Raw genomic sequence first — 57,671 nt, 5'->3', positions numbered from 1 at the left:
GCGTCATTAATTCAAACAGCTGATGCATTAGCGCCTGAAAAACAAAGTATTCTTGATACCTTATTACCTCGTATTCAAGGCGTGATGAAAGCAAAAGAAAGCAAATACATTATGCTGCACGCACCAAAAGATAAAATAGCGCAGGTAAGCGCCTTAATGCCTGGTAAAGAAACGCCAACCATTTTGCCTTTGGCTGGCCGTGATGACCTCGTTGCTGTACATGTTGTTGCCACCGAAACTTTTTTCTGGGAAACCATGGAACAACTTAATGCCTTAGGTTGTAACTCTATTCTAGTGATGCCAATAGAAAAAATGATGGGCTAGATAATAGCGTTATGGCCAATAAGTGCTAAGCACTAATTGGCTTAAAACACATTATCTTTCTAGGGTAAATTATTAAAAGTTGAATGTTATGAAAAACGAAATAATCAATTGGCTAAACTTGTCAGATACCGAGCGTAAATTAGCCTTATCCCGCCCTGCCATCGCAGAAAGCGGTTTGTTATCACAACAAGTAGAAAACATTTTAAGCAATGTCAGAGAAAACGGCGATAAAGCTTTATTTGATTTAACTGAGAAGTTTGATGGCGTAAAACTGACGACCTTGCGAGTGAGCTCTGCACAAGTCAAGGCAGCAAAAAGCAGATTAACCGCTGCTAGACTAAACGCCATCGAAACTGCTTATGGCAATATCAAACGTTTTCACCAAGCCCAAATAACTGCAGATATTCGGGTAGAAACAACCCCTGGTGTGGTGTGCACATTAAAAACGGAAGCTATCGCTAGCGTTGGCTTATACATTCCGGCCGGCAGTGCCCCGCTACCTTCAACCGTATTGATGTTAGGCGTGCCGGCACAACTAGCAGAATGCCCTCGCAAAGTCTTAGTTTGCCCGCCAGATAAAAATGGCCAACTAGCAGACGAAATATTGGTTGCGGCATCGTTATGCCAAATAGATGAAATATACAGTGTTGGTGGCGCTCAAGCGTGCGCAGCATTGGCATTCGGTACAGAAACTATTGCTGCGGTTAACAAAATTTTTGGTCCAGGTAATAAATATGTTACCGAGGCTAAAAAACAGCTTTCACAACAAGTAAATGGTTTTGCTATTGATATGCCAGCAGGCCCTTCAGAAGTACTGGTTATTGCCGACGCCAAAGCCAATGCCGATTTTATTGCCGCTGATTTATTATCACAGGCTGAGCACGGCCCCGATAGCCAAGTAATACTGCTATCTGACAGTAAAATCTTAATTGAAAAAGTACAATCCGCATTAGTTAGCCAATTAGCTGAACTATCCAGAGCCAATATAGCTGAACAAGCATTACAACAAAGTCGTTTGATATTAACCCAAGACTTAGCGCAAGCTGTTGAAGTATCAAATGAATATGGCCCTGAACACTTAATTATTCAAACCGAAAACGCTCAACAGTTATTAGCGGAATTGCGCAATGCGGGTTCAATTTTTGTTGGCGCTTACACACCAGAATCAGCAGGAGACTATGCTAGTGGTACTAATCATGTACTACCTACCTATGGTTATTCAAAGGTCATTAGTAGTTTATCGTTAGCTGATTTTTCCAGACGTTTTACCGTACAAGAAATTAGCCGCGAAGGCCTGAGTAATTTAGCACAATGTATTTGTGAACTCACCGATGCCGAAGGTTTAGACGGTCACAAGCGCGCCGTTACTATTCGTTTAGAAGCTGACTCGACTGGTCAAAATAGTACACTAGAACAAAGCTTGGAGGCATAAATGAGCATTGCAAATAAACTCGCTCGTAAAGAGCTAATCGCGATGGTGCCTTATCAATCAGCACGCCGGCTGTTTGCTAGCAGTGGTGATATGCAAGGCAAAATTTGGTTAAACGCCAATGAAGCATCGGGCCCCGGTCATTACCAAGTTAATAGTGATAGCATTAATCGTTATCCTGACTTTCAACCTGAAAACTTGATCAATGCGTACCGTCAATATTGTCGCCTATCAGCAGAAAACATCTTGGCTACTCGTGGCGCCGATGAAGGTATAGAGCTGATCATCAGAACGTTTTGTCAAGCCTATCAAGATAGCGTGTTAATTTGCCCGCCGACCTATGGCATGTATGCCATCAGCGCCGAAAATCACGGCGCAGATATTATCAAAGTACCATTAACCAAAGAGCTAGCACTGGACTTAGCAGGTTTAAAAGCACAAGTAGGTCAGGCAAAGGTGGTATTTTTATGCTCACCTGGTAATCCAACCGGCAATTTATTATCGCAAGACGAAATTCAAACCGCACTTGAGTTATTTGCTGAGTCAGCCATTGTTGTGGTGGACGAAGCCTATATCGAATTTAGCCCTGAACAATCTGTTGCAAGTTGGTTAAAAAAATATCCGCATTTAGTGATTCTAAGAACACTTTCAAAAGCCTTTGCTTTAGCGGGCTTACGCTGTGGCTTTACGCTTGCCAATACCGATATTATCGCTATGCTCAGTAAAGTGATTGCACCTTATCCAATTTCAGCGCCGGTCGCTGATATTGCTAGCACAGCATTAGCGCCATCAGGTCTAGAACAAATGAATGTTCGTGTGCAAGAAACCAATATGCTGCGTGTACAACTTGCTGATTGGTTAGCGCAACAAAGTTGGTGCAGCCAAGTATTTAACAGCGATGCTAATTTCGTTTTATTTCGCTGTCAAAATGAGACAATTAAAAACTTTATTTTCGAGAGTTTAGCGCGACAAGGCATTTTAATTCGCGATCAATCAAAACAGCAAAATTTAACTGATTGTTTACGCATAAGTATTGGTAGCGAACACGAGCTTAGCTTATTAAAACAAACTATTATCAATAGCTTTAACGACAAATTGACTACCGACAACGTTATCACCACAACAGCCCAAACGGCGGCAAAAGAGAATTAATATGAGCCAAGAAAATATTTTATTTATCGACCGTGACGGTACGTTAATTGAAGAGCCTGTCAGCGACAAACAAGTCGACAGTTTAGCAAAGTTAGTTTTCGAACCTAACGTTATTCCTGTCTTGATTGCTTTACAAAAAAAAGGTTATCGCTTAGTCATGGTATCAAACCAAGACGGTTTAGGTACCAGTAGTTATCCAAAAAGCGATTTTGACTTACCACATGATAAAATGATGGCAATGTTTGCCTCACAAGGTATTAGTTTTGATGACGTACTACTTTGCCCACACTTTGAAGCCGATAATTGTAGCTGCCGTAAACCTAAATTAGGTTTAGTCAGTGACTATTTGCAACACGGTAAAGTTAATTTTGCCAACTCTTATGTCATTGGTGATCGTGAAACCGATATTCAACTTGCCGCCAATATGGGCATAAAAAGCCTAAAATATAACAGAGAATCGCTTAATTGGAACGATATTGCCGAGCAATTATTGACGCAATCACGCACATCACAAGTAACGCGAACCACTAAAGAAACCGATATTAATGTCGCGATTAACTTAGATAAAGTCGGTGACATTAGCATCAAAACCGGCTTAGGATTTTTTGATCACATGCTAGAACAAATAGCGGCTCATGGCGGTTTTAGTATGCAAGTTAAGGTTGATGGCGATTATCATATTGATGAACACCACAGTGTTGAAGATACCGCCTTAGCGTTAGGTCAAGCACTTAAACAAGCCTTAGGTGACAAGCGTGGTATCGGTCGTTTTGGTTTTGTTTTACCGATGGACGAATGTCGAGCCGAATGTTCAATTGATCTTTCTGGCCGTCCTTGGTTAGAGTTTGATGCCAAGTTTACCGATAATAGAGTTGGGCAAATGTCGACACAAATGGTTTCGCACTTTTTCCGCTCATTAGCCGATTCAATGGCCATCACTCTACACCTTTCGACCACTGAAGGTAATTGTCACCACCAAGTTGAAAGCCTCTTTAAAGTCTTTGGCCGTGCTTTGCGTCAAGCAATAACCGTATCAGGCGATGATTTACCGAGTACTAAGGGATGTTTGTAAGATGAGCGAAAACAAGCCAGCTAACTTTGTTATTGTTGATACGGGCTGTGCAAACTTAGCGTCGGTAAAGTTTGCCGTCGAGCGTTTAGGTTTTGCCATTACTATTTCTGATGATATCAACACCATCAAAAGCGCTGATAAAGTCATTCTTCCCGGTGTCGGCAGTGCTCGCCATGCCATGGAGAATATAAAAGCTAAAGGCCTAGTAACGGCCCTACAGCAGCTTACTCAACCTGTACTGGGTTTTTGTTTAGGTATGCAGTTAATGGCACGCTCTTCTGTTGAAGGTGCAAAAACGGATGATGTTGTACCATGTTTAGCGCTGATCCCCACCGACATACGCCCGCTTGATGCGAAAGGTTTACGTATGCCACATATGGGCTGGAATACCTTAACGCAGGTCAGCAAACATCCAATATTTGCCGGCATTAACCCTGAAGACTATTTTTATTTCGTGCATAGCTTTGCCGCGCCGATTTCTGAATATACTGTCGCGCGTTGTCAATATGGCAGTGAGTTTTCTGCCGCCATTGCTAAAGACAACTTTATTGGTTGTCAATTTCACCCTGAGCGTTCGAGTAGCCTTGGCAGTAAAATTATTAAAAATTTTTTGGAGATGTAAATCATGATGATCCCAGCAATTGACTTAATTGACGGCGAAGTCGTACGATTATTTCAAGGTGATTACCAGCAAAAGACCCATTATCAATATACGGCAAAAGAGCGACAAGACGCATATGCTAAAGCGGGTGCTACGGTAATGCACTTTGTCGACTTAGATGGTGCAAAAGACAGCACGAAGCGCCAATTAGACTTACTTAAAACATTAGTTAAACACGATAGCATGATCATTCAAGTAGGCGGCGGCGTACGTTGTAAAGCCGACGTAGAGCAGCTACTTGCTTTAGGCGCTGATCGTATTGTTATTGGCTCGCTTGCCATCAAAGAACCGACACTCGTGCAACAATGGCTAACAGAATTTGGCGGTGAACGTATTGTCTTGGCACTGGATGTGAAAATTGATGCCTCTGGTAATAAAACACTCCCCACCCACGGTTGGATAAAAGACAGTGGCGTTAATTTGGAAAGCTTATTAGATGATTACATTGCCGCAGGCTTGATCCACGTGTTATGTACCGACATCAGCAAAGATGGTACGTTAAGTGGCAGCAATGTCGAAATGTACCGAGAGCTTTGCCAACAATACCCCTGTATTAAATGGCAAGCGTCAGGTGGCATTGGCTCACTAGCTGATATTAAAGCATTAATTCCTACCGGTGTAGACGGCGTCATTCTTGGCCGCTCACTATTAGAAGGTAAATTTACCTTAGAGGAGGCAATAGCATGTTGGCCAAACGCATAGTTAAAGGTATAGCACCTTGCCTTAATGTTCGCGATGGTAAGGTAGTCGATATAGGTATTGCTGTTCAATTTCGTTGCTTTGAGAAAAAGGAATTATTCCAATGTTAGCCAAACGCATAGTTAAAGGTATAGCACCTTGCCTTGATGTTCGCGATGGTAAGGTAGTCGATATAGGTATTGCTATTCAATTTCGTTGCTTTGAGAAAAAGGAATTATTCCAATGTTAGCCAAACGTATTATCCCTTGCCTTGATGTTCGCGATGGTAAGGTAGTTAAAGGCGTACAATTTCGTAACCATGAAATTATTGGTGATATCGTACCACTCGCGCAAAAATACGCCGAGGCAGGTGCTGACGAACTAGTATTTTATGATATTACCGCCAGCTCAGATGATCGCGTGGTCGATAAAAGTTGGGTAAGTCGCATAGCGCAAGTCATCGATATTCCTTTTTGTGTTGCCGGTGGTATAAAAACCGAGGCTGATGCGAAACAAATTTTAATGATGGGCGCCGATAAAATATCGATCAACTCACCAGCATTAAGAGATCCAAGTTTAATATCACGTTTAGCTGACGTTTTTGGTCAGCAATGTATCGTCGTTGGCGTTGATAGCTTTTTCAATAAAGACGCGAATAATGGTTTAGGTGAATATCAAGTGTATCAATTCACCGGTGATGAAACCCGCACACAAAAAACCAAATGGCGCACACTCGATTGGATCCAAGAAGTGCAAAAACTTGGCGCTGGTGAAATTGTGCTTAACTGTATGAATCAAGATGGTGTTCGGCAAGGCTATGATATTGAACAACTAAGCCAAGTGCGAAAATTATGTAACCTACCATTAATCGCCTCTGGCGGTGCCGGTGAAATATCACACTTTGTTGATGTTTTTCAACAGGCAGATGTTGATGGTGCACTTGCTGCCAGCGTATTTCATAAAGGCATTATTGCCATGGATGAATTAAAACAACACTTAAAAAATGAAAAAGTTGAGATCAGATTATGCTAATAACACAAGATAATATCAGCCAATTGGCATGGGATAAAATGGCCGGCATGATGCCTGCCATTATTCAACATCAAGATACTGGCGCGGTATTAATGCAAGGTTATATGAACGTTCAGGCTTTAGAGCAAACCTTAAATTCAGGCTTAGCAACATTTTACAGCCGAGCAAAGCAAGCACTTTGGTGCAAAGGTGAAACCAGCGGTAACTATTTAAAAGTTAGCCAAATAGTGACTGACTGTGATCAAGACAGCCTACTTATCGCTTGTCGTCCACAAGGGCCAACTTGCCATTTAGGCACTGAATCTTGTTTTCCTGAGCAAGCCATTAGCCAACAAAACTTTCTCAGCCAACTTGAACAAGTTATCGCTAGTCGCAAAAATGATGCGCCAGAAGATAGTTATACTGCACATTTATTTTCACGCGGCACCACTAAAATTGCCCAAAAAGTCGGTGAAGAAGGTGTTGAAGTCGCATTAGCTGCTGTTGCTGAAACCAAAGAAGATTTATTAGGCGAATGTGCTGACTTGTTTTATCACACCTTAGTGTTATTGCAAGATCAAAATATCGAACTTAGTGAAGTGATGGCGGTATTACAAGCAAGACATCAAAAAAAATAAGCTAAATAGCTTAAAATCACCATTATTAAAGCAAGTTTAATTTAATTAATGCATTTGTTAATTTTATTAAACTTGATGGCTATCTGTTCTTTAATAATCAATAACCTATCAATTTTCTTTCAAAAAAAAAACACCTAAAAAGTATATCCAAATCCACAAAACATAGAGTAACAAAGGCTTGTAGCTTGTATCACTTGACGAATGAAAGCTTAGCAACTTACAATATAAACTTAAATTTTAGGATGCAAAGATAATGCTAAGGATTAGCATATGTTCAAATATTATTCGCTCAAAAAGTACAGTAAAAAACTGCTACCGACGCTTGAAAAACGTTACGGTGAAGCACAATATTATAGTGCATCACAAGTACGAGCCACTATTTATCAACACGACTTCAACCCTAAGTATCTTCCTCTAGCCTATGTGTTATTTCTTGAGAAAAAGGCCCTAAAAAATGTGATATATATTGAATTTCCAGCGCTCAATATTAATCAATACAAACAAGAAATTTGTCAATACCTTGCAGATAAGCAAGATGATAGTTGCTTGCAAAGTTTACATACCTTGGTTGTTAACGGCTAAATTCCAATTAATACCAAGTTTATTAAGTTTGTTCCCACTCAGAAACTTAGTAAAATTGCTATAAGTTAATGTACTGAATGTTGTCTATACTATATTTATTGCTGCTGGATAAAATGCGAGTTTATCACTCCATGTGCTAGGCTAATAATAAGCATAATAGTTTCAGACGATTTCATTACAATAATTCAATAAAATAATTCATTAATAAGAAGTTGCTCTCGTATGACGGTTAAATTAAAGCACCGCCCAGAAGAAGAACAAATACTTTTAATAGTAACCGCTTTAGCAATCTTCGTAATACTTCCATTTCTTATGGTAAGTATTCAAAGCCAAGAAACAACGGCCATCCTCATTGACCTTGCTGCAATTATAGGTTCAATTATTATTTTTTCCGGTGTTTGGTACAGCAATAAAACACAACTTTTCAGTAACTTACTTGCAGTTTTTATGCAGGTATTATTATTAGTAGCTCTGGAATTAGAAGGCGCAAGTTTAATTTATTGGGTATTTCCCATTGTTATTGTAGCTTTTTATTTACTCTCCCCCACTATTGCTATTTTATTTAACAGCTTATTTATTATTTTGGCGTGTTTTATTACCTATCAACAATTCGATGACTTTACATTTTATCGTGTTATAGGCGGACTGGTATTAACTAATATGTTTGCCTGTGCACTTTCAATGTTTATGCAAAACAAAAATCGTCAATTATCCGAGCAGGATAAAATAAACAAAGTTCGTAATAATATTTTAGAATTGATCGCCAGTTCAAGTAAGTTATCAAAAGTACTACCTGCTGTTATCCAAGGTATTGAGAATGAATACTCAGACGCTAAATGCAGTATTTTATTACTCGACAAAACAGGAAAAAAATTAATATTAGGCGCAGCACCAAGCTTACCTGATTTTTATAACCAAGCAATAGACGGTTTCACTATTGGTGAAGCCATGGGCTCATGTGGAACGGCGGCTTACACAAGAAAAAGGGTTATTGTTACCGATATAGCAACACATCCTTATTGGACTGCTTGGGCAGCATTGGCAAAAAAAGCACAACTCTCTGCCTGTTGGTCGGAGCCAATCATCGATAACGAAGGTAATGTGCTAGGTACCTTTGCTATTTACCAACGAACAATATCAACACCAAACGAACTTGATTTCACACTTATCGAACAGTTTGCCAACTTAGCTCGTATCGCAATAGAGCGAGAAAAAGCCAATAAAACAATATGGCAGCAAGCTAACTTTGATAGTCTAACCAACTTACCCAATCGTAACTTATTACATGAACATCTAACAACAGCGGTCGATAATGCTCAACGCGAAAAAAAGCAACTTGCTATTATTATGTTAGATCTAGACAACTTTAAAGATGTAAACGATTCTTTGGGGCATAGTGCTGGTGATATTTTACTTATTGACAGTGCAAAGCGCATCAAAAAATGTCTTCGAAAAAATGATATTGTTGCCCGGCTAGGTGGTGATGAGTTTATCATCGTACTTGTCGGTACAAGTACAGACACTGACGTTGATAACATTGGACAAAAATTATTAAATACACTTGCGCAACCTTATATTATTGAACAAAAAAGCGTTTATTGCACCGCCAGTATAGGTATTGCACTTTATCCAAACGATGCCATGAGCATAGACGCGCTATTAAGAAATGCAGACCAAGCCATGTATGGTGCTAAAGCCCGTGGGCGAAACAGCATTCATTACTTTACCGAAAATATGCGCAAAAATTTTCTCAAACGCATGGAAATCATTCAAGATCTGCGGGTTGCTATTACAGAACAGCAATTTTACATGGTTTATCAACCGATAGTTAACTTAACAAATAATCAAATATCTAAAGCGGAAGCACTGATCCGTTGGCAACATCCCAAGAAAGGTTTAATTTCACCGTTAGATTTTATCCCTGTTGCAGAAGAAACTGGGCTTATTGTTGAAATTAGTGAATGGGTATTTAAAGAAGTATCACAACAGGTGCAGCAGTGGAGAAACAGTCACTGCCATAACTTAATGATCAGCATCAACACATCTCCTGTGCAGTACCGAAATAAAGGTCAGCAAATCATTGCTTGGGCTGGATCACTTATCGAACGAAATATCCCACCTGAAGCAATATCGATTGAAATAACAGAAAATTTGCTGATGGAGAATCAAGCAGAGGTGGTTAGCGCACTCGATAATATTCGTCGACAAGGGCTGACAGTGTCTATTGATGACTTTGGCACCGGTTATTGCTCATTCTCTTACTTGAAAAACTTCTCTATTGATTATTTAAAAATTGATAAAAGTTTTGTGCAGAATATGTCTGTCGATAATAAAGATGTTGCCCTTTGTGAGGCCATTATTGTGATGGCAAATAAGCTTAATATAAAGGTCATTGCCGAAGGTATAGAAACTGAGCAACAAAGAGAGCTTCTAACAAATGCAGGTTGCCTCTTAGGACAAGGTTATTTATTAGCCAGACCATTATCGATAGCTGATTTTGAACAACGACTGATTAATCAAAACATTTGATACTGCTTTATTCTCTTAGCTGTAATAGCACCGCTAAAATGAGTAAAATACTTCATTCGCATATAGTGAATTTTCATTTGTGATTCATAGTAGATAATTTTACTACTGGCAGTACATCAACCATAACTGATAAAAATCAGCAATATAACGGAATAAACCTTTGATAGAAAATGACATAATCTGGGAAAACAAAAACTTTTCACAACTCACTACCAATGAACTTTATGATTTACTAAAATTACGCATTGATATCTTTGTGGTAGAGCAAAGCTGTTTTTACCCCGACTTAGATGATCACGACCGACATCCCGAAACTCAACATTTATTTTGTTATCAAAAGGGAATTATGACGGCATATTTGCGCATATTACCCAAAGGATTAACCTATCCCGATAACATCAGTATTGGTCGTGTGGTGATTGCGCAAAGTGCTCGTGGTAAGGGCCTTGGTCACCAATTAATGCAAATAGCCCTAGCTAAATGCTTGCGCTACTTTCCGCAAGATACGGTCAAAATTTCCGCACAAGAGCATTTAGAAAAATACTATAATCAGCATGGTTTTAGCAGAGTAAGCGAAAGCTATTTAGAAGATGGAATTCCACATATCAGCATGTTACAAAAGCGCTAATATACCGCTATTCCATCAAGCAGATCATGGCTAGGTTATATAATTGTATAACCTAGCCACTGTTCATTATTATAAAGTTATTAAACGTTAAGCCGTAACAAAGCTACGAATGTTTTCAACCGCTAAAATTAAAATCACCAAAAATGTCGACAACATACCCACTTGTCGTTGAATTGAGATACCGATACTTTTCGTTAAACCAATGGCGTGTAAAGCACGGCCAACAACTAAAGTTGCCCCTAAGGCATGTTGCATGATCACAGATGCGCCATTTAATTCATAAACTGCCAATAAAATTAACGCTAAAGGGATATATTCGGCAAAGTTGCCATGAATACGAATAGCCTTAGCTAAAAATTTATTATCACCAGAGCCAATGCCAACTTTAAACTTCCTGCGTAAACGAATAATGTTAATGGCTAAGCCAATATATAAAATACCGAGTAAACTCGCGTAGAAGCCTGTTAACGATAGTGTTGCCATTTCCTTTCCTTATACTATTTTTATTATTAAACCATTATTGGCCGGAATCATACCGAGTAAGATAAGCAATTAATAGCGCCATTTAAGTAAAGAATGAGGTTATATAGGTCAGTGTCATTTTAAACGGCCAGTTTTACCATCAGATCAGCCGTTAATCGAGGCCCAGAATAACCTCCAAGGATAACAAAGATCTCCCCCACTAGCAGTCGAATAAAACACCATATCTAGTAAAATAATAAAAATAAAACCCTACATATAGTATTACTTTAACAAACTTTTGATCCTGATCAACAGTAAAAAACACAAAAACACTATATATTGTGCTCAACAGAAACAAAATAAGCATATATAGGTTTTAATATGAAATTTAATTGTTTACCTCCTTCGATTGTTTTCCAGGAAGTACCAAATGAAATTAGCCTTTGTTTTAGCGTTAGTGGCTGCAAAGTAGCTTGCACCGGCTGTCATAGTACTGAGTTATGGAATGCGGACTATGGCAGCCATTTATCAAATAAAAGCTTTATTAATTGGTTAACTAAATACCAGAACTTGATCAGTTGCGTGATTTTTTTTGGTGGTGAATGGCAAGCCAAAGCATTAATTGAAAAATTACTTATCGCTAGAAATTTGGGCTTAAAAACTTGCCTTTACTCTGGGCAAAAGCACATCGACATCAGTATATCTGAGCATCTTAATTTCTTAAAAACAGGTCCATGGCAATCAGCGCTTGGTGGTTTGGAAAGTATTACAAGCAATCAAGTTTTTCGCGATATAAAAACCGGTGAAAAGCTCAATCACTTATTTATAAAAAATCATCACAGTAATTTATTAAAAGGAGTTAACAATGTTGCAGCTTAGTGACAGGCAAATTAACCATAAAAAAGATTTTATCCATAATTATTTCCTCGCGCAAAATGCTGCTGACGGTTCAAAAATGGATGCTAATGCCAATGTTGGGCAAAAAAATATTGCTACATTAGAAGCAGAATTATTAAAAGACTGCTTTGTACAAATAAACCGAGCACTGGTACAAGACAAAATTCGTGAAGCATTTGGCGACGAGTTAGCACTTGAGTACTTACGGCAAATTGAAGCACATGAAATTTATGTGCACGATGAAACCAGTTTAAAGCCTTATTGCACGTCTATCAGTATGTACCCATTTTTACTTGATGGCTTAACTAAGTTGGGCGGCGAGTCAAAAGCACCACAGCATTTAGAGTCTTTCTGCGGTTCTTTTGTTAATTTGATTTTTGCTATTTCTGCGCAATTTGCCGGTGCTGTTGCCACCGTTGAATTTATCACTTATTTTGATTATTTTGCTCGTCTTGAATATGGTGATAACTATTTAACTAGCCATAAAAAAGCCATTGAAAACCATTTACAACATGTGGTTTATGCTATCAACCAACCCGCGGCAGCACGTGGCTACCAAAGTGTATTTTGGAATATTTCCTTGTTTGATCAACATTACTTTGCCGCTATGTTTGAAAACTTTGTTTTTCCTGACTTTTCCAAACCAAACTGGCAAACCGTTGAACAATTGCAGCAGTTTTTTCTTAGCTGGTTAAATAAAGAACGTGAAAAAGCTGTGTTAACCTTTCCTGTCGTTACCGCCGCGATGCTAACCGAAAATGGCCGCTGTAAAGATGATATTTTTGCTCGACAATTGGCCGAGCAAAAAGCACAAGGAAATTCATTTTTCATCTATTTATCTGATAGTCCTGACTCACTTGCCTCATGCTGTCGTTTGCGTAATGAAATTTCAGATAATACTTTTTCTTATACCTTAGGCGCAGGTGGCGTGGCAACAGGGTCAATTAATGTTATCACCTTGAACATGAACCGTCTGGTACAAGACGGTCGTGATTTACAAAGCGAAATTGAAAAAATTCAAAAATACCAAGTTGCCTATCGCAAGTTAATGCAAGACTACCAAGCCAAGGGCGCTTTATCGGTTTACGATGCTGGTTTTATCTCACTTGATAAGCAATTTCTAACCATTGGTATTAATGGCATGGCTGAAGCAGCAGAGTTTTGTAATATTCCGGCTAATAATAACCAAGCCTACAAAGACTTTGTCAGCAGCAAACTACAAGTGATTTATAACGCGAACCAAGCCGCTAAAAAGCATTTTGGCTATATGTTCAATACTGAGTTTGTGCCGGCAGAAAACTTAGGGGTAAAAAATGCGAAATGGGATCGTAACGACGGCTATCAAGTCAATCGTGACTGCTATAATTCATATTTTTATTTAGTAGAAGATAACGATACAAATCATTTAGATAAATTTGTTCTACATGGCAAAGAAATCACGCAATACTTAGATGGCGGCTCAGCACTGCATTTAAATCTCGATGAGTCATTATCAATCGAAGCTTACCTAAAGCTTTTCAACGTTGCTGCAGCAACTGGTTGTAATTACTTTTGCGTTAACGTCAAAATTACTATTTGTAATGATTGTGAGAAAATAGATAAACGCACCTTAATGTATTGTGACGCTTGTGGCAGTGAAAATATTGACCACGGCACACGTATTATCGGCTATTTAAAGCGTATTACTGCATTTAGCCAAGGCCGGCAAAAAGAGCATGCTTTACGTCATTATCATAAAAAGCGTGCGTAGATCGTCTGAACTCAATTGGTTGCATAAAAAAGATCGCTAATGCATAATGCCGATCACTTAAGGTGAGCGGCATTTTTCTTTTAGCCACGGGGTACCTGTTTTTGCATACTTTGAGTGTGCGTGGATAACTTCGTTCTCGTTTCATTTCATTTCATTTCATTTCTAGTTTAAATTAACTCACATTTTCTCTATATCTAAGATTATTTTTGGTACATTTCCTGGTGCATAGATTGGTATCATCGTGAGCTTATGAATTATGTGAGAAGAAGCATCCCTGAAGCTTAATTGGTTCGGATAGATACTTTTTAGTGATTGAGCTATCAATATCATTTTGTACCGGATCAGATAATATCCAAGCAATATGCCCCCACAACTCCTGAATAATAGCTCTGGCAAGTTACTTCGTAGCGTAAACCGACTTTCAAGCATCTATGCTTGATTTCTCTGTAGCCTATTTCAATCTCCCAACGATGTGCATATAAGTCAACGATATCTGTACTTGGATAAGCCATCGGGTCAGTCATTGAAGTGAGGATTTGAACCGCTTTACCTTTGATTTTACGCGTCAATAATCTTGCCTCAATGCTCTCGGGTAACGCTGGGCGTTTTTTTCTCGATTGTGGCGTTGTATATAAAAGTATCAATTTATCTTGTTTCCCAAAGCTTTGTATTACCTCATATTGTGTTCGCTTTTTGAGTGGCGGCAACCAATGAGTGTTTGTCCCTCGTTGTTGCCAATCATGTAATAATCCAAGTGAATAAGAACCTTTATCGAATAGCGTTAAACTGTCGTTTGGCATACGCTCTATCATTCTAGCGGCTAAGTTCATTTCACTTTCCGTAACACTATCAAATGCGCTGTCGACGATAAGGTGGCGGCTTAACTCCATCATGCAGACCATGCGAACTTGCGGGTATCCTGCCTCACTTGCTTTGTTGGCTATACGAGTAAAACTCGCGCTATTCTCTTTCGTTTCAGGTGTTCGTCAAACAACACCGTCGACACTATAAAGCGTCAAACCACACCAATGCGGGTGCTCTGCTCGCTCATTCCACGTTGCGGAAGTTTGATGAAAAACATCACGAACAACATCGCTACCGAGTTTTTACATGCCTGAGTTATGGCACTTCGCGCGACATAATCAACCTCTTTAGGGAGAACAATATCGAGCTTGTTAATTAATTGGCGAACGGAACCTGTTCTAAATAACGCCATACCAATAACCGCCCAAACCATTGCGTCCATCAGTAACTTACGTTTTCTGAGTGTAGCAACGCCATTTGAATCAAGACACGATTGAATGATGTCAGGCTCTAATACATCAGCAAGACATGAAAATTCGGTAAGACGATTAATTGAGGTGCGAGCAAGCGCTTCTGAAAGTTGCATAAAAAAATCCGATGGCTAAGGCTTATCGGATTTTCGCATGTGTACAGGATCGGTCAAATGTTCCCTAAAATTTTTAATAAAATTCGCTTAACTGATCGGCATTACGCTAATGCGAGCTTTTTATTTTTAAATTGCAACTAAACAGAAAAATTAAGCTAACTTCTCATCTAATAATGCGTTAACTTTTTCTACTGCTTGTGTGCCATCAATAGTGATATAAGCGCAAGCATCAGCTTTAGCTTCTGCTTGATAGTAGGCAACTAATGGTTTTGTTTGCTCGTGATAAATACCTAAACGCTTGCGCACTGTTGCTTCTTCATCATCTGGGCGAACTAATAATTCATCACCAGTTTCATCATCTTTACCTGCCACTTTTGGCGGATTGTAAACTATGTGATAAACACGACCTGAGCCAGCATGAACCCGACGGCCAGCCATACGCTCTACAATCACTTCATCAGGTACATCAAACTCAATAACATAATCAACAGCAACGCCGTTTTCTTTCATGGCGTCAGCTTGTGGAATAGTACGTGGGAAACCATCCAGTAAAAAGCCGGCTTTACAGTCATCCTGCGCTATACGCTCTTTAACCAAACCAATAATTAATTCATCAGAAACGAGTTGACCTGCGTCCATCACTGCTTTGGCTTTTTTGCCAAGTTCAGTTCCTGCTTTAATTGCAGCGCGAAGCATATCACCGGTAGAGATTTGTGGAATGCCAAATTTAGCCATTAAGAATTGTGCTTGAGTACCCTTACCGGCACCTGGTGCACCTAATAAAATAATGCGCATTTAGTATAACCCTATTTAATTAATGAATTGGTTTTGCGAAAGTGCAAACACTATACATATTCAAAGGGTTTCAAACAAGTAGCAAGCCGTGCAAAAAATCAAAAAAGGAGCTAAAAAGCTCCTTTTTTTGACTAAAGTCTAAGGTCAATATGAGCTAAATCATTATTTAGTTAAACTCAGCATCAATTTGTTCAAACGTGCAACAAAACTCGCTGGGTCTTTCAAGCTACCACGCTCTGCTAACATTGCTTGTTCAAACAATACTTCAGTCCATTGTTTGAATTGCTCGTCATCTTGTTCATCTGCAACGTGCTTGATCAATTCATGTTCAGCGTTGATTTCAAAAATTGGTAAAGCATCTGGCACTTCTTGGCCAACTGACTGCATCAATTTCATCATTTGGCTGCTCATGTCATGTTCATCTGCAACGATACACGCTGGTGAGTCAGTTAAACGTTGTGAAATTTTTACATCTTTGGCTTTACCTGCAAGTGCCGCTTTGATGCGCGTAACAACAGGATCAAATTCTTGCTCAAGTTTTTCTTGTGCTTCTTTCGTTTCAGCGTCATCCATATCACCTAAATCTAAACCGCCGCGCGTTACTGATTGTAATTGCTTGCCGTCAAATTCAGTTAAATGGCTAACTAACCATTCATCAATACGATCCGACATTAATAACACTTCAATGCCTTTTTTGCGGAATACTTCTAAATGCGGGCTATTTTTAGCTGCTTCGAAGCTATCGGCAACCACATAGTATATTTTGTCTTGGCCTTCTTTCATGCGTTCAACGTACTGTGCTAAAGAAGCACTTTGTACGCTGGTATCGGCATGAGTTGAAGCAAAACGTAACAAGCCCGCAATGGCGTCTTTGTTAGCCATATCTTCTGCTGGACCTTCTTTTAGCACTTGGCCAAACTCATTCCAAAACAGTTGATATTGATCAGCGTCTTTTTTGCCTAGCTTTTCAAGCATTTTCAATACACGTTTGCTACAACCTTTACGGATAGCTTGGGTGATCTTACTGTCTTGTAAAATTTCACGCGATACGTTTAATGGCAAATCATTTGAATCTAATAAACCTTTAACAAAGCGTAAGTAAGCTGGCATAAACTGCTCAGCATCATCCATAATAAATACACGTTGTACGTACAACTTTAAGCCGTGTTGTTTTTCACGATTGTACATATCAAATGGTGCTTTTGATGGAATGTACAATAATGAGGTATATTCAGTTTTACCTTCTACCTTGTTGTGTTCCCAAAGCATAGGGTCAGCAAAGTCATGAGATACATGTTTATAGAACTCTTTGTATTCGTCGTCACTTACCTCTGCTTTTTCACGCGTCCAAAGTGCTGTTGCTTTATTTACCGGTTCCCATTTTGCAGGTACCGCGTCACGAGCTTCAACAGCTGGCGTTGTTATATTGCCTTCATCGTCTTTTACTTCTTCAACAGCAGCAACCGCTGGTACTTCTGGCGTTAACATTTCAACAGAAACAGAAATATGATCTGAGTATTTAGTCACAATTGACTTTAAACGCCAATCATCAGCAAACTCAGTTTCATCTTCTTTAAGATGTAAAATAATATCAGTACCACGACCTGATTTTTCAATCTTAGCTGTAGTAAATTCACCTTCACCTTCCGATGTCCATTCAACACCTTCAGATTTATCAACGCCGGCAGCACGTGAACGTACCGTCACTTTATCTGCAACAATAAATGCTGAGTAAAAGCCAACACCAAATTGACCAATTAGTTGTGAGTCTGCCGCTTGGTCGCCTGATAATTGTGAGAAAAATTCAGCCGTACCTGATTTTGCAATGGTACCTAAATGCTCAACGATTTGGTCATGAGTCATACCAATACCGTTATCAGAAATAGTCATGGTGTTGGCTTCTTTATCTGAGCTAACACGTACACGAAGTTCGCCGTCACCTTCATAAAGGTCGGCATTTGATAATGCTTTAAAACGTAGTTTGTCTGACGCATCAGCTGCATTAGAAACTAACTCACGTAAAAATATTTCTTTATTCGAATAAAGAGAGTGGATCATTAGTTTAAGTATTTTTGCATTATCTGATGCAAACTGATGTTTTACAGCGTTATTTTCTGTTGTCATTTAAAACAATCCTCTAATGTTTTTTTCAATTTGGTAAACGACTTGCTAACTAAACCTATCATTTGATTATGTTCAATAAGAGCTAAATCGCTTTATTTGCTTGTTACCTTATTTGAGGCTCATTAAATTTTTTTCAAGGGGAATTGTAAATAAATTAGATTTAAAAAACCGTTGCACTCTAAGAGGAAAGATCTAGCATATGTTTTAAATTGAATAACAATAAACTATTTCAACAATTTAATTTATATGAGTTATAACCAATAATAAGTTGCTTTGAGTTAACACTGTCCTTTACATTAGAGTCTTGGCGATTTCTTTTCCACCAACGCGCATAAGCATTTTTCAACACCTGAAAAATATAAGGATTCACACGCTTGTTTGATCGAAATAACAACGCTGCTATTTTATTAGCTGGCATTTTAGCTTTAGTGGTAGGTGTTGGTGTGGCGCGCTTTGCTTTTACATCATTACTGCCAGCCATGCTAGAAAATCATCTCAGTATTGCTTTTGCCGGCATGCTGGCATCAGTCAACTATGTTGGTTATTTATCGGGTTCTATTTTTTCTATTTTCATTAAAGATATTCATGCCAAAGTTAAGTTTTTTAGATTTGGTTTAGTGCTCTGTATTATCACCTCGCTATTATTAGCGATTACCCAAAGCCAAGTTATTTGGTTAATTGCGCGCTTATTGGCAGGTTTTGGCGCAGCTATGGCACTCGTGGTTGGCTCAGCCATCGTGATGTCAAAACTGCAAAATACCAACAAAACTAAAGCCATGGGCATTCACTTTAGCGGCCTTGGTTTCTCAATATTAGTTTCTGATGTCATTATGCGTGCGGTTTTTAATTTCAGTGATCACTGGCAACATGCTTGGTTAGCTCTAGCAATTGCAGGAACAGTGTTCGCTTGTTATTCAGCCTATATTTTAACTTTTGATAAGCAAAATGCCGATCAAGTGATTAAGCATAAATTTGATAAATCATTATTTAGCCCGCTGGTTATTATTCTTGCCCTCGCCTACTTTACCGAAGGTGTTGGTATGGTAGTACAGGCAACATTTTTACCTGATATTGTTAATTCATTACCGGGTTTAGCAGGCTATGGTGGCTATGCTTGGTTGGCTGTGGGTTTGGCAGGTATTCCCTCTTGTATTATTTGGATGCGTTTAGCCCATCGCTACAACAGTATTGATATGATGATGTTAGCTATGGCACTACAAGTGGTTGGTATTTTAATTCCTATCTTCTCCAACAACATCATACTTAATCTAATTAGCGGTATGTTATACGGCGCAACCTTCATTGGTTTAGTGGCTTTGTTTATGAATTTTGCCGGTCAATTAGCTGGGAAAAATCCGGTATTTATTATGGGCGTGATCACCGCTGCTTATGGCGTTGGACAAGTCGTTGCACCGTTATATTGTGTCGCACTTATCGAGCAATTTGGCAATTACAATGCTGCACTTTATCTCACCGCTATTATTGTAGCTATCGGCATAATATTACTGAAATATGCCAAAACATGCTTAATGACCAATAACCATGCCGCTAGTCACTTATAAAAAATGACTATTGATTTTTAATCCGTAAAGCAATTTGCTCTACATAAGCAATTGCTTTATTGAGAATTAATCACTTTTCTCATGCATTGAAATAACTGTCGCTGATTTAACAGAATGTTGAAAATACTTATCTTTAACGGCAATGTAAGCTGGATCAGTGAAAAACTTATCCATTATTTCTTTGCTTGGAAAGTCGATAGTAAACACACGGTTTATTGCCGCACAGGTTTTTGATTTTAACACCTCACTGACTTTAAAATCGAACCCAAAACTAGCACCAAATGAATGCAGTATCGGCATCATATGCTCACGATATTTTTGATATGCTTCATCATCAGTAACTTCTAAAGCCATTATTCTCTCAAAAGACATATTTACTCCATTAGGGTCTGTTGATTTTCCAGTTTATAACTCTACTCGGGTTTAAAAATCGGACAAAGAATTATTTAATGCAACATTGGTTTATTCCAAAACACGTTCATAGAATGACGCTTTTCAAAACACCCGAAATATTTTTTACTATGCTACTTTTTACTATGTCACCCATGATCACCCTAAGCAATAACAAAATACTGACAATATTATTTTCTAATAAGATGAAAGGTGTATTTATTCGGAAAGTGGCAGACTCGCACCTCGTCCCCTCTCATTTGGCGAAACTCATGACCTAAGCAAGTTACTGCTGCTATACAAGTTATTATGGGTAGCTAGATAAGCGTTTAAAGTGAAGTCCTCAGTTCACTCCAGGCCTGAAAACGATTGCGGCCACAGCCTTTTGCAATATACAGTGCCTTATCAGAGCGCTTGATAACTTCTCCTACTTGCTTATCTGTTTTGGTTCTTTCCGACACGCCAAAACTGGCTGACACCTTGATTTCAGTATTATCAATACTGAACGATGCGGCATTCATATTTATTTTAATTTTATCGGCAAGGTTGCATGCACCTATTTCGTTCGTTTCAGGTAGATAGATCAGAAACTCTTCGCCTCCCCATCGACAAAGTACATCGCTATCTCTGACTGATTCTTTTAATATTTTCGCTATTTTTATCAATACATTGTCACCCGCATCATGGCTATATTTATCATTTATGTCTTTAAAGTGATCGATGTCAATGATAATTACCGCAGCAGGTGATTGTTCTCGTTTGCCAAGCAGCCACAATTTGCTGACTTTGGCATTAAACGCACGGCGATTGTCCAACAAGGTCAGCGAATCGGTGTTTGCGGTAAATTCTGCTGTCTCTCTTGCTTCTTCAGAGCGCCTAAATTTGTATGCTACCGCAAAGGCTAGCAAAACAACATCCAGTGATACGCCTATGTCTACGGCCCTAAAACCTAAATAAGTAAAAGGCAATGCGCCAGCCACAGTAAGGGCAGTAATACTAGCCCCGATCGCACCGGTCATTGTTGCTAAAATAAAATATTTAGCGCTTGGATTATTTTGGCGAAGCGCAATAAATCCAAGCACTAACATGGTAAAGCTAAATAGTGGGATGTAATAAAAGGCAATCACAGCGCAACCAAGGTGGTAATCAAAAGCGGCAAAGATAGAAAGTATCAATAAAATTAAGCCATTTGCCCAGTGCAACATTGTTGATAACTTTGGCATTGAAGTGTTTAGCTTCAAAAAATTTAAGGCAAAGATAATGCCGGCAATACCATATAACACCATCAAAAAAAGTACAACGTACTGCTCAAAAAGTGGAGAGTTCGGCCAAAACCACATAAAAGCGTGACCAGAATATCCCAGATTCGCAATCAGGAAACTGAAAAGGTATAAAGAAAAGTACAGATGATAGGTTTCTTTAATCGATAGAAACATCAATAAATTGTAGATTAGCAGAGACAAAATAGCCCCATAAAGAATGCCATAAGAAAATGTTGCGTGATTATTCTGCAAGTGAAACTCCTGCTCACTACTTACCCAAAGATTTAATGAAGTGGGATCATTGTTTGTTACCTCAATCAGAAAAGTGGTTTCACCTGGCGGGAAAGAATAATTAAAAGACAATTGCCGGTGATCAGTTCGTCTCGCACTGAAGGGAAAAATATCGCCAATCGTTGTAACTAGGGTTGTAATTCTTTGCCCCTTGTTTATTTTGTAGATCGCAATTTTGTCTAGCCATATACTTTCGGTCCACAGTGTACGTAAAAGTGTTTTAGCTGTTGGATTTTGAACAGTAAGCTGTAACCATACTATGTCAGAGGTAATTCCAAAGTTGGGTACACTAGTGGTTGAATGAATGCCTTCTTTATCTAATTTTTCATATGCATTTAACGGTGATAACTTATCTTTAGTCTGTAAATAAACTAAGTGATTGCCGATAGGTTGATTTTGAGGTTTACTGATGTCTAAGCTTGTTGTTTGTGTTACATCGGTTGCACATACGTCAGTGGTAGAGAACGTGGTACATAAACCAAAGAAGACACATATAAGAAAACGAGCGTAGTTTGTCATTATTATTATTGTCCTAGTAGCAACTATTTTTTGAGAGTAGAATCACTTAGTGTTATCAGAAGCCTGCACAATAAATATTATATACTCAATACACAAAAATTTACATCCGATTGCTTTTATTGGGTATTTTTAAGTTATCCTGGCCCCCCTAACTTTGTTCAATTTGATTTAGCAATGGCTGTTACGATTTTACAGGAAACAAACTCCTAGTTACGCTTTCGACTGGTGATTTTAATCACGCCACCCATAATAATTCTACACAATATCCATTTTATTACTTGTTGCCCTTCATCTTAAATTGATGACTTATTTATCAAGTATATTGCGGGTTTGCTCGTGACTGTATATTACTAATGAGCAAAATATTGAGCTTTGCTCATATGTTAAGCAAGCTTAGTCCTACGACACAGCGTAAGCTCATTTTTTGACTGTTATTTCAGATCGGTTATGCACTATTTAAATAAGCTTGCGCATTGGTCATACCGTACGTACGCTTTAAGCCTACATGTTCACTAAATTCACATAAGTGCTCTGCTGTACCTACCGCACCGGTAAGATACCTTCAAAATCAGTCGTCAACATAAGCCATACACGACAGCAGTGCGCCTTCATCAAAAAGGGCTTGTGATTTAAAACGTCGCTCCCGAAAATGTCCTGTACATTTATCTTCTCGGTTAGCTTGACGGACAATAGGCTCATTTAACGAGCGCATAAACCAACTGATAGCGATTAACTACTGATTACTTCGGGGTAAGTGGAGCCGTATTACCGAAATCAAGCTAAAAAGTTACTTCTTCACCTTCATTTAAAATATATAACGGTATTGGCGAGTTCATCTCTTTGTGCATTTTTAATAAACGCAGTAAAGCCGAATGTGAGCTATGGTCGCCCATTTTCCAGCTATTATTACCATAACCCCATGGGATCATGACTTTACAATTAAGCTCTTGAGCTGCCACTAAAGCATCTTCAGGCGTGGTATGAACATAGCGATACCATAAGCTGTTTTCTTTATGATAATAAGAAGCAATAGGCATTAAACAGACATCCATATCACCATAACGCTGTTGAATGTCTTGAAAGTGTTTTGAATAACCCGTATCACCCGCAAAAAATATCCGTTTACCTTGCTGTTCGATAACCCAACCGCCCCAAAGTGTGGCATCATTATCCTCATAAACAAACGGGACTAAAATCCGGCTACTAAAATGATGAGCGGGGACAAAATTAATATTCAATTCTGCTAATTTAGCCGTTGAAAACCAGGCCATTTCATTAATATTATAACCGCCATCGGGAAAGTGTTCACCAAAGCCTAGCGGTACCAAGTATTGCGCATTAGTAGCGATATTTTCAATGTCATCTTTGTTGAAGTGATCATAATGAATATGCGAATACAGAACTGCATCTACATCATTAAGTTCATCAGCTAATAGCCACTTGGGCTCCTTGCGAAAGAAACCGTTAGCCAATCTAAAAGCCCAATCAACCGGCCAATCAAATTGTTTGCTTACAGGATCTAATAGTAAGGTACTTCCTTCAGGGCTTTTAAGGTAAAAACTTGCATGCCCTAACCAGCGAAAGGTAAAACCGGTATTAACTTCGGGCTGTAATTGCTTGCCAACAAAGCGACAATTTTCACCGGGGCTTTCACATTCGACTACCGTTGATGGCTGATAACAGTTTTCTTGGCAAGTAATTTCATAGCTTTTTTTGCCCGGATACAAGTTAGCAAAACGCGTAAGCTTATCAGGATTATCTTTATATTTTATAATAGAGTTGGCTTGTTCTATGTTTGTTAGCTGGTTAGTTGAAGTGCAACCAACAATAAAAGTAGTGCTGATAATAGCACTATTTCGTAATAATTTTTTAATCGTTATATTGATATTTATGCTCTCGTAAAATGAGTTAAAGGCTACTGGATAAAAACCATTAGTTAGAAACTATAGTTTTTCCGTCCGGACAAGGCATGCGACAAAGTATTGCCATCAACATATTCCAGCTCTCCACCTACCGGCACACCATGAGCAATACGTGAAATTTCAACATCATGCTTTTGAGTGAGTTCAGCAATAAAGTGCGCGGTTGCTTCGCCTTCTACCGTTGGATTAGTGGCTAAAATAACTTCACTAAACTGGCCGGTCGCTAATTGTTTTTCTAAAATATCTAGGCCTAAATCATCAGGGCCAATACCATCAAGTGGTGATAAATGCCCCATTAATACGAAATAGCGACCTTGAAATTCACCGGTTTGTTCTATGGCGATAACATCGGCAGGCGTTTCAACAATACATAACTGCGTGGCTATTTTACGCTTTGGACTTTGGCAAATATCACATAAGTTTTCTTCGGTAAAGTTACGGCACTGCTGACAATGACCAATATTTTCCATTGCTCGCGCTAAAGTCTGCGAAAGCTTATTGCCGCCATGACGGTTTCGTTCAAGTAAATGAAATGCCATACGTTGTGCAGATTTTGCTCCTACACCCGGTAAACACTTGAGGGAATCAATAAGTTCTTGAACTAATGGGCTAAATTTCATTACGACTCTTTTTGGGCTGCGTTAAGTTTCATACGCTATTGACATAGTTATTAATGGAGTTTAAATCGCAAAAACAACAATGATATAGCAAGTATATTATTTTTGATGCTCGGAGTTTATCACTCGATTTAGCGATTGGTAATAAATAATTGAAAAGATTTTTTGCCCGTTAACTACGCTAATTTAACCCAAGGCAGTAAAATTTCAGTATTATGCTAAGTATATTCCTCTATTCACCTTTAGCTACTAGAGCCAGCCATGTTAACAAACATCATCATAACGCTAGCGTTATTGTTATTAAGCTTTTTTGGCTTGCAACGACTGTTCACCCTACCGAAAAATGTTTGGTTGCTTTTTTTGGTGCAACCTTTGGTTATGGCTGCTTCACCGGTGATCGTTTTTATTGGTGGTATTCTGGCCACCAGTATGGGTGCAGACCCCGCATTGGTGACATTGCCGGTTACCGTGATGATTTTAGGTGTAGCCAGTACTGCTATTCCTGCGGCATTATTGGCCCAAAAAAAAGGTCGACGTTTTGCAACCTTTACCGGCTTTATGCTCGGTTTTTCAGGCACTATGCTAGCAATGTTTGCTGCACTAAATGGCAGTTTTGAATTATTGGTATTGGCGAGTTTATTATTTGGTTCGTGTACGGCTTTTATTCAACAATTACGTTTTGCCGCCATTGAAAGTATTTCAGACAGCAAAGATGTGCCGACAGTTTTATCAATTTTAATGCTAAGCGGTATTTTTTCTGCATTTTTAGGACCGGAAATAGCGGTTACAGCCAAAGACTGGTTAAGCTCGCCCTATGGTTATGCAGGATCTTTCCTCTTTCTAGCTGGGCTGTTTTTAGTGGCGATGTTATTGATGTTAAATTTTCGAGATGCTGAAATAAAACCAAGTGGCAAGCATGGCGAAATACGTGCTTTAAGTAAAATAATCAAGCAACCTATTTTCATTATCGCGATATTATCTGCGGCTATTGGTTTTGCCTTGATGAGCTATTCAATGACAGCAACGCCGCTGAGCATGCACCACTTACATGGCCATAGTTTGAATGATACTAAGTGGGTTATTCAAAGCCATATCGCAGCAATGTTCATCCCGTCATTATTTACCGCACTGTTAGTAAAACGTATTGGTTTGAAAAATTTAATGTTAACAGGCACGATAATTTACGCCTTGGTTGCGGTTATTGCATTATCTGGTGAGCAAGTTATGCATTATTGGTGGGCATTAATTTTACTCGGTATCGGCTGGAATTTTCTTTTTCTTACCGGCACCTCGTTATTACCACAAAGTTATCATGCAAGTGAGCGCCATAAAGTACAAGCCATCAACGACTTTATTATTTTTGGCTTTCAAGCTACAGCATCATTAATGGCTGGATGGATATTATTTAAAGCGGGTTGGCATGTAGTGGTATTAACCAGCTTACCTTTTATTGTTATTTTATTTATAGTGAGTTGGTTTTACTTTAAAAAAGAGCGACAAAATGCAAAGCAAGTGCTTAAAAATATGACTAACGGTGAAAGTCATCAGGAAAAAGAAGCCTAATTATGAGCAATATCACGAATAACAAAACAAAAAACACAAACAATAACTTAACTATTTTTCAGCACGGCGAGCCAATTTTAGCGCAAGTTGCTCAAACCGTACATGATGTTAATTCAGCAGAAATAAAACAACTTATTATTGATTTAAAAGCAACGGTTACAGAAGCTAAAGGCGTTGGCATTGCGGCGCCTCAAGTGGGTGAAAGCCTACGGTTATTTTTAATGTGCTCAGCGCCAAGTGAGCGCTACCCTGACGCGCCCTTATTACCCGTTAGCGTTATTATTAATCCAAAAATCATCAAGACCAGTGAGCAACAAGTATTAGGCTGGGAGGGCTGTTTAAGTGTAAAAGGCAAACGCGCTTTAGTGCCGCGATATAGTCATATTGAGGTGAGTTACTCCGATGAAACAGGCCTTACCCATCACAAACACTTAACGGACTTTCTTGCGCGTATTTTTCAACATGAATTAGACCACCTTAACGGCATAACGTTTATTGAGCGACTCAATAATGAAGATGACGCCATTGATGAACAACAATGGCAAAAGCAACAAAAAGTACGAAAAAGTAACTCAGCGAAACTTACCATTGTGGATAATAAAACTTAATTATCAGCTCTTTATACTTGTTTACCGCACTTTTAACATGACTTTCAAACAAGCCATGACTAAAACACCAAATCTTGCTGACTTTAGAGAGATTAAAAATTGATAATTTATGCTACTTTTGTATGCCTATAACACTTAGTGCTTCTTAACTTTCAACACTTTAAAATCAACGTTATTAACCTATTTCTCATTGGCTTTAACCAGCACAACAGGAAAGTTCAGAGACATCTTTACTAAATGTTTGCGCACATAATTTTAGTCCTTCTACCATAGTTAAGTATGGAAATAGCTGTCCTGCAAGGTCATCAACAGTCATGTTATTATGAATAGCGAGTGCGGCACTTTGTATCAACTCCCCACCTTCATGAGCAAGTATTTGTGCGCCAAGAATTTTACCTGTTGGCTTATCCGCTACTAGTTTAATAAAGCCGTCCGTTTCAAAATTGGCTAATGCGCGTGGCACGTTTTCCATCTCTAACACCCGACTAATTACATCAAAACCAGTGTTTATAGCTTGCTCTTCGGTTAAGCCTACGGTGGCAACTTGCGGATCAGTAAAGATAACCGCTGGCATTGTTGATAGGTCGAGCCTAGTATCCCCACCCGTCATATTTATACCCGCTCTACTACCCGCAGCGGCAGCAACATAAACAAATTGAGGCATAGTAGAGCAATCACCAGCGGCATAAATATTGGTCGTTGACGTTTCCATTTTATCATTGACTACGATGGCACCATTTTTTTGTGTTTCAACAGCAACATTTTCTAAGCCAAGCTGAGCCGTATTGGCATGACGGCCAGTCGAGATAAGTAATTTGTCTGCTTTTAAAGTCCCTTTATTAGTCTCCAATGAGAATGCAGCTCCATCATAGCTGACCTTACTTGCTTGTGTGTTATTAAGTACGCGAATGCCCTCTTTTTCAAAACACTCAGTTAGCTTTTCCCCTAACAATGCCTCTTCTGCATACAATAAGGTATGGCGTGCTAATACGGTAATATTGCTGCCTAAACGTGCATAAGCTTGGGCAATCTCTAAAGCGATAACAGACGAGCCTATTACGATTAAGCTCTCAGGTAACGCTTCAGCAAATAGTGCTTCTGTTGATGTCCAGAAGGGAGTGTCAACTAAACCATTGATAGGCGGAATAGAGGGCGTAGATCCCGTTGCAATTAAGATGCGGTCTGCCATCAGTTCTTCATCACTTCCATCTGCTTTTCTAACCCGTAAGGTATTTTTGTTTTTAAAACGCGCGTAACCTTTTAACAAGGTTAATGCTGGGTTGTTATCTAAAATGTTTTGATACTTGGCACCGCGCAACTCTTCAACACGTGATGTTTGTTGAAGCGCTAGTAACGAGCGGTTAATTTGAGGCTGACTGTTTTCAAGACCATCAAATGGATTTTTGCGTTGCTGATGAGCCAATTGCGCAGCACGGATAAGTATCTTAGATGGCACACACCCAACATTGACGCAACAGCCCCCAATGATGTCTGCACCTTCGATCATGGTGACTCTTGCACCACCTTCAGCTGCTTTGATAGCGCTAGCAAATGCTCCGGAGCCACTACCAATAATAGCGACATGCAATTGTTCTGTTGTTGCAGCATTTAATTCCGAAACTGTATAGCCTAAAGCTTCAATGGCATCAACAATTTCACACCGCTTAATGTCATCTACTGTTTCAATTTCAGCCGTTGCATCAGGGTATGAAATATTAATTGTCCATACGCCATCAATAGCTTCAACTGCTTTTTTAATATGGTCAGCACAACGACTACAAGTCATACCCTTGATCGATAAAGTTATCATGTTAATACTTCCAATAATTATAAGTTAAATTTCTCGTGTTATGCTGGGCATGATTCATCATCACAACGACGACTTGCCGGAGAGACCATATCCCATATCGACACAGCAACCATTAGCCCAAGTCCTGTATAAGTCGCAGATGAACTCCATCCATATTGGAACCATGGATATAATGATAGTAAGACTAAAATTGGCCCCATTGAACCAAGTAAACTACGATGCCACTGGCGATGACTAAACCAGCCGAGAATATTCATCACCAACGCTAATGAGGCAAATAGTGGCAATAAGGTATTAACGAACAATCCTTCCCACTGTCCTAAAAAGCCCATACCTAAAGCGGCGGCAATATTGGCAATAGCAGGAAAACACATGGCACATCCCATCGCTGATACGACGGCTCCTAACGAGCCTGCTTTGTCGCCAACACGAGTAAGTAATTTCACAGGATTAAACATAATTCACCTCTATTTCATTAATGTGGCTGGATAGCCAATATTGGTTGATGCTAACGCTATAGCTTCAACATCAGTTTTTTTAGGGTCAAACGTAACGATGGCTGTTTTATTGCCATAATTAACAGTCGCCTTTACAACACCTTCAACTTTTTCCATCGCTTTGCGGACAGTGATGTGACACATTTTGCAGGTCATTTTCTCAATAGTGAATAACTTCTCCGACATTACTGGAGCGGCTATAAAATTAGCTTTTTCACTTACCGTTGCCACTGCATTGCCAAGAATAAATAGGGAGCTTAAAAATAGGATAATGTTAATAATATTTTTCATTTTTTGTTCCTCTGAAATTTAAAAATACAAATATGAACTTACTCGCACTCTATATTATGCAACTATGTAATCTGCGTAATATGGAAAACCCATCATTGCGATAAGGATAATACTGACTATCCAAAAAATGATACGCTGTTTTTTTACTATCTTTGGGTTAGCGCAAACTGACCCTGCCACACATTTTTGTTCAGCAATATAGAGTTTATGAAAAACCACAGCCAAGATGATGAGGGCTATAGCAGTAAAATAACCACTATAAGGTGCCATTGCCGTAAGGTTTCCGACCCATGCACCACCGAAACCGAGTGATAATAGTAGCAGCGGACCGATGCAGCAGGCAGACGCACCAATACCTGCTGTAATAGCTAACAATAAAGCACGATTTGATGTGGATGAATTTGACATAACTAGATCCCATATAAAGATAATATGAGATAAGCTTAAACTCTGGGGTATAGTCCAGAGTCAAGAGGTGATTTAAATTAATTTATTATGATGTAGTTACTCGTTTTCCAAGAAACCTTTTTGAGATAATCCTTCTATAAAGCCGCACTGCTTTGTGTCTATGTCACTATGACAGCTTGATATTAACTCGTCTAAAGCGGTTTGAATGGTGAGTAATCCCAATATTTGTTGTGCTATTTTATTTCGCTTTTCTTGTGCTAGCGTTTGTACGTCTTCGCAATTTTTATCACCTAAATTTAACAATTGCTTTATTTCTTCTAATGAAAAACCAATTTTCTGAGCACGTTTTATAAAACGAATTCTATCGACACTCGACTTGGGATAATGTCGAAAACTACCTAGAGGCTTTTCAGGCTCAATGATTAATGCTTTACGTTGATAATGACGTATTGTTTCAATATTTACCTTAGCCGCTTTTGCTAACCGACCTATGGTTAAAGGAGGGTTCTTTTTATTCATATGGATAATACCTCTATTACAGCCTGTTGTTAGAGTACAGACTTAATATGGAGATGTATATTTCCAGCACACATGCCAACTTAAAAATATCTACATTTCAGAGGAGGAGTTGCTTTAATATAAAATTTCTCCGACCGTAAAAGTTAAGCTATTTTGACCACTAATTGATAGTGTCTAACTCCCAAAGAGTCAAAGGTGGCTTATAAGTCAGCTTTATTCTATTTAAATATTCAACAATATTAATGGTTACATTGTTGACTAAGTCATCTGAAGATTTGGTGATTAAAAAAACACTTTTGTAAAAAATGAACATCATAAGACAATTTTTTTGCTGCATGACAAGATCAAACATAATGCACAGTTGCACATTTACTGTTAACTTCTCTTTTATCAATGCTCCCTTGGTAAAGCTTCAGTTTAATTAATAGGAATGTCACTATGCGACAAGCCATTATCGGCTATCACCTCGATGATGAAAACCATTGGGTGGCAAGGCTCGAATGTCAACACTTTCAGCATGTACGTCATCAGCCGCCATTTATCAATCGGCCATGGGTTATAAAGCAAACCACCAGAGATGCCATGCTAGGACAGCAGCTTAATTGTATTAAGTGTGATAACGCTGCTGAAGCAGATTTCACATAAACCTAAGGTATATAACTTTCGCTTAGATTCATATTGCCTTTTAATAACCAACAGATATAAAAGTTAGCAATTAATTATTATTCATTTTCACAACAGTATGGGATATTACGCACCGTAAAAATATACCTCAGATAGTGTTTTTAACTCGCTAACTCAGCGACGGATATTGTTTATATGATCACTGAAATTGAAATTACAGCAGCGATATTTAAATGTCAGACTGACGAAGATATTTTTTATCAAAAAATATCAACCATTGCCGGTGTTCAAAAGGTCATCACTAAAGATAATAAACTGTATATTTCTGTGCTTAGCGCACAAAAAAATCAAGCATTAAAAGATGTTAGCGAACTATGTGATATCTGGCATACGTCATTTAACCTAGTGCCTTAGCTATCAAGCTAGTCATTAGAGTAGCTACAAGGCTTTAATTTAATTACCGCTTTTAAATTAATTTTATTTTATTTTGCACTGAGCAGAATTATTTTGTTACTCGGCTTTTCCCCCCTAAATTAGCGGCAAGCCCCCCAATCGATAACCGTTATTTATATTACAGATATAAAATATCAATCATCAAAGGAAACGTTTTTTATCATGGTTAAAGTTGTTTTTTCAAGAATGAAAGGTGGCGATATCTGCCCACCAAGAAAGCCACTTTCAAAGGTTGTCTGGTCGTGGCTAGGTGCATTTCTTGGTATGTATTTGATCGCCATTCTGAGCAGTTTTACCGAAGTTAATATTTTAAAAAGTATGTTTCTTGTTGGCTCATTTGGCGCCTCAGCAGTGCTAATTTATGGCGCCCCGCAAGCTGAATTCTCCCAGCCAAGAAATTTGATTGGTGGTCATATAATATCAGCATTTATCGGTGTCAGTCTGCAAAAGTATCTCGTGTTAGATATTGCCTTACTTGGCGCACTTGCAGTATCTTTTTCAATTGTCGCAATGCACTTTACTCGCACGCTGCATCCTCCTGGCGGTGCAACAGCGCTAATCGCCATTATTGGCACTGCCGAAGTGCATAGTAATGGTTACTACTTTGTTATCTCTCCGGTTGCTATTGGCACACTGATTTTGTTAGCTATAGCCTTGGTGGTCAATAATTTATCACGGGATCCTTTAAGGCACTATCCACGCTATTGGCTTTAAAAGCGAAGGGAATTTAACGTACAATGTACGGCTAATAATTTGTGCTTTAATTTAATTAAAAAACAATCTCTTTACCACTGTCTAGCCAAAGTGGATGCTTTGCCATCACCTTAGTAAACATCGGGCTTTGCAAATAACTATTTAGCCATTTCTTGAGGTTAGGATAAGGCGACTGCAAATACCATTGACGCTCTATACGAGCAAATTGGCGAATAAAAGGTAACAAAGCTATATCGGCTAAACTATCTTGTGCTGAAAATAAAAACGCATGCTGTATTAAACGAGATTCTAATCGCTGGATATATACTTCACAGGCGGCTCGGCAATCGGCAAGGTTATCTTCATGATAGCGTTTTGCACATTTATACGCTTCTAAGTGCCGTTTAAATTCTACGTCAAAATCGGCAATTAACGCTAACATTTGTGTAAGTATTTCAGGGTTTGCACTGTGTAGTAGATCGCTCGGGTCCGAGTTATTCAAAGCCCATAACATAATATCTAAACTTTCATCAATAACCTTAACGGTCACTTCTGCGCCTTTTTTGCCATTTGCTTGCACTATCTTACTTAACACTAAAATAGGCACAGTGGCTTTGGCTGACGCTAAAATCATTTCAGCAGGTTTATTCGTTAACACTACGTCTCGCAGCGCAACAGGTTGTTGTGATTTGAAGATAGCCAACCGTGCTCGCATGGCATAAGGGCAATTTCTTAAAGAGTAAAGGATAGGTAATGCCATGATTTACTTCTTTTTGATGCTATAGAGTTAATATTCACTCACTTTAACGGTATTCATTAATGAAATATACGGGTAAAATCCCTGCTCTGAAATTTAGCGAACAAAAATAAGTTGTAAAAATGGATTATAAAATAGAATTATTAGCACCTGGCGGCGATGTCGATGCAATTAAAGCAGCCATTATCGCTGGAGCCGACGCGGTTTATTGCGGTTTAGACACCTTAAATGCTCGTAATCGCGCTGCTAATATTTCTTTTGAACAACTTATTGGTATTATCCGTTTAGCACATCAATACGACTGCCAAATATTTTTAACCTTAAATGTTATTATTTTAGAGCGTGAATTTAAGTCGATTGCCAAACTATTAAGTAAACTGGTTAACACCACGTTAGACGGCGTTATCGTGCAAGATATCGGCATGTTTAACATTATTACCAAGCATTTCCCGAGCTTAGATATTCATGCTTCAACCCAGTTAACCACCCATAATGTTGGTCAAATTCCATTTTTGAAAAAATTAGGCGCTTCGCGGGTTAATTTATCTCGTGAATTAAATTTACGCGAAATTACCGCGATAAATAAAGTTTGTCTTGAGCATGATGTATTAACTGAAGTTTTTGTTCACGGTTCACTTTGTGTTGCCTTTTCTGGTTTATGTTATTCAACCTCAGCCAGCGTTGGTAATTCAGGTAATCGCGGCCGTTGTAGCCAAGCCTGTCGTGAAGAATATGAAACCACACCATCAGGGCATAATTTTCCACTTAATATTAAAGACAACTCCGCCTTTTTCGACTTACCGGCATTAATCGACGCAGGTGTGCATTCATTTAAAATTGAAGGCCGTATAAAAGGTGCAAACTATGTACATACGGTGGTTGATAGCTTTCGTAAACAAATTGATGGTTTCCTCAATACTGGTGAATTAACTGAAGATGGCGAACGCTTATATAAAGTATTTAATCGCGACTTTTCAAACGCCTTTTTACGCGGCGATTTAAATCAATCGATGTTTATCGATAACCCACGTGATAACTCAAAAGCTCATGCGGTTAGCAAGTTTAAAGCTGATGATAGCCAAGCGATTTCAGTGGTACAAATTCAAGATGTTGAGCAAAACCTACAAGCGGATAAAAATACTATTGAGGCTGAAGTCGTTGAGAAAATTAAACACTTAAGCATTGAAAAGGTACCACTAACCTTAAGCTTCGCAGGCGAACTTGCTCAACCATTAACCGTAACCGTGACTAAAAACATAAACACCGTAGGCTTTTCTGTTGAACAAACTACCTTTACCGTGCAGTCAACCAGCTTAATGCGAGCTAGTGATAATGCCTGTATTGATCGGACGACGATCGAAAAGCGCTTTAAAAGCTTTAATAATGCCGAGTTTTTACTTACCGAATTAAATTGCGATAATTTAAATACAGGCTTAAGTATGCCATTTAAAGAGCTAACGACGCTTAAAAATGAAATTGCTAACAAACTCAATAATTCAGTCACTGTTTTACCAGAAGTGACGTTACCGCCTTTGGTTAATCACCCTAAAGCTGACAGCGCGCCTAAGCTATCGATATTAATTTGTGATGAAGCCGATGTTGAATTAGCCAATATTTCTGATGCTGATATTTACTTTAAGCTACCTGATGCTTATAAACGAGGCTGTACAAAATATATTGCTTTTTTACAAGCTAACCCGCGTTTAATTCCGTGGTTTCCTGCCGTGCTTATTGGTAAAGATTATGACGTAGCGGTTAACATTTTAGCACAAGTTAAACCTACATTAATTGTTACTAACAATACCGGCATTGCTTGTCGCGCTAATGAATTAGGTATTAAGTGGATTGCGGGACCATTTTTAAACACCACCAATTCATATGCCTTAATGGCAATGAAAGAAGGCTTTGACTGTAGCGGCGCCTTTATTTCTAACGAGATAAATGCCATGCAGATGAAGAATATTGCTCGTCCAGAAAACTTTAAATTGTTCTACAGCATTTACCACCCTATTTTGTTGATGACTAGCCGCCAGTGTTTCTTCCAGCAAAGTGTTGGTTGTGAAAAACCCCGTATCGATAATGGCTGTATGCTGTCATGCGATAAGTCGACCAGCATCACCAACCTTAAAGGTGTCTCATTTGCTATCGATAAACAAAAAGCCGGTTACCCAAGCATTTATAACCAAGACCAGTTTTTAAATATGGAAATTATTGACGACTTATCACACTTGTTTGACGGTTTTATGATTGATTTAACTAACATTGGCGCAGGTGATAAAGCGTCACCAGATAAAGCTTTGTTGATCAGCCACTTTGAAGCGTTACTTCGTAATAAACTGGCAGATAAACAAACATTAAATCATTTAGTGCCTGAGTCTACTAATATTCAATATCATAATGGTTTGTAACCATTCGGCTTAGTAGCATAACAATTGAGAAATCAAAATAGCGATACTGACAACACTGCCAGTTAACCATTTATACGATGAGAATATCACGCCAATGAAAAAGCTTATTCATTTTGAATAAGCTTTTTAGTTTTATCCGGTGCAATTACGCTGTAGTAAAGAATTGCTTATATCAGCTAACAAACACTGAAAGTTAAACAGTCTGATTGACACTGGCAAATACTCATCGGCATATCATTCTCAATTACTTGTAAAGTTTTCTTATTTAACTGCAGAGTATAATCTCCCGGCATTAAGTTATAGACCGAGCTTAAATCTAACATAGTCGCCACATTGCCATGAGCCCTGATCAACTGATAATCTACGGATGATGGTTTATCACGTTTAACAATGGGCCCTTGATAGGGAATTATTTGCCGGTATTGATCTTGGATAATGAAAAGATCGAAGTAAAACCCTTCTAAGGGTGTACACCAGGTTAATACAGATAAGTCTTTATTACTTTGGTTTAATAAAATAAAATTAATAAAAACACCATCGATTATCCGCTGCTCTGCGGCTACATGCAGTTTACAACTGATGGCTCGTTGCTCTATTTCAAAAACATCTGTTTGGGACTCTTTTGACAATCCTACCGCCATAATTCACTCCTTTTTACTATAACTCATATCAATCCGACTCTATAAACCATGCCAACACTAAAGAGTTGCATTTTCAGTTATCTCTTATCCATTGCTCTAAACTACAATGTTCAAGTCAATGGGCAAATTCCATTTACCTTTTAAGTAAAGCATCAATTGCAAAAACAGCACAATTAATACCAATTCTGCTAAGTTTCTTCCCTCTCAGTGAAGTTTAAAAGCTTTAGAAGCACAGGTTCACAGTTCCAGACTGAAGCTAAGTGCAGGCAAGGCATTGATTAAAGATAATGGTTATTCTCGACAACTGCTCCTGCGTTGTTCTAATGCTGCGTTGTTCTAATGACTGACATCCTTGAGAGAGCCTTATCGACATCAATAACGCGGCCTGTAAGGCATTTAAAATCAACCTTGCAGAGCTTACCAGCGGTTCGATAACCGCCGAGAATTTCCTTCCTATAGAATATGTTCTCAAAACGCTGGTAAGCGCTGAGTGGGAATAAACTTAATAGGCTTGTATAGTTAAAGCGCTTTAAGTAATTATTCCTCAAACTCACGAGTAAAAATATAATGACCAGTCACTTAAATTAGCCTTATAGCGGTAATTAAATTCAACTTAGTCTTCTTAATTTAACTGATATTAACTTCACCATAACAAATGAATTTTCTCGGTAAAATGCATCGGCAATAAAGCAACTAAAAATCTATTTTTATTGCTAGTGAATTTACGTCAATTTTTAATACATTTACGACAATATATTCAAAATAACCCCTTGTATGATGAGATTTCAAAAACATTGAAAAATATTTATATTCTTTTGTTTTTTATATGGATTTTTTTAAAGTTTTATTGCTAAATAGTTTATATCAAGGTTTTTAAAAGACACTTTTTTTGACATTTAATTCTGAGCTATAAATGAATGCTTCTCGCTATGCCATCATCATGCTTTTTCTATTGTTATTTTTTACTTTGTCGCTTCAAGCACAAACTGAACAGGCCTTAATAAGAAAAAAATTCACCACCAAAATAACTTATTCAGGTACCGAACGGAAAAGTTACGCTATAGAGCTGTTACAACATGTTTTAAGTTATGATCAAAACAACGATTATAACTTAGCTGCTTTTGGTAAAAATTTACCGACAATGCGGGCCTTTAATTTACTCGGTAAAGCTATGGGTATTGATGTGACTATCGCCGGTGCCACTATTAAACGAGAGCAATTAGCCCTAGCCATTCACTTTCCAATTTTGCAAGGTTTATATGGTTGGCGTATAGCACTTATTCATGATGATAATAAAAATATTTTTTCTAATATCAAAAGTTTAGAGGAGTTTAAACAATTAAGGGCTTTGCAATTTCATACGTGGTCCGATAGTAAAATCTTGCGCTTAAATAATATAAAATTAATTAAAGGTAGTGATCTCGAAGGTTTATATCTGATGTTAGATAAAAAGCGAGCTGACTACTTTCCTCGTTCCGTATTAGAAGTAGATCATGACTTGGCTCAACACCAACATTTGGCCATAGTAAAAGAACAGAACACTTTAATTTGGTATCCAAAAGCGGTGTATTTTTATGTTGGTAAAAATCAAATAACCTTAGCAAAAAGTATTCGCCAAGGTCTTGAACTGGCACTTATTGATGGTAGCTTAGAAAAACTATTTATGCGTTACTATGGCGATATAGTAACAAAGTTGAAAAATGAGCAAAGACGGGTATTCAAATTAACCAACCCTCTACTTTCTCCGCTTACGCCATTAGAGCGCTCTGAACTTTGGCTAGACTTATAGCTGACGCTATGACAGCCTTACCGAATACAGCTGCCAAACATTAAATGTCCCTTTAAACTCTCTATTCGCAGTCGGTACTAGATTCATTTTCACTTACAAGTTTCAACTTCAAGCCCAAACATAATTACTTTATACTCAATATAATGCAACATAAATACAAATATCTTCACGACTAAAATACTAGAGGATCACTTGTGAGAAAGTCTGTTAAATACCGCCTGCTATTTTTGTTTATCGCAATCACCACTTATTATCTGGGGTTTACCTTTATCCCAGAAACTACGACTTCAATACTCAGACTCTATCCGGTAATTTTAGCAAGTGTCATTTACTTTGCCGTGCTGCCGATACTTTATTGGTTTATGATCATCAAAGCTAGCAAACAAAAAGCTTGGAAGCTATTGATTATTTTTAGCCTTTCTAGTGCTATTGCCCGTTACAGCTACCCGGAAGATATTGCCCAATATTTCGATTTTATACTCTGGTTACGCTATCCTATTATGGCTATCTTACTGATCATCGAACTTTATTTAATCGTTATTATCGTTAAAGGCCTATGGCAAGCTCGTAATTTATCTGGCGATCCTCGTATTGGGGCTATTGAAAAATACGATGACGATAAAAAACAAGGTTTAGCCTTAACTTTTGCGACAGAGCCAGCGAGTTGGTACTACGCGATTCCTCGATTATCTAAACGTCATACCGAGTCATTAGATAAGATTATACTATGGTCAGGTAAAGCATGGCATTTCTTAGTGGTGAGTCTTTTATTAATAACAGTTGCTTTGACAAGTTACCAGCTATTGATTGATTGGAGCGAAACGGCTGCAATTATAGTGGCAACCTTCATTTTATATAGCTTTATTCTACTAACAGCAAACTACCGTTTATCACGTCATTATTCGATGTATATTCAAGATGAAAAACTCATCATCAATAACAGTATTTTTAATTTTATGGTGATACCACTTTCGGCGATTAAGTCGGTTTCGATAAATTCAAACCATCATAACGAAACAGAAAAATCAGCAGGCAAGAAACATGAAAGTGCGGTGATAACTAATGAACAGTTAAAAGTAGGTAGAGGTAAACAGCACAACATTAAAATCATATTTAAACAGCCAATAAAATATTGGGGCATGATGGGCTCTTTGGTTGAATCATTCGAACAAGTTTTAATCAATGTAGAACAACCAGCAACAGTCATTAACGCTTTAGCACAAATTAATTCACCACAGCAACAAGTAGCTTGATAGAATGTTGGCAATTTATTGGCAAGCTAAGCTTAGCCAAATTTCAATATTCGCAATATAAAGGGTGATGCTGTGCAACATTTAGTTTGGGATCTCGATCCGGTATTTTTTTCTATTGGGCCACTAACTGTCCATTGGTACGGCGTATTATTCGCTACGGCTATTTTATCTGGCTTACAAGTGATGAAGTGGATTTTTCAAACTGAAAAACAAGATTTAGCCGCGTTAGATAACTTACTCGTTTACATTGTTATTGGTGTTATTGTTGGCGCACGTTTAGGCCATTGTTTCTTTTATGATCCTGGTTATTATTTTGCTAATCCAATGAAAATATTTGCCATTTGGGAAGGTGGACTGGCTAGTCATGGTGGGGGTTTAGGTGCAATAATTGCCGCTGGTATTTACAGCAGAAAGCATCAAATGAACTTTATCTGGTTGCTCGATAGGCTTGCTATATGTACCGCTTTATTTGGCTTTTTTGTACGTAGCGCAAATTTTGTTAATTCTGAAATATTAGGCACGCCAAGCAATGTGCCTTGGGCTGTTATTTTTTCACGTATAGATAACGTTGCTCGTCACCCTTCGCAACTATATGAAGCGATTGCTTATTTAACGATCTTTTTTGTTTTGATGATTTTTTATAAACGCAAAAAAGCGCAAACGCCACAAGGGTCTATTTTTAGGCGTTTTCTTAATTTTAATCTTCACTGCCCGTTTTCTTATTGAAATGTTAAAAGAAAAACAAGCTGCCTATGCTGCCGACATTACGCTAACAGCAGGACAAATGTTAAGTATTCCGTTTTTTATCGCCGGTATTGCCTTAGTTATCTGGTCAGTGAAGCACAATAAAAAAATACAAAAATAAAATAACCTTAACGGTTAACGCCGCTCCTCAAGCGTTTAAAATGCTGGGGCGGTAAAATATAATTAATAAGATGTGGTTATAAATTCATGGCTAAAAAGTTTTACGTGGTATGGAAAGGTGCAAAAACCGGTGTTTTTGAACAGTGGAATGATGTTAAAAGTCATACCCAAGGACGAGCTGATGCTCAATATATGGGATTTGAATCAAAAGCAGAGGCGGAACTTGCTTTTCAATCAACCTACACTAAAGCATTAACTAAACGTTCGATAAGTAAAAATGGCGGTGCTAAACCTTCAGCTTCTGCCGCCTATGTTAGATCTGATAATGCTGGAGCCGGAAGTGCTTCATCACCAGCAAAACAAATTGCTGACTTTAATATCTATTGCGACGGGGCCTGTTCACCTAATCCTGGAAAGTCAGGTACCGGTATGGCGGTATATCAACAACAGCAACTCATTGAGCTATGGTATGGCTTATACGAGCCTATGGGCACCAACAATACTGCCGAGCTTAATGGCATGCTTGCGGCGTTTAAGTACGCGCAAGCACATGTCAAACAAGGTAAAACCGTTCAGGTACTGTCTGACTCTAAGTATTCAATTGACTGCATTACCAAATGGGCAAAAGGCTGGCAAGCAAAAGGCTGGACGCGTGGTAAAGGTGAAGAAATTAAAAACCTTGATGTCATCAAGCAATGCTTTACGCTCTACCAAGCACTAAAAGAAAATTTGATTATTAGCCACGTAAAAGGTCACGCCAATATCGAAGGTAATGAACTCTCAGATAGAATGGCAGTGTTGGCTCGCATGAAGCGTACCGAAGGCTTTGTTCAGTATCAAGAAACTCTCGACATTAAAACCATATTAGCAATGGCCTCAGGCTAAAGTTTGACTTATCTGCAATAAAAGGCAGTTTGAACGCTGCCTTTTTATTACAAAGGTAATCAGCTAAAATAATTTACAACTAAAGCACTATTTTTAGTGTCATCTGCTTTAAAAGTAATGATATTGGCAAAGATAAAAATCAACATAATAATCATGATAAAAATTTTATTTTGTTCTATTGTGCTGAAATTATCTTCAACACGCACAGCAATTAATCATATAAACTAAAAGCCCTTGCCTAGCACTGAATATCTCAGTATTCTACGCGGCCTTTTTCTCTTTGGATCTCAACATGATCGGATTTGACTATGGCACATCAAACTGTGCTGTCGGCGTTATGGAAAATAATAAGCCAAAACTATTATCTTTAGGTGATCATGGCCGATATATTTCGTCAACCTTATATGCACCAAGTCGTGATGTTATTGTCAATTGGCTGCACAAAAACTTGACGTTAGCAGAGCAAAAAAACTTTCAACAGCAACGTCAAAGACAGTTACAAAAAGGCCAAAACACTTTACGAGAACTGACCTTAGATGGTTACCCCACAGAACTCTCTTTTGGTCAACAAGCCTTAAATAATTACTTACAAGAGCCTGATGAAGGTTACTACATTAAATCGCCAAAGTCGTTTCTTGGTGCTAGTGGCTTATTACCACAACAAGTTGAATTATTTGAAGACATTGTCGCTGCAATGATGAGCAATGTGAAAACACTTACCGAAGCAACGCTCGGAAGAAGTGTTGAGCAAACGGTTATTGGTCGCCCGATTAACTTTCAAGGCTTACGTGGCGAAGAGAGTAATCAACAAGCATTGAAAATATTAACCAATGCAGCAAAACGCGTTGGTTTTAAAGATGTAGAGTTTCAATTTGAACCGGTTGCTGCCGGCTTTGAATATGAAGCAAGTTTACGTAAAGAAACCAAAGTACTGGTAGTGGATATTGGCGGTGGAACGAGCGATTGTTCAATGCTACTGATGGGGCCAAAACAAGCGATTCTATCTGATAGAAGCAAAGACCTACTAAGTCATAGTGGCGAACGTGTTGGCGGTAATGATTTTGATATTGCTTTTGCCCTTAAAGGTATTATGCCAAGCTTTGGTTTAGATAGCTTATTAAAAACCGGTAAGCCTATGCCAAGCAACAGCTACTGGCAAGCGATGGCCATTAATAATATTAATCATCAAACTGAATTTTACAGTGCTGCTAATGGCCGATTTTTAGCGCAACTTATTCGTGATGCAGAGCAACCTGAGTTGTTAACACGCCTATTAACCGTGCAGCAACAAAAGTTAAGTTACCGCGTCGTCAATGCTGCTGAGCAAAGTAAAATCGCCATAACCGAGCAAACACAACAGCAAGTTGATCTTTCTGATATCGATGCCGAGCTCAGTGTTATGCTCGACAGAGATGGCTTTGCCAAGGCATGTCAGCGTGAGCTTAATTCAATTGCTAGCTTAATGACGGATGCGATCACGCAGGCTAATTGTCAACCTGATGTGGTATTTGTTACCGGTGGTACGGCTAAATCCCCGGTATTAAATCAATTTCTTCAACAGCAGTTTAACCACGTACCTATTGTTATTGGTGATCATTTCGGAAGTGTTACTGCGGGTTTAACCCGTTGGGCAAATACTATCTACACATAGTAACAGTCGCTCGGTTTAAAACATTCACGTAGTAACAAGTCAAATAAGAGCTCGCTAACTCATAAGCAGTTAACGAGCTTTTTAATAACGCTATGATTGAATTTTAGTGCGATCAGGCCTAATAATACGGATACTGGATCTACTAATACCAATTTTACTAAGTTTCTTCTCACTCAGTGAAATCTAAAAGGTTTAGCGGCACAGGTTCATAATTCCAGACTGAAGCTAAGTACCGACATCCATGTAGGCAAGGCATTGGTTGAAGATAATGGTTATTCTCGACAACTGCTCCTGCGTTGTTCTAATGACTCACATCGCTGTGAGAACCTTATCGAAATCAATAACACGGCTTGTAAGCCTTTTTAAAATCCCCCCTTAGGGAACAAACTTAATAAACTTGGTATAATTAAGGAGAAAAGTGATTAACAAAACGACGAGTGCTAACGCGATAGAAAAAGCTAAGGTTGCTTTAATTGTTGGTGCCAGTGGCTTAATTGGCCAACACTTGTTAACGCAACTATTGGCGAGTTCAAGCTATAGTAAAGTTATTGCCTTAGTACGTAAACCACTGACTTTTACGCATCCTAAGCTGATACAATGGCAGGTAGATTTTCAGCAACTAGCAACTGAATTGGCAGCTCAGGAAACTGGTCAATCTAGCGTTAGAGCAACCTTTGCTGGCAATGGCTTCCCCGCTATTGATGATATATTTTGTACCCTGGGTAGCACAATAAAAAAAGCCGGCTCTAAAGCCTAATGCCGATCAGTTAAGATAACGATCGGTTGACCGATCCAAAAGATCATGCAAAATCCGTAGTTAGGTAACTAACTACGGATTTTTTTGTGAATATTGAACAAGCACTACAGACGACACTTGAAGAAAGTAACCGATACCATACCTTCGAAAAACTATCAGAAATCCTTTCTCCTGAAATCATTGAACAAGGCTTTGAAAAGGCTGGCATTGCTACGGTTCGCAAACGTAGGCTACCACTGGAAGCGGTTTTATGGTCAGTGATTGGTATGGCTTTATTTAGAAAAGAGTCTGTTTGGAATATCGCCACTAAGTTAGACATCATGTTACCTGGCAAGAGTCAGCTTGTTGCTCCCAGTGCTATGGTTCAAGCCAGACAACGCTTAGGCGATGATTCGGTTAAACAAGTCTTCAATAAATCTGCACAAGCAATGTATAAACAACACGAATTTGAAACATGGAATGGTTTGAACCTATTGGCTGTGGACGGTGTGGTCTGGCGAACACCTGACACCCCAGATAATCGTAAAGCATTTTCTTCTGGCAGCAACCAATATGGTGACACAGCCTTTCCACAAATCCGTATGGTCTGCCATATGGAGCTTACCAGTCATCAACTACTCAGTAGTGAGTTTGATAATTACAAAACGAATGAAATGAAGCTAGCTGAGCGTTTGATTGAACGCACACCTGATAACTCTCTTACTATGTTTGATAAAGGATATTATTCACTTGGGATGCTTAATCGTTGGCACCAAACGGGGAGTGATCGACATTGGTTGATCCCAGCAAGACCGGACTTACAGTATGAAATTATCACATCGGTTGGTAAAAATGACCATATCATTGCATTGAAAACAACAAAGCATGCACAAAAGAATTTTCCAGATGTACCTGAAATCATTAACGCCAGATTAATCAGTAAAACAATAAAGGGTAAAAGCTATCGCATATTAACGTCAATGACAGATAGATTGCGGTTTCCTGGCAACGAAATTGTTGAGTTATACTGCCATCGATGGGAGATAGAACTCGGGTTTAGGGAAATAAAACAAACGATGCTTAATAGTGCATACCATTTGAGAAGTAAGCGTCCTGATATGGTTCGCCAAGAGCTATGGGGCGTATTACTCGCCTATAATTTAATACGAAGAATTATGACGATGGCGGCGAAAGAAACAGGTATATGGCCAATCAGCTGAGTTTCTCGAGTAGTTCGATGGCAGTGGTTCAGTATTTTCGTCAATATCAATAATGAGCCCCGGTAATATTCCTATGCATTGGGATCATTTACTTAAAACCCCTGCTCTTATTCAAACTTCCGACGAGGCGGGAAGATAGAAAATATCCCCGCTGGGTGAAACCCAAACCATCTAAATACCCTCATAAAAAGAAAAATGCCAGTTAGCTTAACTGACTGGCATTAGGATCTAAAGCCGAAGTGGATTATCATTATCCTTTTAATGATTGCCGAACACTTTTATCGCCAACATTCTTCATTATTTGCCATTGTTACTGCCATGGCTGCAAACCAGTCATCTCGCCTGTTCTATAATCAAGTTAAAGGTAGAGTTGAGACAAGTTTACGCGCTATTGGTTATCAACATTTAGGCATATTTCGCCCATCCATGTTATCGGGGCAACGGCAAAGACATCGCCTCAGGTGAGCAAGTTGGTGCAATTTTTAATGCATGCTTTAGCCTTTTATCATTCCAAAGAAGTATCAAGTTATTCAAAGCAAGAAAAAGTGGCAAATGCGATGTTAGCCTATGCCAAAAATCCTCAAATGGGCGTTGGCGTTAAAATAGGTAAAGTTGAATAGAAAAATTTCATCAATTGAATTTAATGAAATAGCCGTAAGTTGTAAACCGACCAACATAAACCCAGCGCTCATTAACAAACAATTGGTATTTTTCGCAAAGCGACAAAACTGCTGTGCGTACGCCAAAAATTGATAATTTCAATAATATAAAAGCTAAGGCGGTAAATTTCTTAATTCAACCCCAACATTAAAAGGCGATTAAGTTGGTAATTAAAAACCGTCATCTGAATTTGGAAACTCTTGCAGCTTAGTTGCTAATCCGAGCGAAAACCATGAAAAAGGCCAAAAATTAATACGGCTAATTTAGCATTAGGTGATTTGCCAAAAAGCCGATTAAACCCTCCTAAGTTATCAAAGCCTTTATAGACAACAAACAGACCGATAATGGCATCAATTAAGTAAGCGTTAACTTGAATATCGCTAATCACACCGAATAGTAAGGTTATGCTGTGCCCAAGCGTAAACATGCTGACATATAACAAAAACATCTCTGCTTCTATATAAAAAAAGAACAACACACCGACAAGGAATAATAAATGGTCGTACCCTGTCACCATGTGCTTAGCACCGATGTATAAAAATGGAATTATCTGCACACCCGTATTTTTGTTGTAAAAATGCACGTGTACTATCGTCTACACCATGAGCAAATGCTTCCTATTGGTAGCCATAGCGCCATAAGAGCGATAAGGCTTAATAAGTCACTATCGCTGATAATTGTTAAACATTCACTGTTTCCTTTGTGTCAGCGGTTGAAAAAGTTGTCCCTTTAGGAAAGGTTTCTTTGTGGCTGTGTAATAAACGGTATAAAGCAGGTAGTACAAATAGGGTTAATAAAGTAGATGAAATTACTCCACCAATGACAACTGTTGCTAGCGGACGTTGGACTTCAGAGCCAATGCCAGTATTAAGTGCCATAGGTACAAAACCTAGTGAGGCAACAAGTGCAGTAGTTAGCACAAGGCCTAAATCTTGTCAAAGCCCCCTTCAATAGCGGCGATATCTGGTGCAACACCTTCACGTCGCAGTTCTCTGATAAATGACACCATAACTAATCCATTTAAAATGGCGATGCCAGATAGGGCAATAAAGCCAACAGCTGCTGATATTGAAAACGGAATATCGCGCAGTAACAAGGCAAAAATACCACCGGTTAATGCCAAGGGAACACCTGTAAATATAATCATCGAATCTTTAAAAGAGCCGAGTGCTAAGAATAATAAACCGATGATCATCACAAGAGTAATAGGCACTACAACGGATAATCTTTGCGATGCAGATTGCAGTTTTTGATAGGTACCACCGTATTCAATCCAGTAACCCGCAGGTACATCAACAGAGTTTTCAATAGCGGCCTGAATATCTTGAACAAAAGAGCCTAAGTCTCTTCCTCTGACATTAGCCGTAACCACGACTCGTCGTTTACCATTTTCTCTATTGACTTGGTTAGCTCCTTCGACCAGCTCTAGAGTGGCAACTTCTTGTAATGGTACATACTTATCGCCGATGAGCTGTACAGGTAAATAAGCCAAAGCATCGACATCTGTTCTTAGGTGTTCAGGAAGACGAACAACAATATCGGATCTTCTATCACCTTGATAAAACTTACCTGCAATGGTGCCACCTAATGCTGTTGCAAGTTGATCTTGTAGCTCTTTTATACTAATGCCATATTTTGCTAATTGCTCATGATTTGGATTAATAGTCATCATGGGTAGACCAGTAGTTCGTTCAACTTGTACATCAGCTATCCCTTCTACATTAGCAATAGCATTGTTTATATTTTTTCCTAATTCAGTTAAGGTTTCAAAGTCATCACCAAAAACCTTAATGGCAAGTTCAGCACGTACACCTGCAAGTAACTCATTAAATCGCATTTGGATAGGTTGAAGAAACTCATAGCGATTACCAGGAATAGGTTCTACTACTGCGGCTAACTCTTCGACAAACTGTGCTTTTAGTCTTGTTAGGATCAGGCCACTCACTACGTGGTTTTAATATAATGAAATTATCAGCAACACTTGGTGGAACCGCATCAGTAGCAACATCTGCGGTACCAATTTTCGCAAATACTCGCTCCACCTCTGGCATTTGAGTTATTTTTTCTTCTAATACTTTTTGTAGCTCAACTGCTTGAGTTAACGAGGTGCCAGGAATGCGTAATGCATGCATAGCTATATCGCCTTCATCCAAATTTGGCACGAACTCACTGCCCAGTTTATTGACTGAAAAACCAGCTATTCCAACAAGAGCAATTGCAAGCAACGACAACAAACCAACGTACTTTGAGCGCAAAAGTCAACGAAGGTCGGTATAGCGCAAGTGAAGATTTAATGATGATATTTTCTTTTTTTCTTTAACAGGGCCTTTGAACAAAATAGCAATAGCAGCAGGTACAAAAGTTATCGATAATAACATAGCGCAACATAAAGCAATAACGACTGTTATTGCCATCGGATGGAACATTTTTCCTTCAACACCTGTTAGTGCAAATATTGGCAAATACACTGCCGTTATAATGAATACACCAAATAAAGCAGGACGAATGACCTCTTTCGTGGCATCAAAGACCAATGATAAACGTTCATTTAGCTCTATAGTGCGTCCATTTGAAGAAGCAGTACTTAGCCTTCTCATGCAGTTTTCAACGATAATAATGGCACCGTCTACGAGTAAGCCAAAATCTAATGCACCTAAGCTCATTAAGTTTGCACTAACTTTTGTTTGTACCATGCCAGTAATAGTCATTAACATGGCAAAAGGAATAACCGCAGCCGTAAGTAATGCAGCTCGCATATTACCTAATAAAAGGAACAGCACGACAATAACTAATAATGCGCCTTCTAAAAGATTCATTTTTACCGTATCTAAGGTTTTTTCAACTAACTCAGGTACGATCATAAAACAGCTGTGACAGTGATGCCTGAAGGTAAGCTGTTTTTTATTTCTTCGAGTCTTACGCCAACGGCTTTAGCAACCTTTTGGCTATTCTCTCCAATGAGCATAAAGACCGTACTCATCACCCACCTCTCTACCGTTTTTGTGTTGCTGCCCCTGTTCTTAACTCTTTTCCTTCTTGTACCTTGGCAACATCAGATAGTCGGATAACGCTACCGTTAGCTGTTTTAACCGGGATTGTCGCCAGATCATTTAACGTTTTTGCTTGTCCTGGTATACGAAGTAGCCATTGAGCGCCATTTTTTTTCTATAAAGCCTGCGCCTTTATTGTCATTGTTATTTTCAATTGCTTGAATAACATCTTGCTGACTAACACCAAAAAGCCAGTAATTTTTTAGGATCGAATGCAATAAGGATTTCACGTTTAAAACCACCAATAGGGTTCACTTCAACCACGCCTTGCACTTGCATTAACTGAGGTCCGGGAATTATCCAATCATGTACGGTTCTTAAGTCAGTAGCTGTAATTGGCTCTCCTTTTATCATTAACTGCATTAGGCTCTGTATCAACAGTGAACATGAATATCTCCCCCAACCCAGTAGCTATTGGACCAAGCTCAGGCTCTAAACCACTAGGTAAATCAGATTTAGCTGAAAGTAATCGTTCGTTGACAAGTTGCCTTGCAAAATAGACATCCGTTTCATCACTAAAAATTGCAGTAACTTGTGATAATCCATAACGCGATATTGATCTCGCACTCACTAAGTTAGGAATGCCAGCTAATGCAGTTTCCAAAGGGTAAGTTACCCGTTGCTTCAACTTCAAGAGGTGTATAACCGGGTGCTTCAGTGTTAATCATTACCTGTACGTTAGTAGAATATCAGGCACTGCAATCAATAGGAAGTTTGGTGAAATTCCAAATACCTAATCCTGCTAGCGCTAACACTGCTAACATGATGATTGTGCTTTTTTGAATTGAAAATCTAAGTAAATATTCGAGCATAATTAAACCTTAGTAACCCTTAATGATCGTGGGAAGCGCCAGATTTTTCAATATCGGCTTTGAGGATGTAACTATTTTCTGATACGTATTCCTGTGCCTAAAAGAAATACCACTTAATACTTCAATTTCTTCACCCACCGCTCGACCTAACTCAAGCATTCTCACTTCATATTCATCACCAACTTTGGCATAAACAACCGTAAAATCACGGAAGCTTTGTAACCCACTGCGCTTAACTGCCATAGCGACATCGTACGAACTAATTTCAATTGCTGCACTGACAAATGAGCCTTCTGAAAATAAAGAATCATGATTATTAACGACTACACCGAAACAGCTTAGCCTGATCTTTTTTCTGACTTTAAGAATGCGACTATCAATTTTGCTGACTTGTTTTTCTTCAACCCCATTTATAGTTAATGTGGTTTTTGCGCCAATACTTACTGTAGACAAGTCCTTAGGGAAAACAGCTAGCTCAGCAATTAATGTTTTATCATTGGTAATTTGCAATAACGAGCGGCCTTTAGATTGTTCTCCTTGAGGTCACGTTAACGTTAGTCACTATGCCACTATTAGCCGCATGTATTTTATATGACTGAAGGCTTTCATTTGCTTTCTATGGTTAGAAGTAACTGACCTTTTTTGATAGGATCACCCAGTTTTACATATACTTTTTCAACTAAGGCCATCAAAGCGAAAAGCATATACATTGCTTGTCGCATCAGCGGGTAGAGTTAACTTGCCATAGACTTCAACAGTTTCATGAAATGTTGACGAACCAACAAAATCAGTAGCAATTTCCATGGCCTTAGCTACGTCATCAGTAATTTTTGTACGGCCTTCAAAATTGTCATATTGCCAGTTAAATGTTTTACCTTGGTATTTGGCTGACAGAGAAACCATAAAAGAATGAGGTTCATAGATGACCATGTCACCACTGAAGATATTCGCCTTCTTGATAAAAGTTAATATCATCAATACCATCACCTAATCGAGTAAGCTTTACATTAAGATCTACCTTTGAAGGATCAACAGCTTTACCACCGTCAGTTGCCCAAACGCGAAACTCTGGCGGTACGCCCGTTTCGAAAATAGATAATTCAATAGCAAAAATTACCATCACGTAACATCCGGCCTCCTATTTGGCCCTTTTTCAGGCTCTGCCTCTGTAACTTTTGGCTCTGATACTGCATAGCTTGGGAAGCTTGTACTTAAACCTACGAAACAGAGTGTGCTCATTAAGGTGATTATTTGAAATATTGTTCTCATGATTATTTCTCGTTACTTTTATTGTTTAAGGAAGCACTAGCGGCTTGATTTATAGCGATAATAAGAGGAGCCAGTTAAGCGCTCAATTTCGATGTTATTTAACTGAGCATTTTGATAAGCCGTTATCAAGTCAGACTGTGCATTAAGCAATGCTTGCTGAGTGTTCATCCAGTCGGTGTAACTATACATCCCAATGTTGTAAGCTTTTTCTGCTTCGTTAAATGCTTGCTCTAAAATAGGAATGATATTGTTGGTAACTGCGTAAATGACATGGTGACTGTGCTTCAACTGCTCAATAAGTATATATAACTCGACTATTAAGCTTGTGAACTAAAAGCAACGGACTCAGTTTAATTTATTTTGTGAAGCGGTTAACGCTTTTATTTTCCCTTGATTCTGATTTGTTTCACCAAAGGGGATAGATATCCCAGCTACCAAACCAAAATCATCGGTTGTTTCATATCTACGTAAACCTGCTGAAAAATTGCCATAATGGTTTGGTTTCACTTCGGGCAAGCTCTATTTCCGATTGAGCAAATGCGCTGCTTAGTGGCAAAAAAGACTGACAGAAGGTACTTGTTTAAGTTTATTAAATAGAGCATTAAAAATCAGTACTATTACTTAATGGTAAAGACAACAACGAACCAAATACGTCAATACTTTTATGTTGTTGATCATGTGGCATTACTGCTGTTTTTTTGCATCCACTGCGCAAATAGTTGGTATTTACTGGCATCGACTTCGTGTGTTAAATCTTCAACCACTAACTCACGTTTAGCTACCTCAGCACTAGCTTTAAGCTTATCGACTATCGACGATTTACCTGCTTTAACTCGCTTGTCGATAGCAGCTAATGATTTATTTGCTTGCGATAAGCTAAATTTTGCTAAGGTCAACCTTTCTTTATTCACCAATACCTGAATAAAATACCGAGCTGTTTGAAGCTGCTAAATCTAAAGCTTTCACCCTCTTGTTCTATAGCGACAGTAGAGCCATAATTTTTAGCTGTTTGTACTTTTTGCTGCACCAACTCTCCATCTAATAACCAAGATATAGAAAGTGTTGATTGCGTACTTTTAAAACCGCTATGCTCTCCCGTACCTAATGCATCTTCAATAGAAAAACCTACTTGTGGTCTTGATTTAATTCCTGCCTGTTGAGCATAGCCAAGAATACATTTTGCGTTTGAATAGCAAAAGATTTGAGTTCAGGATGCAGGTTTAATCGTTTGCGTAATAGCCTTTCTCAAATCAACAGCACTTAAAGTAGCATCTTGGGCAAAATGTCATCGTTGATATAAAGGACACCAGCACTAACAATAGACTTTGACTAGTTACTACAAAAACCGATTGCCGGTCGGTTTTTTTTGTAGATGCGTGTATTAAAAAATAAAGCTTCATTATTGGTACCTTAGAGTAAAATTTTAATTTAGTGTTTTTAATGAGTGAACAAAGTTTCAATAGCGTGATGCAGGCTATCTACAGACGTTGTTGAAACTAGAACTAAAGCAGTATGACGATCGGGAAACACCTCCTTTAGGAAATGGTTTAAACTTTTTATCATTGAGTAAATGTAGCACTCGCTGTTCAATAGAATGACGGCAAAAATGAACAAATAATTCACTTTTTATATTGTGGATGAATGGAATAATTTGCAGCCAACTTAGTAAACTTTATTAGGGTTGGTAGCAACATTCTGTGACTGCTGTTGGTTTTTAACAAAGAAAGAATCGGCATCTTGCTCCATAGATAGTGACATCATGGATATTAATAAACTCTTTGACATTATTCGTAAAATAAGCAGATAAAAATGAAAACAACCATTTCTTCAATGGATCATAATTACGTACGTGAGCAATTTCATGCTGAATAATTATTTCTAATTCAGCAGCGCTTGTTTTTTTCAATAAGGCCCGTAGAAATAAAGCATGATGGATTAAGTAACCCACCAGTGAATGCTGTTGGTATTGGTGATTCAATGATAGTTACTTGTTTGCTCTTTCTTATCCCAAATGCACGTAACACGCTGATTTGGTGGTGATTATGATAAAGAACAACCATTTTTTTTGTAAAGACATATAAACTAAAAGCAACGAAAAACAAGCAAACTAAAGCTATGCCAACTAAGGAAATAAAAAATATCAGGGTGGTGCCAATGAGCTAAATCAGTTAGCCAAGAAAGTGCCGAAACATCCTGAAATAATGGGCTAAGAATCAGTGCCGCACTAAAAGCAATAAACCAAGGGGTAAGTACAAACAGCCACAACAATGATTTACGTGTAGATACTGCATAATCCGCTAATTTTCCTTTTTATGGACCAAAAATACAGTGGAGGAAAATAAATGCTCGCGACTACAAAGGCTAGTATTCCTATAGTCGATAAGTTATATGTTAATGCCCATTGGTCATAAATCATTTTTCAGAATTCTTCTGTAATTTTTGACGTTGTTGTTCAATCATTAATTCTAACTTATTCAATTGCTGCTCATCTAAATCAGATGAAATTGAAGAAAAAGCGGCAATAACACTATTTTCATCTTCAACAATAAAATCATTCGTTACGTCTTTAATTAACTGGCCTATTAGTTCATGACGTTTAACTTTAGGAAAATACTGAAAAGGCATGCCCATTCTTAACTCTGCTGAGTAGATCCTTTTTAAATAAACGATCTAAAGTGCTTTGTATAGTATTTAAAGAGCCACCTCTGTTTTTTTCAAAATGACTATGCACCTGCTTAGCATCAGCAGGCTGGTGTTTCCATAAATATTCTAAAACTTGTTTTTCTAATTCACCGAGTAACATAAATTTCAATCACCATTTTTAAGTAAAGTGCTGATAATGCCACACAAAAAACCGACCATCAATCGGTTTTTAATTGAGATACCTAAAATTTTTATTTTAAATTGCTTTTAAATATTGTGATTACTTGTTCCACTTCATCTTGGCGTTGTTCTGGTAAAATATCTTCAGCGCCTAAATGCCCCCCACTTTGGGGGAGGAAGCGTCTTATACCAAACGGATAAAATATAGGGTCTAATACATTATTATTTTGATAAAATTTAGCATAAAAAAACCGACATAAGTCGGTTTTTTTATTTCACTTTTTAAGCACTGCTTATTTGACTAAAAAAGTAAAATAATTAGTGGCATCCCTAAGGGGATTCGAACCCCTGTTACCGCCGTGAAAGGGCGGTGTCCTAGGCCTCTAGACGATAGGGACACTAAAACAAAATGATAATAGTTAAATTAACTATCTCATGTTTTGTATCTGATTGTTAAACATTAAAAACATTTATCAATCTAAGTTAATGGTGGCATCCCTAAGGGGATTCGAACCCCTGTTACCGCCGTGAAAGGGCGGTGTCCTAGGCCTCTAGACGATAGGGACACATTAATACCAAATGAAAAATACTTAATTATAAATTTATCGTAAAAAAGCTCTAGCCTAGTGAACTTTATGATAATTTCATATATTTCATAGTATGCGTCAAAAACACTTACCATTAACTTGTCTAACTAAAAATGAGTGGCATCCCTAAGGGGATTTGAACCCCTGTTACCGCCGTGAAAGGGCGGTGTCCTAGGCCTCTAGACGATAGGGACACATTATAAACTCGAAACACTTAGTATAATAAAACCGTATAAAGCTCTAGCCTAGTGAACTTATGGTTTAGATATATATTTCTTGTTTGTGTCAAAAACACGAACTCATTTTTTTACTTCCGTAGAAGTCTTCCGAAGAAGTGGCATCCCTAAGGGGATTCGAACCCCCTGTTACCGCCGTGAAAGGGCGGTGTCCTAGGCCTCTAGACGATAGGGACACTAAAACGATAAAACAAAGTATCTAACTTTATTTTTATAATTCGATAACTCAAGAGTTATCCAATTACAATTATCTTTTTATCTATCTTTTAATAATGTTAACACTATTAAATAAATATTGGTGGAGCTATGCGGATCGAACCGCAGACCTCTTTCGCTGCCAGCGAAGCGCTCTCCCAGCTGAGCTATAGCCCCACTTAGAAACCAAAATAAATGGCCTAATACTTATCTTAATCCTCTTTCTAAAAAGTAATCTAGTTACTCGTTGAAAGCGAGGAAAAGCATTCTCAAGCAAGCTTAACGAAGAACCTGTCAACCCTTATTTTTGATAATTGGCTATTTTTTTAAAAGATCTCACTTTAACTGGATTACTTGTTAGAACAAGTTGTCTAAATTTCGACTTATCAACTGTTTAGATCATAAAAAAGTTGGATATTGAGCAAATATAAATCTAATGCCAATACCAAACAGAACTTAATTTAAAAACATCATTGAATCGCTACTTTATCTAAGCTTTATTCAATTCTAAAACTCTCCCCTACGGCTTTATTTGGCATCAGTATAATTAGCGTTATGGTTAAAATTCAATTTGAAAAAATAATTGTATTATATGCAGCCTAAAAAAATAATGTTGTTGCCATTGGTGGTGGGCACGGTCACAGGACGTGTACTTTCTACTCTCCCCTTTTAGGAAACCAGCTTACCGGCATTGTCACTACTACAGATAACGGTGGCTCCGCTGGTCGTTTAAGAAATTTTTAGTAGCTCTATCGCTTGGGGTGACTTACGTATTTGTTTAACTCAATTGGTTGATGAAAAGTCGGTTGGCAACCAATTATTCGATTTTCGTTTCGATGGTAATAATTGAGCTTGGTGGTCATAATCTTGGTCAACTTAATTTTATATGGCTTAGGTGAAATACACTCCCGCCCGCTTGATTCTATAAAATTGGTTGGGCAGCCCATTAAGAGTGAAAACACCGGTACTGCCAATGTCTGAAACACCTACTGATCTGATGGCTTTTTATCAAGAAGGACGTTGTCGAGTCGGTGAGTTATCAGTTGATAAAATGTCGATGATGCCAAAAAGCTTAATGCTAGCGCCATTAGTTAAAAGCATTACCTAGCAGTATCGATGCCATTTTAAATGCTGATTGCGTTATTTTAGGTCCGGGTAGCTTTTTAACCAGTGTGATTCCTCTTTTGCTTGATACGTGACATTAGTAAAGCCTTGAAACAAACAATTGCGCATAGAGTCTTTATTGATAATATTACGGCTGAAAATAGCCCTGCTGCTGCATCTGTCGTTAAAGAATCAAAAACTTGCTTGGATTGAAGAAAACATCGGTTGCTTGCCGATTGATAGTGCGATATGCCACGATAGCAATGTCACCTCAAAAGCGTATCAGTGTTTGTCATCATGAGTTAAGCAGTGATACCGTCAGTCATTATCACAGTCAGTGATAAATTTAATTTCTACCTTAAATATCTGTATTTCAAAAGCCAATAATAGCCTCGATGACCCGCCCTTCCAACGGTGGTTGCCTTTCAACTAAGTTAACTTAGATTGCAAGGTTGAACAAGCGATAACGCCTGTTTCGAGACTTACATTCTGCATTAAAAAACACAATTTATAAACCACAAAGCCAACATGATTATTGTTGGCTTTGCCGGTATTAGTGGGTCACTAAGTTGTTGCTTAAAAAATTATTTATGATCTTCATCTTGACTGATACGGCTAACAACCTTGCCCCCACATCGACCTTTGCCACTTAGCATTATCACGCTTGTTGTATGGTCTTACCGCGCCATTGACCACTTAGTTTCAAGAGTTAAAAGCGCCGCGATAGTCATTTTAGGTCTTAATGCTAATGTTAATTTACCGCTATTACATAGACTCTAAAACAATTTGTCCTGACCAGCCTGGATCAATTCAATGGGCAGTGGCATTGCACCATTAGTCCCTAAAACGGGTTAATGATGAGCGACCATCTAACCATTAGACAATATTATCTGGCAAGGTTACAGACTCATTGGTTGCAGCTAAAGCTAATTCACCAGGAGTGAAGAAAAACGCTTCGCCATCAGGAATATAAGTTTCATCACTCATTACAAGGTTCATGGCTTTTTGCATTTCTTCTTTCGAGACACTTAAATCAATGTAAGGCGCGGTATGATCTTCCACAGAAATACTCTAGGCTAAATTCATTACCTAGACGGATATCAACACTGACCCCTGAAATTTTGCTAACACTATCAGGTGTTGGCGAGATTTCAATCTGCCCTTGGCGAATAACTTACTTCTATATCTTTATTACTTTAATCTCGATTGCATTGTTCTTCTTGAAGCTTGAGTTTGTTATATCAAACAGGCTTGCTTTGAGTAACCGTTTAACATTTATCTCGATGAACATTCAAATCGATTGCCGTTCGTCGGTAAATTATTGTAGGGGTCTTATCACTCAACCACAATATTTGCTGTGGTTGGGCTACATATATCTAATTGCAGTATTACAATTGCGCAGCGACTTTGCGCGCTATACATTACCGATACCCCTGGCTGAATTTGTTTACCAGTGCTATTTTCATTTGATATACAACGACCGGTATCCGCATCTTCTCGTATACGGATATCGAGTGGTAATTAGCCAAATAACTGGGCTAGTAGCTTCATGGGCGATGCGCTTACCACTTACCCATCTCCAGAAAAATGGTGTGAATGATGTTTACAGTACTTTTTCACACTGGTGATGGCCTCATGTTTTCAATGACCGCCAGTGCCAATGGGCGTTTTGCTAGTTCAAACATCGCCATGCTTGCACTTGATGAAAAATCGGCTAAAAAGCAATATCTTTGCGGTGTGGTGATCACCGGCCAGCGCCAAGCGGCAGTGCCCTCTTGAGCTAATGTGAGTTGAATATCCTCCCGGTACCTGGGTGCCGTATCGACTGCTAAGATAGTCGGAAGTTCAGATTAATCGGTTTCGTTCAGTAGTTGTTTAAATCGCAAGAGCTCGCTTTAGCGGGACCACGCCATACGGTGGCATTAGCATCATCAACTAAAAAGCCAATTGACATCACGCTTAGGTGGTTAACTTCCAAGTGGTGTGATCAATTTGCCGTCATTAGATGTTGGCTTTGCGCCTTTCAATCCCAACATAGTGGGGATTGACGGGATACCATAGATATCGGCATCTAAAATCCCCGGCTTATGACAATGCCCTCCGCAATTTGACCATCGACTACGTTAACGACAGTTCATTAGATTTCCCGACACCGCCCCTTACCTGCACGATACAGCGAAAAAAATGGCGCACTGCGGTATTTGGTGTTTCATACGCTGGCTGTAATATGATGTTCAACATCCAGGCTGACCGAAGGTTGTTGCGCTAAGCTTCTACGGTTAAATTGTTCCACGCTCGGTATCATGCAACTCGCCATCGCAAGGAAAAGGTAACGATAGCTTAATAATAAGGTTTTTCATAGCCGTTTCGTCGATAGCGGCTAAACGGCTTCTGGCAAGCCTTGGGGAAAAATATCAGAACGATAAGTATCAAGAAAACCTTGGATAGTCACTTGTTGGTTTCAACACTCACTTCATTTTTAGAAAATAGTTTTTAGATAAGAAATTTGATAACATTTTTAAAACGCACTTTTATCCGCTCTTTATGACATAAAGACGATAATTCTTAATGAAAAGTAAT

Annotated in this window: 57 protein-coding genes, 5 tRNA genes and 8 pseudogenes (1 of these 70 running past the window's edge); 33 read left to right on the top strand and 37 right to left on the bottom strand. The window is 38.5% G+C overall.

What is annotated here, in order from left to right; translation table 11 throughout:
- The 12 genes from hisG to FGD67_RS00290 form a co-directional block, all read left to right on the top strand.
- A protein-coding gene (gene hisG / locus FGD67_RS00345) for an ATP phosphoribosyltransferase (RefSeq protein ID WP_257173148.1) crosses the window boundary here: on the top strand, positions 1 to 324 show its final stretch. Its footprint begins 576 nt before the window's first position; the window shows 324 of its 900 coding nt (coding positions 577–900); its start codon lies off the left edge, out of view; it ends in the stop codon at positions 322 to 324.
- Between the two features lie 88 nt (positions 325 to 412).
- Positions 413 to 1,756, top strand: coding sequence for a histidinol dehydrogenase (gene hisD, locus FGD67_RS00340; RefSeq protein WP_257173147.1), 1,344 nt, complete (start codon positions 413 to 415; stop codon positions 1,754 to 1,756).
- Positions 1,757 to 2,905 carry a histidinol-phosphate transaminase gene (gene hisC / locus FGD67_RS00335; RefSeq protein ID WP_257173146.1) on the top strand — a complete coding sequence of 383 codons (1,149 nt, stop codon included), beginning with the start codon at positions 1,757 to 1,759 and terminating at the stop codon, positions 2,903 to 2,905.
- Position 2,906: 1 nt separating this feature from the next.
- Positions 2,907 to 3,977 carry a bifunctional histidinol-phosphatase/imidazoleglycerol-phosphate dehydratase HisB gene (gene hisB, locus FGD67_RS00330; RefSeq protein ID WP_257173145.1) on the top strand — a complete coding sequence of 357 codons (1,071 nt, stop codon included), beginning with the start codon at positions 2,907 to 2,909 and terminating at the stop codon, positions 3,975 to 3,977.
- A gap of 1 nt (position 3,978) precedes the next feature.
- On the top strand, positions 3,979 to 4,599 hold the full coding sequence (gene hisH / locus FGD67_RS00325; RefSeq protein ID WP_257173144.1) for an imidazole glycerol phosphate synthase subunit HisH: 621 nt from the start codon (positions 3,979 to 3,981) through the stop codon (positions 4,597 to 4,599).
- 3 nt (positions 4,600 to 4,602) lie between these two features.
- A complete protein-coding gene (gene hisA / locus FGD67_RS00320; protein ID WP_257173143.1) occupies positions 4,603 to 5,340 on the top strand; it encodes a 1-(5-phosphoribosyl)-5-[(5-phosphoribosylamino)methylideneamino]imidazole-4-carboxamide isomerase in 738 nt (245 codons plus the stop codon).
- A 100-nt stretch (positions 5,341 to 5,440) separates the two neighbouring features.
- Positions 5,441 to 5,566, top strand: a complete 126-nt coding sequence (locus FGD67_RS00315; RefSeq protein ID WP_257173142.1) for a hypothetical protein — start codon at positions 5,441 to 5,443, stop codon at positions 5,564 to 5,566.
- On the top strand, positions 5,560 to 6,348 hold the full coding sequence (hisF, locus tag FGD67_RS00310; RefSeq protein WP_257173141.1) for an imidazole glycerol phosphate synthase subunit HisF: 789 nt from the start codon (positions 5,560 to 5,562) through the stop codon (positions 6,346 to 6,348). Before FGD67_RS00315 ends, hisF begins: the two co-directional genes overlap by 7 nt.
- Positions 6,342 to 6,965, top strand: a complete 624-nt coding sequence (gene hisIE, locus FGD67_RS00305; protein ID WP_257173140.1) for a bifunctional phosphoribosyl-AMP cyclohydrolase/phosphoribosyl-ATP diphosphatase HisIE — start codon at positions 6,342 to 6,344, stop codon at positions 6,963 to 6,965. The genes hisF and hisIE overlap by 7 nt, the downstream gene beginning before the upstream one ends.
- A gap of 270 nt (positions 6,966 to 7,235) precedes the next feature.
- Positions 7,236 to 7,547, top strand: coding sequence for a DUF6559 family protein (locus FGD67_RS00300; protein WP_257173139.1), 312 nt, complete (start codon positions 7,236 to 7,238; stop codon positions 7,545 to 7,547).
- Between the two features lie 222 nt (positions 7,548 to 7,769).
- Entirely contained in the window at positions 7,770 to 10,076 is a 2,307-nt protein-coding gene (locus FGD67_RS00295; RefSeq protein ID WP_257173138.1) for a bifunctional diguanylate cyclase/phosphodiesterase, read from the top strand.
- A gap of 175 nt (positions 10,077 to 10,251) precedes the next feature.
- On the top strand, positions 10,252 to 10,704 hold the full coding sequence (locus tag FGD67_RS00290; RefSeq protein WP_257175189.1) for a GNAT family N-acetyltransferase: 453 nt from the start codon (positions 10,252 to 10,254) through the stop codon (positions 10,702 to 10,704).
- Positions 10,705 to 10,791: 87 nt separating this feature from the next.
- Here the strand turns inward: FGD67_RS00290 and FGD67_RS00285 are convergent, their stop codons facing one another.
- The gene (locus tag FGD67_RS00285; RefSeq protein WP_257173137.1) at positions 10,792 to 11,187 is read right to left on the bottom strand and encodes an MAPEG family protein; all 396 of its coding nucleotides are present in this window, start codon (positions 11,185 to 11,187) and stop codon (positions 10,792 to 10,794) included.
- Between the two features lie 360 nt (positions 11,188 to 11,547).
- On the opposite strand from FGD67_RS00285, the gene nrdG reads away from it, so the two are divergent.
- Positions 11,548 to 12,045, top strand: coding sequence for an anaerobic ribonucleoside-triphosphate reductase activating protein (gene nrdG / locus FGD67_RS00280; protein WP_257173136.1), 498 nt, complete (start codon positions 11,548 to 11,550; stop codon positions 12,043 to 12,045).
- A complete protein-coding gene (nrdD, locus tag FGD67_RS00275) occupies positions 12,032 to 13,813 on the top strand; it encodes an anaerobic ribonucleoside-triphosphate reductase (RefSeq protein ID WP_257173135.1) in 1,782 nt (593 codons plus the stop codon). Before nrdG ends, nrdD begins: the two co-directional genes overlap by 14 nt.
- Before the next feature lie 73 nt (positions 13,814 to 13,886).
- Here the strand turns inward: nrdD and FGD67_RS00270 are convergent.
- From FGD67_RS00270 to htpG, 3 genes and pseudogenes are all read right to left on the bottom strand, one after another.
- Positions 13,887 to 15,203 (bottom strand): annotated as a pseudogene (locus FGD67_RS00270) (IS4 family transposase); the annotation flags it as partial.
- A 150-nt stretch (positions 15,204 to 15,353) separates the two neighbouring features.
- Positions 15,354 to 15,998, bottom strand: coding sequence for an adenylate kinase (gene adk, locus FGD67_RS00265; RefSeq protein WP_257173134.1), 645 nt, complete (start codon positions 15,996 to 15,998; stop codon positions 15,354 to 15,356).
- A gap of 162 nt (positions 15,999 to 16,160) precedes the next feature.
- A complete protein-coding gene (gene htpG, locus FGD67_RS00260; protein ID WP_257173133.1) occupies positions 16,161 to 18,122 on the bottom strand; it encodes a molecular chaperone HtpG in 1,962 nt (653 codons plus the stop codon).
- A gap of 374 nt (positions 18,123 to 18,496) precedes the next feature.
- Between htpG and FGD67_RS00255 the strand changes: the two genes are divergently transcribed.
- A complete protein-coding gene (locus FGD67_RS00255; protein ID WP_257173132.1) occupies positions 18,497 to 19,684 on the top strand; it encodes a YbfB/YjiJ family MFS transporter in 1,188 nt (395 codons plus the stop codon).
- A gap of 66 nt (positions 19,685 to 19,750) precedes the next feature.
- Here FGD67_RS00255 and FGD67_RS00250 read toward each other — a convergent pair whose 3' ends face one another.
- From FGD67_RS00250 to recR, 5 genes are all read right to left on the bottom strand, one after another.
- On the bottom strand, positions 19,751 to 20,056 hold the full coding sequence (locus FGD67_RS00250) for a DUF1330 domain-containing protein (RefSeq protein WP_257173131.1): 306 nt from the start codon (positions 20,054 to 20,056) through the stop codon (positions 19,751 to 19,753).
- 347 nt (positions 20,057 to 20,403) lie between these two features.
- A complete protein-coding gene (locus FGD67_RS00245; protein WP_257173130.1) occupies positions 20,404 to 22,146 on the bottom strand; it encodes a diguanylate cyclase in 1,743 nt (580 codons plus the stop codon).
- Positions 22,147 to 22,714: 568 nt separating this feature from the next.
- Positions 22,715 to 22,858 (bottom strand): hypothetical protein, encoded by a 144-nt coding sequence (locus tag FGD67_RS00240; RefSeq protein ID WP_257173129.1) that lies wholly within the window; start codon positions 22,856 to 22,858, stop codon positions 22,715 to 22,717.
- A gap of 67 nt (positions 22,859 to 22,925) precedes the next feature.
- Entirely contained in the window at positions 22,926 to 24,032 is a 1,107-nt protein-coding gene (locus FGD67_RS00235; RefSeq protein ID WP_257175188.1) for an MBL fold metallo-hydrolase, read from the bottom strand.
- A 50-nt stretch (positions 24,033 to 24,082) separates the two neighbouring features.
- Positions 24,083 to 24,688, bottom strand: coding sequence for a recombination mediator RecR (recR, locus tag FGD67_RS00230; protein WP_257173128.1), 606 nt, complete (start codon positions 24,686 to 24,688; stop codon positions 24,083 to 24,085).
- A 258-nt stretch (positions 24,689 to 24,946) separates the two neighbouring features.
- Between recR and FGD67_RS00225 the strand changes: the two genes are divergently transcribed.
- Both FGD67_RS00225 and def read left to right on the top strand, forming a co-directional pair.
- Positions 24,947 to 26,248, top strand: coding sequence for an MFS transporter (locus tag FGD67_RS00225; RefSeq protein WP_257173127.1), 1,302 nt, complete (start codon positions 24,947 to 24,949; stop codon positions 26,246 to 26,248).
- A 2-nt stretch (positions 26,249 to 26,250) separates the two neighbouring features.
- Positions 26,251 to 26,856, top strand: a complete 606-nt coding sequence (gene def / locus FGD67_RS00220) for a peptide deformylase (RefSeq protein WP_257173126.1) — start codon at positions 26,251 to 26,253, stop codon at positions 26,854 to 26,856.
- Between the two features lie 196 nt (positions 26,857 to 27,052).
- Here def and merA read toward each other — a convergent pair whose 3' ends face one another.
- From merA to FGD67_RS00195, 5 genes are all read right to left on the bottom strand, one after another.
- Positions 27,053 to 28,666 (bottom strand): mercury(II) reductase, encoded by a 1,614-nt coding sequence (gene merA, locus FGD67_RS00215; RefSeq protein WP_257173125.1) that lies wholly within the window; start codon positions 28,664 to 28,666, stop codon positions 27,053 to 27,055.
- 38 nt (positions 28,667 to 28,704) lie between these two features.
- Positions 28,705 to 29,124: an organomercurial transporter MerC gene (gene merC, locus FGD67_RS00210; RefSeq protein ID WP_257173124.1), complete on the bottom strand. Its 420-nt coding sequence runs from the start codon at positions 29,122 to 29,124 to the stop codon at positions 28,705 to 28,707.
- 9 nt (positions 29,125 to 29,133) lie between these two features.
- The gene (locus FGD67_RS00205) at positions 29,134 to 29,454 is read right to left on the bottom strand and encodes a heavy-metal-associated domain-containing protein (protein ID WP_257173123.1); all 321 of its coding nucleotides are present in this window, start codon (positions 29,452 to 29,454) and stop codon (positions 29,134 to 29,136) included.
- A 54-nt stretch (positions 29,455 to 29,508) separates the two neighbouring features.
- The gene (locus tag FGD67_RS00200) at positions 29,509 to 29,862 is read right to left on the bottom strand and encodes a mercuric transporter MerT family protein (protein WP_257173122.1); all 354 of its coding nucleotides are present in this window, start codon (positions 29,860 to 29,862) and stop codon (positions 29,509 to 29,511) included.
- 96 nt (positions 29,863 to 29,958) lie between these two features.
- A complete protein-coding gene (locus FGD67_RS00195) occupies positions 29,959 to 30,381 on the bottom strand; it encodes a MerR family DNA-binding protein (RefSeq protein ID WP_257173121.1) in 423 nt (140 codons plus the stop codon).
- Positions 30,382 to 30,819: 438 nt separating this feature from the next.
- On the opposite strand from FGD67_RS00195, the gene FGD67_RS00190 reads away from it, so the two are divergent.
- The 3 genes from FGD67_RS00190 to FGD67_RS00180 all read left to right on the top strand — a co-directional run bounded on the left by FGD67_RS00190 (position 30,820) and on the right by FGD67_RS00180 (position 32,172).
- The gene (locus FGD67_RS00190) at positions 30,820 to 31,026 is read left to right on the top strand and encodes a DUF3565 domain-containing protein (protein ID WP_257173120.1); all 207 of its coding nucleotides are present in this window, start codon (positions 30,820 to 30,822) and stop codon (positions 31,024 to 31,026) included.
- 174 nt (positions 31,027 to 31,200) lie between these two features.
- Positions 31,201 to 31,419, top strand: coding sequence for a hypothetical protein (locus FGD67_RS00185; protein ID WP_257173119.1), 219 nt, complete (start codon positions 31,201 to 31,203; stop codon positions 31,417 to 31,419).
- Between the two features lie 201 nt (positions 31,420 to 31,620).
- Positions 31,621 to 32,172, top strand: a complete 552-nt coding sequence (locus FGD67_RS00180) for an HPP family protein (RefSeq protein WP_257173118.1) — start codon at positions 31,621 to 31,623, stop codon at positions 32,170 to 32,172.
- 55 nt (positions 32,173 to 32,227) lie between these two features.
- Here FGD67_RS00180 and FGD67_RS00175 read toward each other — a convergent pair whose 3' ends face one another.
- A complete protein-coding gene (locus FGD67_RS00175) occupies positions 32,228 to 32,911 on the bottom strand; it encodes a glutathione S-transferase (RefSeq protein WP_257173117.1) in 684 nt (227 codons plus the stop codon).
- Between the two features lie 119 nt (positions 32,912 to 33,030).
- On the opposite strand from FGD67_RS00175, the gene FGD67_RS00170 reads away from it, so the two are divergent.
- On the top strand, positions 33,031 to 35,316 hold the full coding sequence (locus FGD67_RS00170; RefSeq protein WP_257173116.1) for a peptidase U32 family protein: 2,286 nt from the start codon (positions 33,031 to 33,033) through the stop codon (positions 35,314 to 35,316).
- Positions 35,317 to 35,492: 176 nt separating this feature from the next.
- On the opposite strand, the gene FGD67_RS00165 is transcribed toward FGD67_RS00170, so the two are convergent.
- Entirely contained in the window at positions 35,493 to 35,957 is a 465-nt protein-coding gene (locus FGD67_RS00165) for a hypothetical protein (protein WP_257173115.1), read from the bottom strand.
- Between the two features lie 913 nt (positions 35,958 to 36,870).
- Here FGD67_RS00165 and FGD67_RS00160 point away from each other — a divergent pair.
- The 8 genes and pseudogenes from FGD67_RS00160 (at position 36,871) to FGD67_RS00125 (ending at position 44,975) form a co-directional block, all read left to right on the top strand.
- On the top strand, positions 36,871 to 37,746 hold the full coding sequence (locus FGD67_RS00160; RefSeq protein WP_257173114.1) for a hypothetical protein: 876 nt from the start codon (positions 36,871 to 36,873) through the stop codon (positions 37,744 to 37,746).
- A 194-nt stretch (positions 37,747 to 37,940) separates the two neighbouring features.
- A complete protein-coding gene (locus tag FGD67_RS00155; RefSeq protein ID WP_257173113.1) occupies positions 37,941 to 38,999 on the top strand; it encodes a hypothetical protein in 1,059 nt (352 codons plus the stop codon).
- Between the two features lie 72 nt (positions 39,000 to 39,071).
- Positions 39,072 to 39,864: pseudogene (gene lgt / locus FGD67_RS00150) on the top strand (prolipoprotein diacylglyceryl transferase).
- A gap of 86 nt (positions 39,865 to 39,950) precedes the next feature.
- Positions 39,951 to 40,748 carry a ribonuclease H family protein gene (locus tag FGD67_RS00145; RefSeq protein WP_257173112.1) on the top strand — a complete coding sequence of 266 codons (798 nt, stop codon included), beginning with the start codon at positions 39,951 to 39,953 and terminating at the stop codon, positions 40,746 to 40,748.
- 292 nt (positions 40,749 to 41,040) lie between these two features.
- Complete coding sequence (gene yegD / locus FGD67_RS00140; RefSeq protein WP_257173096.1) at positions 41,041 to 42,399, top strand: molecular chaperone; 1,359 nt, start codon at positions 41,041 to 41,043, stop codon at positions 42,397 to 42,399.
- 418 nt (positions 42,400 to 42,817) lie between these two features.
- Positions 42,818 to 43,156 (top strand): SDR family oxidoreductase, encoded by a 339-nt coding sequence (locus FGD67_RS00135; protein ID WP_257173095.1) that lies wholly within the window; start codon positions 42,818 to 42,820, stop codon positions 43,154 to 43,156.
- Positions 43,157 to 43,242: 86 nt separating this feature from the next.
- Positions 43,243 to 44,561 (top strand): annotated as a pseudogene (locus FGD67_RS00130) (IS4 family transposase).
- 264 nt (positions 44,562 to 44,825) lie between these two features.
- Complete coding sequence (locus tag FGD67_RS00125; protein WP_257175203.1) at positions 44,826 to 44,975, top strand: hypothetical protein; 150 nt, start codon at positions 44,826 to 44,828, stop codon at positions 44,973 to 44,975.
- Positions 44,976 to 44,996: 21 nt separating this feature from the next.
- Here FGD67_RS00125 and FGD67_RS00120 read toward each other — a convergent pair.
- From FGD67_RS00120 to FGD67_RS00030, 19 genes and pseudogenes are all read right to left on the bottom strand, one after another.
- A pseudogene (locus tag FGD67_RS00120) lies at positions 44,997 to 45,632 on the bottom strand (HupE/UreJ family protein); the annotation flags it as partial.
- Positions 45,633 to 45,695: 63 nt separating this feature from the next.
- The gene (locus FGD67_RS00115; RefSeq protein WP_257173110.1) at positions 45,696 to 45,935 is read right to left on the bottom strand and encodes an efflux RND transporter permease subunit; all 240 of its coding nucleotides are present in this window, start codon (positions 45,933 to 45,935) and stop codon (positions 45,696 to 45,698) included.
- 5 nt (positions 45,936 to 45,940) lie between these two features.
- On the bottom strand, positions 45,941 to 46,960 hold the full coding sequence (locus FGD67_RS00110) for an efflux RND transporter permease subunit (RefSeq protein ID WP_257173108.1): 1,020 nt from the start codon (positions 46,958 to 46,960) through the stop codon (positions 45,941 to 45,943).
- Positions 46,881 to 47,831 (bottom strand): annotated as a pseudogene (locus FGD67_RS00105) (efflux RND transporter permease subunit). Before FGD67_RS00105 ends, FGD67_RS00110 begins: the two are co-directional and overlap by 80 nt.
- 41 nt (positions 47,832 to 47,872) lie before the next feature.
- Positions 47,873 to 47,995 (bottom strand): hypothetical protein, encoded by a 123-nt coding sequence (locus FGD67_RS00100; protein WP_257173107.1) that lies wholly within the window; start codon positions 47,993 to 47,995, stop codon positions 47,873 to 47,875.
- Positions 47,996 to 48,006: 11 nt separating this feature from the next.
- Positions 48,007 to 48,120 carry a hypothetical protein gene (locus FGD67_RS00095; protein WP_257175187.1) on the bottom strand — a complete coding sequence of 38 codons (114 nt, stop codon included), beginning with the start codon at positions 48,118 to 48,120 and terminating at the stop codon, positions 48,007 to 48,009.
- Between the two features lie 122 nt (positions 48,121 to 48,242).
- Positions 48,243 to 48,428 carry a hypothetical protein gene (locus FGD67_RS00090; RefSeq protein WP_257173106.1) on the bottom strand — a complete coding sequence of 62 codons (186 nt, stop codon included), beginning with the start codon at positions 48,426 to 48,428 and terminating at the stop codon, positions 48,243 to 48,245.
- The gene (locus FGD67_RS00085) at positions 48,388 to 48,669 is read right to left on the bottom strand and encodes an efflux RND transporter permease subunit (protein WP_257173105.1); all 282 of its coding nucleotides are present in this window, start codon (positions 48,667 to 48,669) and stop codon (positions 48,388 to 48,390) included. Before FGD67_RS00085 ends, FGD67_RS00090 begins: the two co-directional genes overlap by 41 nt.
- 227 nt (positions 48,670 to 48,896) lie before the next feature.
- Positions 48,897 to 50,146: pseudogene (locus tag FGD67_RS21865) on the bottom strand (efflux RND transporter periplasmic adaptor subunit).
- Positions 50,147 to 50,182: 36 nt separating this feature from the next.
- Positions 50,183 to 50,434 (bottom strand): TolC family protein, encoded by a 252-nt coding sequence (locus tag FGD67_RS00075; RefSeq protein ID WP_257173104.1) that lies wholly within the window; start codon positions 50,432 to 50,434, stop codon positions 50,183 to 50,185.
- A gap of 57 nt (positions 50,435 to 50,491) precedes the next feature.
- Positions 50,492 to 50,662 (bottom strand): hypothetical protein, encoded by a 171-nt coding sequence (locus tag FGD67_RS00070; RefSeq protein ID WP_257173103.1) that lies wholly within the window; start codon positions 50,660 to 50,662, stop codon positions 50,492 to 50,494.
- A 158-nt stretch (positions 50,663 to 50,820) separates the two neighbouring features.
- Positions 50,821 to 51,057 (bottom strand): hypothetical protein, encoded by a 237-nt coding sequence (locus FGD67_RS00065; protein ID WP_257173102.1) that lies wholly within the window; start codon positions 51,055 to 51,057, stop codon positions 50,821 to 50,823.
- A gap of 803 nt (positions 51,058 to 51,860) precedes the next feature.
- Entirely contained in the window at positions 51,861 to 52,124 is a 264-nt protein-coding gene (locus FGD67_RS00060) for a M48 family metalloprotease (protein WP_257173101.1), read from the bottom strand.
- 434 nt (positions 52,125 to 52,558) lie between these two features.
- Positions 52,559 to 52,949 (bottom strand): annotated as a pseudogene (locus FGD67_RS00055) (BlaI/MecI/CopY family transcriptional regulator).
- 342 nt (positions 52,950 to 53,291) lie between these two features.
- Positions 53,292 to 53,367, bottom strand: a tRNA-Glu gene (locus FGD67_RS00050).
- Between the two features lie 92 nt (positions 53,368 to 53,459).
- Positions 53,460 to 53,535, bottom strand: a tRNA-Glu gene (locus tag FGD67_RS00045).
- Between the two features lie 139 nt (positions 53,536 to 53,674).
- A tRNA-Glu gene (locus tag FGD67_RS00040) sits at positions 53,675 to 53,750 on the bottom strand.
- A 141-nt stretch (positions 53,751 to 53,891) separates the two neighbouring features.
- A tRNA-Glu gene (locus FGD67_RS00035) sits at positions 53,892 to 53,968 on the bottom strand.
- A 120-nt stretch (positions 53,969 to 54,088) separates the two neighbouring features.
- Positions 54,089 to 54,164, bottom strand: a tRNA-Ala gene (locus FGD67_RS00030).
- A gap of 444 nt (positions 54,165 to 54,608) precedes the next feature.
- Between FGD67_RS00030 and FGD67_RS00025 the strand changes: the two genes are divergently transcribed.
- From FGD67_RS00025 to FGD67_RS00015, 3 genes are all read left to right on the top strand, one after another.
- The gene (locus FGD67_RS00025) at positions 54,609 to 54,731 is read left to right on the top strand and encodes a hypothetical protein (RefSeq protein WP_257175186.1); all 123 of its coding nucleotides are present in this window, start codon (positions 54,609 to 54,611) and stop codon (positions 54,729 to 54,731) included.
- Between the two features lie 229 nt (positions 54,732 to 54,960).
- Complete coding sequence (locus FGD67_RS00020) at positions 54,961 to 55,095, top strand: hypothetical protein (RefSeq protein WP_257173100.1); 135 nt, start codon at positions 54,961 to 54,963, stop codon at positions 55,093 to 55,095.
- Between the two features lie 4 nt (positions 55,096 to 55,099).
- Positions 55,100 to 55,186 carry a 2-phospho-L-lactate transferase CofD family protein gene (locus tag FGD67_RS00015; protein WP_306556804.1) on the top strand — a complete coding sequence of 29 codons (87 nt, stop codon included), beginning with the start codon at positions 55,100 to 55,102 and terminating at the stop codon, positions 55,184 to 55,186.
- 489 nt (positions 55,187 to 55,675) lie between these two features.
- Here FGD67_RS00015 and dcd read toward each other — a convergent pair.
- Positions 55,676 to 56,262, bottom strand: a pseudogene (dcd, locus tag FGD67_RS00010) (dCTP deaminase).
- Positions 56,263 to 56,687: 425 nt separating this feature from the next.
- Between dcd and FGD67_RS00005 the strand changes: the two are divergent.
- A complete protein-coding gene (locus tag FGD67_RS00005) occupies positions 56,688 to 56,870 on the top strand; it encodes a hypothetical protein (protein WP_257173099.1) in 183 nt (60 codons plus the stop codon).
- Between the two features lie 188 nt (positions 56,871 to 57,058).
- Here FGD67_RS00005 and FGD67_RS21860 read toward each other — a convergent pair whose 3' ends face one another.
- Entirely contained in the window at positions 57,059 to 57,169 is a 111-nt protein-coding gene (locus FGD67_RS21860; RefSeq protein WP_373567893.1) for a hypothetical protein, read from the bottom strand.
- Between the last annotated feature and the right edge of the window lie 502 nt (positions 57,170 to 57,671).

This window comes from Colwellia sp. M166, from assembly GCF_024585285.1.
GTDB lineage: Bacteria > Pseudomonadota > Gammaproteobacteria > Enterobacterales > Alteromonadaceae > Cognaticolwellia.
Note: the sequence above shows the minus strand (reverse complement) of the source record. Positions and strands in the feature narration are given on the sequence as shown.

Bases quoted from the DNA above. Each gene is read 5' to 3' on its own strand.
- hisD (WP_257173147.1), top strand. From the start codon at position 413: ATGAAAAACGAAATAATCAATTGGCTAAACTTGTCAGATACCGAGCGT.
- hisC (WP_257173146.1), top strand. From the start codon at position 1,757: ATGAGCATTGCAAATAAACTCGCTCGTAAAGAGCTAATCGCGATGGTG.
- hisB (WP_257173145.1), top strand. From the start codon at position 2,907: ATGAGCCAAGAAAATATTTTATTTATCGACCGTGACGGTACGTTAATT.
- hisH (WP_257173144.1), top strand. From the start codon at position 3,979: ATGAGCGAAAACAAGCCAGCTAACTTTGTTATTGTTGATACGGGCTGT.
- hisA (WP_257173143.1), top strand. From the start codon at position 4,603: ATGATGATCCCAGCAATTGACTTAATTGACGGCGAAGTCGTACGATTA.
- FGD67_RS00315 (WP_257173142.1), top strand. From the start codon at position 5,441: ATGTTAGCCAAACGCATAGTTAAAGGTATAGCACCTTGCCTTGATGTT.
- hisF (WP_257173141.1), top strand. From the start codon at position 5,560: ATGTTAGCCAAACGTATTATCCCTTGCCTTGATGTTCGCGATGGTAAG.
- hisIE (WP_257173140.1), top strand. From the start codon at position 6,342: ATGCTAATAACACAAGATAATATCAGCCAATTGGCATGGGATAAAATG.
- FGD67_RS00300 (WP_257173139.1), top strand. From the start codon at position 7,236: ATGTTCAAATATTATTCGCTCAAAAAGTACAGTAAAAAACTGCTACCG.
- FGD67_RS00295 (WP_257173138.1), top strand. From the start codon at position 7,770: ATGACGGTTAAATTAAAGCACCGCCCAGAAGAAGAACAAATACTTTTA.
- FGD67_RS00285 (WP_257173137.1), bottom strand. From the start codon at position 11,187: ATGGCAACACTATCGTTAACAGGCTTCTACGCGAGTTTACTCGGTATT.
- nrdG (WP_257173136.1), top strand. From the start codon at position 11,548: ATGAAATTTAATTGTTTACCTCCTTCGATTGTTTTCCAGGAAGTACCA.
- nrdD (WP_257173135.1), top strand. From the start codon at position 12,032: ATGTTGCAGCTTAGTGACAGGCAAATTAACCATAAAAAAGATTTTATC.
- adk (WP_257173134.1), bottom strand. From the start codon at position 15,998: ATGCGCATTATTTTATTAGGTGCACCAGGTGCCGGTAAGGGTACTCAA.
- htpG (WP_257173133.1), bottom strand. From the start codon at position 18,122: ATGACAACAGAAAATAACGCTGTAAAACATCAGTTTGCATCAGATAAT.
- FGD67_RS00250 (WP_257173131.1), bottom strand. From the start codon at position 20,056: ATGTCTTTTGAGAGAATAATGGCTTTAGAAGTTACTGATGATGAAGCA.
- FGD67_RS00245 (WP_257173130.1), bottom strand. From the start codon at position 22,146: ATGACAAACTACGCTCGTTTTCTTATATGTGTCTTCTTTGGTTTATGT.
- FGD67_RS00240 (WP_257173129.1), bottom strand. From the start codon at position 22,858: ATGCGCTCGTTAAATGAGCCTATTGTCCGTCAAGCTAACCGAGAAGAT.
- recR (WP_257173128.1), bottom strand. From the start codon at position 24,688: ATGAAATTTAGCCCATTAGTTCAAGAACTTATTGATTCCCTCAAGTGT.
- FGD67_RS00225 (WP_257173127.1), top strand. From the start codon at position 24,947: ATGTTAACAAACATCATCATAACGCTAGCGTTATTGTTATTAAGCTTT.
- def (WP_257173126.1), top strand. From the start codon at position 26,251: ATGAGCAATATCACGAATAACAAAACAAAAAACACAAACAATAACTTA.
- merA (WP_257173125.1), bottom strand. From the start codon at position 28,666: ATGATAACTTTATCGATCAAGGGTATGACTTGTAGTCGTTGTGCTGAC.
- merC (WP_257173124.1), bottom strand. From the start codon at position 29,124: ATGTTTAATCCTGTGAAATTACTTACTCGTGTTGGCGACAAAGCAGGC.
- FGD67_RS00205 (WP_257173123.1), bottom strand. From the start codon at position 29,454: ATGAAAAATATTATTAACATTATCCTATTTTTAAGCTCCCTATTTATT.
- FGD67_RS00200 (WP_257173122.1), bottom strand. From the start codon at position 29,862: ATGTCAAATTCATCCACATCAAATCGTGCTTTATTGTTAGCTATTACA.
- FGD67_RS00195 (WP_257173121.1), bottom strand. From the start codon at position 30,381: ATGAATAAAAAGAACCCTCCTTTAACCATAGGTCGGTTAGCAAAAGCG.
- FGD67_RS00190 (WP_257173120.1), top strand. From the start codon at position 30,820: ATGCGACAAGCCATTATCGGCTATCACCTCGATGATGAAAACCATTGG.
- FGD67_RS00185 (WP_257173119.1), top strand. From the start codon at position 31,201: ATGATCACTGAAATTGAAATTACAGCAGCGATATTTAAATGTCAGACT.
- FGD67_RS00180 (WP_257173118.1), top strand. From the start codon at position 31,621: ATGGTTAAAGTTGTTTTTTCAAGAATGAAAGGTGGCGATATCTGCCCA.
- FGD67_RS00175 (WP_257173117.1), bottom strand. From the start codon at position 32,911: ATGGCATTACCTATCCTTTACTCTTTAAGAAATTGCCCTTATGCCATG.
- FGD67_RS00170 (WP_257173116.1), top strand. From the start codon at position 33,031: ATGGATTATAAAATAGAATTATTAGCACCTGGCGGCGATGTCGATGCA.
- FGD67_RS00165 (WP_257173115.1), bottom strand. From the start codon at position 35,957: ATGGCGGTAGGATTGTCAAAAGAGTCCCAAACAGATGTTTTTGAAATA.
- FGD67_RS00160 (WP_257173114.1), top strand. From the start codon at position 36,871: ATGAATGCTTCTCGCTATGCCATCATCATGCTTTTTCTATTGTTATTT.
- FGD67_RS00145 (WP_257173112.1), top strand. From the start codon at position 39,951: ATGGCTAAAAAGTTTTACGTGGTATGGAAAGGTGCAAAAACCGGTGTT.
- yegD (WP_257173096.1), top strand. From the start codon at position 41,041: ATGATCGGATTTGACTATGGCACATCAAACTGTGCTGTCGGCGTTATG.
- FGD67_RS00100 (WP_257173107.1), bottom strand. From the start codon at position 47,995: ATGAGTACGGTCTTTATGCTCATTGGAGAGAATAGCCAAAAGGTTGCT.
- FGD67_RS00090 (WP_257173106.1), bottom strand. From the start codon at position 48,428: ATGCAGTTAATGATAAAAGGAGAGCCAATTACAGCTACTGACTTAAGA.
- FGD67_RS00020 (WP_257173100.1), top strand. From the start codon at position 54,961: ATGTCTGAAACACCTACTGATCTGATGGCTTTTTATCAAGAAGGACGT.
- FGD67_RS00005 (WP_257173099.1), top strand. From the start codon at position 56,688: ATGATGTTTACAGTACTTTTTCACACTGGTGATGGCCTCATGTTTTCA.